Source organism: Sphingomonas sp. PP-F2F-A104-K0414, assembly GCF_004340945.1.
Classification (GTDB): Bacteria; Pseudomonadota; Alphaproteobacteria; order Sphingomonadales; family Sphingomonadaceae; genus Sphingomonas.
Map to the genome: position 1 here is coordinate 341,319 of NZ_SLYD01000004.1, position 55,356 is coordinate 396,674.

Genomic DNA, 55,356 nt, shown 5'->3' on the forward strand with positions numbered 1-55,356 from the left:
GGCACAGGTGCCGACACGTGTCGGCGGACGCGTCGATGTCGCCTTGGGACCTGGCGGTGCGCTGGCGCCGAGCAGCAGGATCATCGCGATGGCGGCGTGCGGTTTCATGTCGTCCCCTTCCTCAGAGCGGTGTGTCGATCGACTTGGGCGGCACGCTGAACCATGTCGGGCCGGCTTCGGTCATGTGGAAGCAGTCCTCGATCCGCACGCCGTATCGGCCGGGAATGTAGATCCCCGGCTCGTCGGAGAAGCACATCCCCGCGGCGAGCTTGGTCGTCTCGCCGCGGACGAGGTTGACGGGTTCGTGGCCGTCCATGCCGATGCCGTGACCGGTGCGATGCGACAGGCCGGGGAGTTTATAGCCGGGACCATAGCCGAGTGTCTCGTAATAGCGGCGGACCGCGTCGTCGACGCTGCCCGCAGGCGCGCCGATCTTCGCAGCGGCGAACGCGATCTGTTGCCCGCGGGCGACTTGGTCCCAGGTCTTGCGCTGGTCGGCGGTTGCGGTGCCGTGCACCCAGGTGCGCGAGATATCGGATTGATAGCCCTGGACGGTGCAGCCGCAATCCATCAGCACGACTTGGCCATCGGCGACGCGGTGGATCTCGCGGCTGCCATGCGGATAAGCGGACGCCTCGCCGATCAGTGCGAGCGCGAACTCGGGGGCGCCGCCAAGCTTGCGGGTCGCGGCGTTCATCAGCGCGCCGATCTCGGGGCCGGTCATGCCCTTCTCGACGCGCGGCTTGGTCCAGCGATACGCGGCCAGCGTGACCTCGGTCGCGGCCTGCATCAACGCGATCTCGGCGGGGGTCTTGATCATCCGGCAGGCGCGGACGACCGGATCGGCGGAGACAATCCTCACATCGGGTAGCACGCGCTGGAGCCCCGCATAAGCAAAGTACCGCACCTCCGCCTCCAGGCCGATCGGCCGCGCGGCGAGCTTGCGGTCGCGCAGGAAGCCGGCGACCACGGCCAGCGGGTTCTCGTCCTCCTGCCACACGCGCACCTCGGCGGGGACGGCGAGCGTCTCGCGCACCGACGGTTCCTCGAAGAACGGCGTGACGATGCACGGTTCGCCCTCGGCCGGGAGGATCGCCAGCGTCAGCCGCTCGCTGGTGTGCCAACGGACGCCGGTGAAGTAGATCATCGACGATCCCGGCTCGATCAGGACCGCGCCGATGCCCGCCGCCTTCATCAGCGATTGCGCGCGGACCAGCCGCGCGGCGCGTTCGGCGGCATCGATCGGCCTGGTCGCGCCGGTGATGTCGGACAGCGCCGACAAATCGGGCTCGGCGGCGCGCAGGATCGCGGTGGTCGACAGCAACGGCGCCGCAATGGCGAGGCTCAGCAGGTCGCGGCGCGAGGGGCTGAAGGCGGGCTTGTGAAGTGCGGTCGACATCGCCGGACGATAGGGTCCTTGACCCGGGCGCCGCAATCCCCTTCCCTGTCGGCAATTCTCGGGAGCGATTAATGGCCAAGCGGCTAACCTATTACATCTTGTTCGGCCTCGTCGCGGGGATGGTCGTCGGCTGGATCCTGAACGCGTCGATCGACGACGGCACAGCCGGGTCCGCCGAACGTCTGAAGGACATCGCGGGCTATTTCTCGATCGTGACGACGCTGTTCCTGCGGCTGATCAAGATGATCATCGCGCCTTTGGTGTTCTCGACGCTGGTCGTGGGGATTGCGCATATGGGCGATACCGGCGCGCTCGGGCGGGTCGGATTGCGCAGCCTTGGCTGGTTCATCTGCGCGAGCCTCTTGTCGCTCACCCTGGGCCTGATCCTCGTCAACGTGTTTCAGCCAGGCGTCGGCTTGGCACTCGCGATCCCGCCGGCCACCGCGTCGAGCGGCGTCGACCGCGCGGCGTTCGATCTCGCCAAGTTCATCACGCACATCGTCCCCGATTCGATGATCGCAGCGATGGCGGGCAACGAGATTCTCCAGATTGTCGTGTTCTCGGTGTTCGTCGGCGTCGCGATCACCGCGGTCGGTGAGAAGGCAGCACCTCTCGTGAAGGCGATCGAGGCGCTGGTCGCGGTGATGCTACAGATCACCAACTACGTGATGCGGTTCGCGCCGTTCGCGGTGTTCGCGGCGGTTACCGCGACGCTGGCCGAGCGGGGGCCGACCATCCTCGGCCAGCTCGGCTATTTCATGCTGAGCTTCTATATCGGTCTCGCGCTGCTGTGGGCGATGCTGATCGGGATCGCGTTCCTGCTGATCGGGCCGCGGACGCGGTTGCTGGTGCGGTATATTCGCGATCCGCTGATCCTGGCGTTCTCGGCGGCATCGTCGGAAGCGGCATATCCGCGGACGCTGGAGGCGCTCGACCGGCTCGGCGTGCCGCCGCGGATCGCGAGCTTCGTGTTGCCGCTGGGCTATTCGTTCAATCTCGACGGGTCGATGATGTACATGACGTTCGCGTCGCTGTTCATCGCGCAGGCGTACGGCATCCACATGCCGATCGGGCAGCAGATCGCGATGCTGCTGGTGCTGATGGTGACGTCGAAGGGCATTGCGGGGGTGCCTCGAGCGTCGCTGGTGGTAATCGCGGGGACGCTGTCGATGTTCAAGATTCCGGAGGCGGGAATCCTGCTGATCCTGGCGGTGGATCATTTCCTCGACATGGGGCGGTCGGCGACGAACGTGATCGGGAATGCGGTGGCGGCGACCGTGGTGGCGAAGTGGGAGGGCGGGCTCGACGAGCGCGAGCCTGCGGATCGGGATTTTCCACATGCGCCTACTGGGCATGGGCCGAAGGTGGACGTGGACAGCTACGAGAAGATCGGGCCGGGACAGGTTTGAGATGATTGGCGATGTTGAGCCAATGACGTCTCAAGGATGCGCCTTTACGCTGGCGGTCCACTGAAGAAGTACCCCCCGGCGAAGGCCGGAGTCCAGTTGGGGACGCCGATGGTGACCGCCGCGCCCCGTTACTCCAACCTTTCCAACTGGGCCCCGGCCTTCGCCGGAGTGGTGTTTGGGGAGAGGTCGTCTTCTTAGCCCCGATCTGGTTCCCGACTTGCGCTACTTAGGCGTAGGCGTAGGGGCCGCCCTTCTTGAGGCCCGACTGATACGTTGGCCGCGCGTGAACCTTGGCAAGCCATGCGATCGTTGCAGGGCGTGACTCGTCAAGGCCGCCGCGGCTGCGGGCGGCTTCCAAGGGAAAGCTCATTATGATGTCGGCGGCGGTCATCTCGGCGCCGGCGAACCAGGGACGTTGCGACAGTTCGGATTCGACGTAGTCGAGATGGACGTCGATCATTGGCTGGATCTTCTTGGTCGCCGCCTTGCCCATGATCGGGATGCGCGCGAGGACGAGCTTCAGCAGCAGCGGCGGCATCATCGAACCTTCGGCATAATGGAGCCAGAAGCGGTAGCGCAGCGCGTCGGTGCGGTTGGCGGGGGCGCCTAGCCTGCCGTCCGCCTTGTCGACAAGATATTCGACGATCGCGCCCGTTTCAGCGACCACCTGGCCATCATCTTCGATCACTGGCGACTTACCTAGCGGGTGCACCTGCTTGAGTTCAGGCGGGGCGAGCATCGTTGCCTTGTTCCGCTCGTAGCGCTTGATCTCGTAGGGGAGACCGAGTTCCTCGAGCATCCAGAGGATCCGCTGCGATCGCGAGTTTTCGAGGTGGTGGACGATAATCATGCTGAGCCCCCTGTTTTTTATTCGGACGATTTGCGCGCGGTCCAGATCCAGGCGGCGGCGGGGAATTCCACCGTGTCGCCGTCGCAATACCGTTCGCAGACCTGGGTGAGACGCGCGATGTGGCGCTCGCGTTCCTCTGGAGCAGCGTCGCGGATGGCGGATGCCGCGGGGCCGATGCGACGAAGATAATCGACGGCGTCGGTTACGGGGTCGGTGCCCTTCCCAGCCCGGTAGGCGAATTCGACTCGCTCGGGTGAAGCGGCATGCCAGCCTGATTTTTGCAGGATATTCGCGACGTAGGTCGGGTCGGCGAAGGCGAAGGGGCCGGGTGCGGTGGTTGCTGGCGCGTCGGCATTGCCGCCGGTCGCGGTGATGATTTCGGTGGCCCAGCGGTTGGCGGCGCGGTTGGCAAAACAGGAGAAGACTAGCGTCGCGTCGGGGGCAGCGGCTTCGGCTAGTGTCGTGAAGGTGGCGACGGGGTCCGCGAAGAACATGACGCCGTGGCGGGAGACGTAGAGGTCGATTGGAGGTCGATTGGGGCGTGGTTCGGGGCGGCGGCGGTGATGTCCGCGCACTCGAAGCTGGCGTTGGATGCGGTTCTGCCGCGGTATCTGGCGATCTCGATCAGGGTTGGTGAGAGGTCTATGCCGGTTACCGTCGCGTTTGGGAGAGCTTGCGCGGTGGCGAGTGAGGTCGCGCCGGCGCCGCAGCCTATGTCGATGATCTTGCGGGTTTTGGGCGTGGCGGCGGCGAGGATCGCTGCGTTCAAATGTGGGGTCAGGTTGGTGAAGCTGCGGTCCGTTCGGCGCCATTCTTCGGCCCAGACGTCGCCTATTCTGCCGCTCCAGTCATAGGCGGTTGTCATGGGTAGGGGTGCCTCATGGTTTGATCAGGGGCGGTGGTTTGGCGTGAAGTATAGGAAGTATAGACGCTCGCGTGGGTTTGGGGTTGGGTATTTGAAGGCTTCGTCGAGCCCGCTAATTGGCTTCGCGGCGGTCTGCACTCTATGCGGCAGTTCGCACTTTCTTGTTTCCCCGCGAAGGCGGGGATCCAGACTGGGCTCCCGCCTTCGCGGGAGAACATTGGGGCGCGTGCTGCAGTTCGGTGGGAGCCGCCACCTCGGGCGGAGGCCGGGGCTCGGTTTGGGCCTATCGTGACGAACGACCGCGCTTCGTTATTGCCACCTTTCCAATTGAGCCCCGGCCTTCGCCGGGGTGGGGTGTTGGGGCGGTGCGGTGCGGTGCGGTGCCTACGTAGAGACCCTCGCCAGCGCAAAGTCGAGGCTGACGCCGATGCAGCCCGATGTCGACACGCCCTGCACGATCAACCGCGTGCCCTCACCCTCCCATGCTTTGCATGGGCCCCTCCCTCTCCCCGGAGGGAGAGGGTTTAGTGGTTTATACGTCGTCTTCGGCGTCGGGGCCGGCCATCATTTCCTCGGCGACCTTGTCGGTGCGCGCGCGAATCTGCTTTTCGAGGCGGTCGGCGGTTTCGGGGTTGTCCTTGAGGAACGTCTTCGAGTTCTCGCGGCCTTGCCCCAGGCGGACGCTGTCGTAGCTGAACCAGGCGCCCGACTTCTCGACGAGCCCGGCCTTCACGCCGAGATCGAGGATCTCGCCGAGCTTCGACACGCCCTGCCCGTACATGATGTCGAACTCGACCTGCTTGAACGGCGGGGCGACCTTGTTCTTGACGACCTTCACGCGCGTCTGGTTGCCGGTGACTTCTTCGCCGGCCTTGATCGCGCCGATGCGGCGGATGTCTAGGCGGACCGAGGCGTAGAACTTCAGCGCGTTGCCGCCGGTTGTCGTCTCCGGATTGCCGTACATGACGCCGATCTTCATGCGGAGCTGGTTGATGAAGATCACCATGCAGCGCGAACGGCTGATCGAACCGGTCAGCTTGCGCAGCGACTGCGACATCAGGCGGGCCTGGAGGCCGACATGGCTGTCGCCCATCTCACCTTCGATTTCCGCGCGCGGCACGAGCGCTGCGACCGAGTCGACGACAAGCACGTCGATCGCGTTCGAGCGGACCAGCGTGTCGACGATCTCGAGCGCCTGCTCGCCGGTGTCGGGCTGCGACACGATCAGCTCGTCGATGTTGACGCCGAGCTTCTTGGCGTAGACCGGGTCGAGCGCGTGCTCGGCATCGACGAATGCCGCGGTGCCGCCGCCCTTCTGTGCTTCGGCGATCACGTGGAGCGCGAGCGTGGTCTTGCCCGAGCTTTCCGGACCATAGATCTCGATCACGCGGCCGCGCGGCAGGCCGCCGACGCCGAGCGCGATGTCGAGCCCGAGCGAGCCGGTCGAGATGACCTCGACCTGCATGGTTTCCTTGGAGCCCAGGCGCATTGCCGAGCCCTTGCCGAAGGCGCGGTCGATCTGCGCCAGCGCGGCGTCGAGCGCCTTCTGCCGGTCGTTGGTTGCGGTTGCCATGCCGGTGTCGATCACTTTCAGATTAGCGGCCATCGAATATGCTCCCATCGCTAAAGCAAGCGCGCGTGCCATTCAACGCGTCAAACACCATGTATTCTCTTTGTTCTTGCGGAACAAGTAGGGAACGGCGGGTTTGCGCGGAAAAACGCGTTTGTTTGCTGGCAGCCGCAGTCGATCACCCCTGCCCTCTTCTGCCGCCATGCCTGGCTCGTTCCGGCATCTGCCGACCCGCACCCTCAGAGACCGCGGATTTGCGGCACGGTGGATCCCGGAACAGGTCCGGGATGACGCGTGGCTGGGCAGAGTTTGGTCGAGAACGGATCGGCTTGCTCGCACATGGGCTTGGCGGCGGTCGGCCCATCAGCGGCCTTGAGATGGCGAATTGCGGGCGGTTTCATTCATGGCTCTGGGTCCTGACGTTCGTCAGGATGACGGGGGTGGCGTGATGACGGGGGTGGTGTGATCGCATGACCGCGCAATCGCGTCATCGCTGGTGGCACTTTTCGTCAGGCCACGGTCGTTGCGAGGGTCCACCAGCGGCGGGCTCGCGCGGCGGTGGCGGCGGCGTCTCGGGCCTGGGGCGTTTCGAACAGGGCGAAGCAGGTGGCGCCGGAGCCGGACATTCTGGACAGGAGAACGCCGCGCGCCGCGTCGAGGAGCGCGCGGACCTGGGCGACCTCGGGGGCCAGTGCGAGCGCGGGGGGTTCAAGGTCGTTGCGGCCGGCCTTTGCGCGGTCGAGGAGCGTCCCTTCGGGGATCGGGCCCCGGTCCTGGCCGTCCCAGGTCTTGAACACGGCAGCGGTGGAGACGGCGACGCCCGGGTTTACGAGGAGCAGCGGCGTGCCGGACAGGCCTTCGAGGGCGGTGAGCGTGTCGCCCTTGCCGGTGCCGAGCGTGGTGCGGTTGGTGAGGCAGGCGGGGACGTCTGCGCCTAGCCTTGCGGCGATTTCGTGGAGGCGGGGTTCGGTTTTTGGGACCTCGTGGAGGCGGGCGAGCGCGCGAAGCGTGGCGGCGGCGTCGGCCGAGCCTCCGCCTATGCCCGAGGCTATCGGCAGGTGCTTTTCGAGGGTTATTGCGTGGTGGGCGTTGGGGGTGAAGGCGGCGGTGAAGGCGTCGGCTGCGGCGGTCACCAGGTTGCCGCTCCAGGGGGCGGTGCCTGGGGTGGCGTTGGGCGAGCGGGGTGCTTCGTCATTGGCCGTTCCCAATTGGGCCCTGGCCTTCGCCGGGGGGGTGTTGGAGACCGAGGTGGTGTTGGGGGTTGGGGTGGTGTCGGGGGATGGGGCCATGTCGGGGGGCGGCAGGAGTGCTGCTGCGAAGGGGCCGGTTATGGTGAAAGTGTTGGACTCGGCGGCTTCTACCGTGATCAGGTCGCCGTCCGTGGCGAAGGCGAACAGGGTTTCGAGATCGTGATAGCCGTCGAGGCGGCGGCGGCGGACGTGGAGCGCGAGATTGATCTTGGCGGGGGCGGGTTCGGTGATGGCGGGCATTGCGGGTCTCGGGGCGTTGGCTAAGAAGGGTGGAGCGCGGCTTAGCGTAATACGCATCATGTCTGCGGGTTTAAGCGCGTCATCCTGACGAAAGTCAGGATCCAGGGTAACGATCGGCGTCGTGTTTGGCTCTGGGTCCTGACTTTCGTCAGGATGACGGACGGTGCTGTGGGCGGGCTTTTCTAACAAGCTCCCGCCATTCCCGCGGGCGCAGCGATCTCGTGGTGGTGCGGATAGTGCGGCCCCTTCCCTCTCCCGGCGGCGGCGCGAGATCAGCGGCGGGCTTTTGGCGGGAGGCCGTTGGCGATCTTGGCGGTCAGGCGCGCGGTGTCGCTCGGTTCGGCGGTCAGCACGGCGGCGCGCCAGGCGTAGCGCGCTTCATAGTGTCGGCCGGTGCTCCAATAGGCGTCGCCGAGATGGTCGGCGATCTCGGCGTTGGTGGGCTCGGCCTGCGCGGCGGTTTCGAGCAGCGGCAACGCGCGCGCAGTGTCGCCGGAGAGGTGGTAGGCCCAGCCCAGCGAATCGGTGATCGACGCGTTGGTCGGATCGATCCGGGTGGCGCGTTCGAGCAGCCGGATCGAGGCGGGGATGTCGTCGCCGTGCTCGACCTGCGCGAAGCCGAGATAGTTGAGCGCGAGCGGTTGCGCGGGGCCGCGGGCGACGGCCTTTTCCAGTGCGTCGCGCGCTTCGGGCCAGCGGCCGGCCTGGTCGACCGCGCCGCCATATTGCAGCCACGCCGCCCAGGTGCCGCCCTTGGCACCGTCGGCAGCGATGATGCGCTGGTACCAGGTCGCGGCTTCGGCGGGGTTGCCGGTGGTCAGCAGCAGGTCGGCGTAACGTTGCCAGTCGGCGGGCTCCGCGCCCTTCTGGTCGACGCGGTTCTTGGCGGCGGCAAGCGCTTCGCCGTCGCGATCGGCGTTCGACAGGATGTCGATGCGCTCGGCGGCGGCGGCCCCGGCGGACGGGCCCTTCGGGTCGATCTCGTCGAGGACCGCGAGCGCGCGGTCGACGACCTTGTTGCGGGCTAGTGCGTCGGCGAGGAGGATGCGCGCGCCGTCATAGTGGGGGTCGGCGCGCAGCGCGGCCTGCGTCAGCGCGATCGACAGCGGCGAGGGTTCGCCCGCGGCGAGGTCGCTGGCGAGGCGAGCAAGCAGGCGCGACACGCCGATCGCGAGCGGTTGCTTGGCCGGCGCCGCGGCGATCAGCACGCGCGTTTCGGTGGCGAAGCGGTTGGCGACGGGGTCCTTCGCGGCGGTGGCGAGCGACGGTTCGGGGTCGCGACCCTCGGCGTGCGCGACCCAGGCGTAGAGCGAGGGCGCGAGCACCACGAGAGGACCGGTGGCGAGCGTGGCGATGGCGGCGCTCGCGGCCTTGGTGTCGCCCTGTCGCGCGGCATCGGCGAGCGGGAGAAGCGCGGCGTCGGCGGGGGCTACGCCGGCCTTGCCTAGCACCGCGGCGGCGCGCGTCGCGAGCGGCATGTTGCCGGCCTCCAGCGCCTCGCGGTAGGCGCGGATCGCGACGATGGGATCGTCGGGCGATGCCGCCAGCACCTTGGCATAGCTGGCGGCGGCGAGGTCCGGCCTGCCCGCGGCGTCGGCCGCGCGGGCCTTCAGATAGGCGGAGAGATCACCGGTCCCGGCCGTGGCAGGCGCTGCCAGGACGAGACCGAGTGCGAAGAATACGGGCTTACATGTTGGGATAATTGGGGCCTCCGCCGCCCTCGGGTACGACCCAGTTGATGTTCTGGGTGGGGTCCTTGATGTCGCAGGTCTTGCAGTGGACGCAGTTCTGCGCGTTGATGACGAACTTGGGATCGCCCTCTTCGACGCCCACCACCTCGTAAACGCCGGCCGGGCAATAGCGTTGCGCTGGCTCGTCATACATCGGCAGGTTGTACGTAATCGGTACCGCCGGGTCCTTGAGCGTCAGGTGGACCGGCTGGTCCTCCTCGTGGTTGGTGTTCGAGATGAACACCGACGAGAGGCGGTCGAAAGTCAGGACGCCATCCGCCTTCGGATAGGCGATCGGCTTGACGAGGTCCTTGCGCCACAGGCTCTCATGGTCGGGATGATGGTGCATCGTGAAGGGGACCTTGATCCCTAGATGCTCGAGCCACATCGTGATGCCGGCAAGGCCCGAACCGATCAGGTCGCCGAACTTCTTGACCAGCGGCACGACGTTGCGGACGACCGACAGCTCCTTCTTGACCCACGACTTCTCGAACGCCTCGGGATAGGCGGCGAGTTCGTCATGGCCGCGCTGCGAGACGATCGCCTCGACAGCAGCTTCGGCGGCCATCATGCCGGACTTCATCGCGGTATGCGTACCCTTGATCCGCGGCACGTTGAGGAAACCGGCGCTGTCGCCGATCAGCGCTGCGCCAGGCATCACGAGCTTGGGGATCGACTGCAAACCGCCGTCGCTGATGGCGCGGGCGCCGTAGCTGACGCGCTTGGCGCCCTTCAGCAGCGCGGCGATCTCGGGGTGCGTCTTCCAACGCTGCATCTCGTGGAACGGCGAGAGATGCGGGTTGGTGTAGTTGAGCCACGTGACGAAGCCGATCGAGACCTGGCCGTTCGCCTGGTGATAGATCCAGCCGCCGCCGTTCGAGCCTTCGGTTTCGGACAGCGGCCAGCCCTGCGTGTGGATGACGCGACCGGGGACATGAAGTTCGGGATCGATGTCCCACAATTCCTTGATGCCGAGGCCGTAGACCTGCGGATCGCTGTCCTTGTCGAGCGCGAACGTCCGGATCAGCTCCTTGGTGAGGTGACCGCGGCAACCTTCCGAGAAGAAGGTGTACTTCGCGTGGAGTTCGAGACCCGGGGTGTAGTCGCCCTTGTGCGTGCCGTCGCGCGCGACGCCCATGTCGCCGGTCGCGACGCCCTTCACCGAGCCGTCGTCGTTGAACAGGATTTCGGCGGCGGCGAAGCCGGGGAATATCTCGACGCCGAGCTCCTCCGCCTTGCCCGCGAGCCAGCGGCAGAGGTTGCCGAGCGAGCCGGTGTACGTGCCCTTGTTGTGCAGGAACGACGGCGTGACGAAGTGCGGCATCTCGCTCTTCTTCGTCTTGCTCAGAATCCAGTGATGGTTCTCGGTCACCGGCACCTCGGCGAGCGGGCAGCCGTCCTCGCGCCAGGTCGGCAGCAGCTCGTCGAGGCTCTTCGGATCGATGACCGCGCCGGACAGGATATGCGCGCCGACTTCGGAGCCCTTTTCGAGCACGCAGACGCTGATCTCGGCGTCCTTCTCGGCCGCCAATTGTTTGAGACGGATCGCTGCCGAAAGCCCCGCCGGACCTGCACCGACGATCACCACATCATAGGGCATCGATTCACGTGTCGTCATCATCGTCTCCCGGGGGATCTCCCCTCTTGCCCAGTCTATCCGCCCCTGCCCTTCGTTCGGGCTCGGGCCGGCACCGTCTTATCCAATATGGCGATTGCGCGAGTTGACCGCCACGTCAACCGTGCAGCATAGGTTACCGCGTGGGGGCGGACCAAACCATCGACTGGCGAAATGCTGCGGCGAGTGCGCTCGACTGGTGGCACGAGGCTGGCGTCGACACGCTCGTCGACGACGCGCCGCGCGACTGGTTTGCAGCGCCTGAACCGCTTGTCGTGCCCGCCGTGGCGCCTGCCGCACCGGCCGTGGCACCGTCTGCGATGCCGCATTTGCTGGCCGACTTCCTCAACTGGCGAAGTGGTGCGGAGGTTCCCGAAGCGGACTGGAGCGGGGTTTCGCTTTCGGCCGTGGGCCCGGCTGACGCTACGGTCATGGTGCTTGTCGATTGCCCGGACCGCGACGACGGAGATGCGGGTGCGTTGCTGAGTGGCGCTTCGGGGCGGTTGCTCGACAAGATGCTTGCGGCGATCGGCCTGACGCGTGACGAAGTACACCTTGCGGCGGTCTGCGCGAAGCGGCCGACCGCGGGGCGGATCCAGAGCGAGGTCGAGGAGCGGCTCGCGGAAATCGCCAAGCATCACATCGGCCTGGTCGCCCCCAAGCAGTTGCTTCTACTGGGCAATGCGGCGAGCCGTGCGATCCTCGGGACGGAATTACAGGCGGCGCGCGGGCGTTTACACGGGTTTAACCATAAGACCGGAGAAACGAGCGTAGTCGCGAGCTTTCATCCGCGGTTCCTGATCGAGAAGCCGGCGGCCAAGGCCGAGGCCTGGAAGGATTTGCAGATGCTGATGCGCGGACAGACGCAAGAGGGTGTGAGATGATTCGGACTCTAGCTATCGTTCTGGGGCTGAGCGCCCTTCCCTTCCCAGCTCTGGCAGCGACCGTAGCCGGCGAGCCTAGCGGCGACGCCCGGCTCGGGACGACGAAGTTGGTCGGCGCGCCGACGCTGGAGCAGATCCCCGACCAGCTCGATGCGGGCCAGCGCGAGGCGTACAAGACGGTGTTCGCGGCGATCCGCGACGGCAAGTGGACCGACGCGCAGATCCAGCTCGACACGATGAAGCCCGGCCCGCTGCACGCGATCGCGCGCGCCGAAATGTATACGGCGAAGGGATCGCCCAGGGTCGAGATGGAGCCGCTGGTCGCGCTGCTCAACGAAGCGCCCGAGCTGCCCGAGGCCGAGCAGATTGCGCGGCTCGCGTCGATGCGCGGTGCGGTTGGCCTGCCCCCCTTGCCGGTCGCACAGCGACTGATCTGGCAGGACGGCGCGCCGCGTCGCGTCCGCGCGAAGAGCCTGAAGGGCGACATGATCGCCGCCGATCTCGCGCTGAAAATGCAGCCTTACGTCAAGGCCGATATGGGCCGCGAAGCGCAGTCCCTGTTGGAGAGCACGCCCGGTCTTACCCCGGAGGCGCTGACCGAATGGCAGCAGAAGATCGCGTGGATCTATTTCTTGCAAGGCGACGATGTGAACGCGCGGGTCATGGCGACCAAGGCGCAGGACGGCGTCGGCGACTGGGCGGTCCAGGGCCGCTGGGTCAATGCACTGTCGGCGTGGCGGCAGAATGATTGTGCGAATGCCGAGAGCGGGTTCGAGGGCGTCGCAGCGCGTGCGGGCGACGTCGATCTGCGTGCGGCGGCTTTGTATTGGGCGTCGCGTGCCGACATGGTGTGCTCGCGTCCCGACAAGATCGAGGGTCGCCTAAAGGCGGCGGCGCAGTTCAGCGAGAGCTTTTATGGCCAGCTCGCGCGCCAGCAGCTCGCGATGAAGGACAAGGGCAATTCGGTCGGCGGGCTGGTCGCAAGCGACTGGCAAGTGGTCGGCAAGCGTCCGAACGTCCGCGTCGCCGCAGCGCTGGTCGAGGTCGGCGAGACCGACCTGGCCGATACCGTTATCCGTCAGCAGGCCAAGATCGGCGACCCGCGCGAATTCGGCAATCTGGTCCGTATCTCCGAAGCGCTGAGCCTGCCCGCGACCACCGTCTTCCTTGCGCATAATTGTCCGCAAGGGGTCACGTCGACTGCCGAGGCGCGCTATCCGACGCCGAACTGGACGCCGGACAGCGGCTGGCACATCGACAAGGCGCTGGTCTACGCGCACACGCTCGAGGAATCGCGGTTCCGCAACACCGTGAAGAGCCCGGCCGGCGCGTATGGCCTGATGCAGATCATGCCCGCCGCCGCGACAGATTTCGCGCGCGAGCGTGGCACCTCGATCGACATGAAGGCGCTGACCAAGCCATCGACCAACATGGACATCGGCCAGCGCCATCTGGAGCGGCTGCGCGATATGGCGGGCGTGACCGGGGGCCTGCTGCCCAAGGTGATCGCGGCGTATAACGCGGGGCCGCGCCCGGTCGGCGACTGGAACGCGATCGTCCATGATGACGGCGATCCGCTGATGTATATCGAGAGCATCCCGTACTGGGAGACGCGCGGTTACGTCACAACCGTGCTGCGCAACTACTGGATGTACGAGGCACAGGGCGGCAAGAAGGCGTCGGTCAGCCGTAATGCACTGGCGCAGGGCATGTGGCCGCGCTTCCCCGGCCTGCCCGGCGCGACCGCAGTGCGGATGGCTGCCAAGCCATATACGCAATACCGTGCCAGCACGGCGCCCTTGAACGCTACCGTCGCAGTGAATGCCAGCGTCGGGCCGCAGTCCACCACCGTCACGCGCGCGGACTGAGTTTCATGCCGATCGACGAAAGCCGGACGTTCCTACCGGTGCGGATTGCCGTGCTGACCGTGTCGGACACGCGCGGCCTTGCCGAGGATCGCTCGGGCGATACACTGGTCGCGCGGCTGACCGAAGCCGGACACGTGCTCGCCGATCGCCGGATCGAGAAAGACGATGTCGAGACGATCGTCTCGCGTCTCCACGCCTGGATCGGTGATCCCGAGATCGATTGCATCATAACCACCGGCGGCACCGGCGTGACGGGGCGTGACGTGACGCCCGAGGCCGTGGAGCAGGTCGCCGAGAAGATGATTCCCGGCTTCGGCGAACTCTTCCGCATGCTCAGCTACCAGACGATCGGCACGTCGACGGTCCAGTCGCGCGCGTGCGCCTGCGTGTCGCATGGCACGTATATCTTCGCGCTGCCGGGCTCGACCGGGGCGGTGAAGGACGGTTGGGACGGCATCCTGCGCGACCAGCTCGACAGCCGCCACCGGCCCTGCAACTTCGTCGAGCTGATGCCGCGGTTGCTGGAACGCTGAAAGCGCCAATGTCCCGTACGGCACGCCAGATCATGGTACGGCGCACAGAGCGGTCATTTCCGTAGCGCGACACGGCAATCGCGAAACGCCTCGCAAATTCAACGAGTTACACCTCGTGTAGCACCGTATTAGTAAACTGGCACACTCGGTGCATTGATCGTCCTGTAACCCGATCGGGTTGCGACACCAACGATCCGAAGGACGCCATCATGCCATCGCTCATCCTGAACAGCTTCATCGCCGCCGCCGTTCTCGTCACCGCCGCGCCGAGCCTCGCGGCCGGGTCGCAGCCGACGACGAAGCTGAAATACGATGCGAAGATGCAGAAATATTGCGTGACCGATCCGGCCGTCACCGGCAGCCACCTTCAGAACAGAACGTGCAAGACGGCGGCGCAGTGGAGCGCCGCGGGGCTCGACATGCCGAAGACCACGATGGTGGCGACGACGCCTTCGGAAACGACCATCGCGCTGAAGTGATACGTTACGGTGCGGGTTCGAGGATCCTCCCCCTCCAGGGGGGAGGATCGCACGATACTAGACCCGCGCTAGGCGTATCGGCTCGATCAGTTCGCTAGCAGACGCTCGGCAAATGCACGAACGCCCGGGCCGATGTCATCGCGCGACAAGGCGATCGCCAGATTGGCCTGGATATACCCGCCCTTGTCGCCGCAATCGTAACGCTGGCCATCGAAGGTGAAGCCGTGGAACGGCTGGTTGCCGATCAGCTGCGCCATCGCATCGGTCAGCTGGATTTCACCACCCGCACCCTTTTCCTGCGTCTCCAGGATCCGCATCACCTCGGGCTGGAGGATGTAGCGGCCGGGAATCATCAGGTTCGACGGCGCGGTACCCTGCTTGGGCTTCTCGACCAGCGCGGTGACTTCGGTCAGCCGGCCGTCGATCGCGCCCGGCGAGATGATGCCGTATTTGTCGGTTTCCGAATCAGGCACTTCGAGCGCACCGATGACGTTGCCGCCGACCTTATTATACGCCTCGACCATCTGCTTCATGAAGCCGGGCTTGCCGACCATGAGTTCGTCGGGGAGCAGCACCGCAAACGGCTCGTCACCGACGATCTCGCGCGCGCACCATACCGCATGGCCAAGGCCAAGCGGCTCCTGCTGGCGGACATAGACCGGCGAACCCGGCTTCATCCGAATATGGCTGATCGCATCGAGCGACTTGCCGCGCGCGCGCATCGTATCCTCAAGCTCGTACGAAATATCGAAATGATCTTCGAGCGCACCCTTTCCGCGGCCGGTCACGAAGATGATCTGCTCGATACCAGCCTCAAGGGCTTCCTCTACCGCATATTGAATCAGCGGCTTGTCGACGACGGTCAGCATTTCTTTCGGCATCGCCTTCGTGGCGGGCAAAAAGCGGGTGCCAAGTCCAGCCACCGGAAATACAGCCTTGCGCAGTGGCTTTATAGTCATTCTGAACTCCAGGATTATAGTCGGATCGGCAATCTTTCCGGCGTGTTTATCGGTCGTTACGGATCAGTGCAAATCGGGCTGACCAATCGATCAAACGTCACGGCCGGTTAGCGCGTCATTAAACGCGATGCGCTACGAAGGTTCCATGTCCAAAATTCTCGTCATATTCGGCACGCGTCCCGAAGCGATCAAACTCTTCCCGGTTATCCGTGCCTTGGCTGAAGACCAGAGCCTGTCGGTGCGCACCTGCGTCACGGCGCAGCATCGCGGGTTGCTTGATCAGGTGTTGGCGATCGCCGATCTCGCGCCCGATATCGACCTCGATCTGATGGAGCCCGGCCAGTCGCTCGATCGCCTGACCGCGCGGCTGCTGACGGGGATCGGCGAGGTGATGGACGCTGAACGACCCGACCTCGTCATCGTCCAGGGCGACACGGCCACCGCGATGACCGGTGCGCTCGCCGCCTATTACCGCAAGGTCCCGGTCGCGCATGTCGAGGCCGGCTTGCGCTCAGGCGATATCTACCACCCCTGGCCAGAGGAAGTGAACCGCCGGATCGTCGCACCGATCGCCGCGCTGCATCTCGCACCGACCGAGACGTCGGCCGAGGCGTTGCGCCGCGAGACGATCGCGCCCAACACGATCCACGTCACCGGCAACACCGTGATCGACGCGCTGCACTGGACCAGCGCCAAGGTCGCCGCCGACCCATCGCTCGCCGCCGGGCTGGACGCGATTGCCGCACGCTTTGCGGGAAAGCGGATCGTCCTGGTGACGACGCACCGCCGCGAGAATTTCGGTGACGGGATGGCGGCGATCGCCCGCGCGATCGGACGGATCGCGGAACGCGACGACGTCGCCGTTCTCTTCCCGGTCCACCCCAACCCCAACGTCGTTTCGGTGATGGACGAAATTCTCGGCGATCGCGCGAACGTCGCCCGGATCGAGCCGCTCGATTACCCGCATTTCGTCCGGGCGCTCGGCATGGCCGACATCGTGCTGACCGATTCGGGCGGCGTACAGGAAGAGGCGCCCGCGCTGGGCAAACCGGTGCTGGTGATGCGCGAGACGACCGAACGGCCCGAAGGCGTCGCCGTCGGCACGGCCCGTCTGATCGGAACCGACGAGACGCGAATCGTTGCCGAAATCTTCACGCTGCTCGACGACAAGGCCGCGTATGCGACGATGGCGCGTGCGCACAATCCGTTCGGCGACGGCCACGCCGCCGCGCGTATCGCCGCCATCGTCACGAACTTCATCGCGCCGGGGATCGTTCTCGGAGACGCATCCGAGATGGCAAAGGGACAGGACACGCATGCTGACCGAGACTGAACTCACCGTCGTCGTCATGGGCCTGGGCTATATCGGGCTCCCGACTGCTGCGGTGATAGCGCGCACCGGCGCGCGCGTACTCGGCGTCGACGTAACCGAATCGGTGGTCGAGACGATCAACTCGGGGCGCGTGCATATCGAGGAGGTCGATCTCGATGGGCTCGTCTCCGGCGTCGTCGCGCGGGGAACGCTGCGCGCCTCGACGACGATCGAACCAGCGGACGTGTTCGTCATTGCGGTACCAACGCCGTTCGACGACGATCATGCACCCGACATCGGCTATGTCCTGAATGCCGCGACGACGATCGCCGGCGTGCTGAAACCGGGTGACACGATCATCCTCGAATCGACCTCGCCGGTCGGCACCACCGAACAGGTCCGCGATCTGCTGGCGACGTTGCGTCCCGACATCCGCGTTCCCGGCCGCGCCGGCGAACAGGCGGATATCGCGATCGCCTATTGCCCCGAGCGGGTCCTGCCCGGCCGCATCCTGGTCGAATTGATCGACAATGATCGCGTCATCGGCGGGATTACGCCACGCTGCGCGCGCAAAGCTCTCACCTTCTACCGGCGCTTCGTCCGTGGCGCGTGCGTCACCACCACCGCACGGGCGGCCGAAATGACGAAGTTGACGGAGAATGCGTTTCGCGACGTCAACATCGCCTTTGCCAACGAATTGTCACTGATCGCCGACACGATGGGGGTCGATGTGTGGGAGGTGATCCGTCTCGCCAATCGCCATCCGCGCGTGAACATCCTTCAGCCGGGGCCGGGCGTCGGCGGGCATTGCATCGCGGTCGATCCCTGGTTCCTCGTCCACGCCGCCCCCGACCAGACCCCGCTGATCCGGACCGCACGCGAGGTAAACGACGGCAAAACCGAACATGTCATCGCGCAGGTGGCGGCATTGGTAGAATCGATGCCCGGCGCGCCGGTGGCGTGCCTCGGCCTCGCCTTCAAAGCGAACATCGACGATTTCCGAGAAAGCCCTGCGCTGAAAGTCGCGCAAGCCGTCGCGGACGCCTTTGGCGACCGCGTCCGGATCGTCGAGCCCTATGCCAGGACCCTGCCCGCAGCGCTTGCCGCTACCGGTGCGACCTTGATCGACGTCGATACCGCGATCGAGACCTGCCCGATCATGGTCGTGCTGGTCGATCACGACGTCTTCAAATCGATTCCGCTCGAGGAGCGCGCCGACAAGGCGGTGCTCGACACGCGCGGGATCTGGCCCGACCAGCCGCGATCGATCGTCAGCGCAACGGCACGTCCCGCGTCGCGACGACCGGCGGGATGATCGGCCGGACCGGGTTGGCCGCGATCGCCTGCGCGACGGCTTCGAGCGCGTTGGCGCGCGCCTTGGACGAGGCATGCGTACGGCTGCGAAAAAGTCCGCCATCGACCGCGCCCCCCTTGTCCCGCCAGAATTTCGGCGCGGACATCGGGTCGAACCCGGCATTGGCGAGCAGATAGATTCCGAGCAGGTCGGCCTGATCCTCGGTTTCGCGGATGAGGCGGCCATTGCGACCGAGCTCAGCCAGCAATCCACGATTGATCTTCGCCGCGTCGAGCCGACTCCGGTGACGCAGGATGTTGTGCGCGAGTTCGTGCGAGACGACGACCGCGATCTCGGCATCGGTATAGCCTTCGAAGAAGCGCTCGCCGATCTGGACCACCGAACCGTCTGCGCTGGCATCGAGACCGCTGCCGAGCAGAATCTCGAAGCGCGATCGGCAGCCTGCGACCGGAGTCACGGCGATCGCGTGACGCTGCCCCTTGCGCAGCACGGTCAGGCGCAGCGGCTGCCGCAGCGGAGCCTCGGCGATCGCCGCCTCGGCGCGATCCCGAGCCGCGGCATTCTCCGGCGCGTTCGCGGCCGGTAGTCCGGGCAGCGCAGTCTCGCCGATCGCGACCAGCGAATCGTTCGCGGCAATACCTGCACGATCCGCCGGCGCACCCGCCACCACCGCCTCGACGCCGATCAGCGATTCGAATCCAAAGACCGCCGTCGCGGTCGCGCGTGCCGCCGGGGCATATTGGCTAAGCGCATGAATTGGCATGCCGATCTGTGGCTGTAGCCTGTCGCAAAGCGGCGCATTGGCCGTCGTCAGGCGATAGGCGATCGTCGCCAGGCGGAGATCCGCAACCCGCAACGCATCAAAAAATGCAGGTGCGAGAGGGGGCTCCTTGGCAGGCGCCGCCGCGGTCAGCAGGAGAAGCGGCATCAGCCGGGTGATGAGGGTCATGATCGGGCAATAGCCGCGTTCGCCCGACACGTCATGCCTCCACCCTATGATGGCCAACGGGTCCGCGTGCGTGTGTTGCGACCCGACGCGTTACCCCGTATGCGCGGCGCTTTCCTCGGTATTGCCGTTCGATACCGTCCTCCACACATTGTCGGCATCATGATTTCCAAGCTTTTCAAGTCACGTACCGCCGCAAAAGCCCCCACATCCTTTGTGCCCGAAGGGCAGCGGATCTATGCCGTTGGCGACATTCATGGCTGCGTCGATCTGCTCGACGAACTGATTGCGCTGATCGATACGGACGATGCGCAACGCGGGCCCGCCGATACAACGCTGATCTTCCTCGGCGACATCGTCGATCGTGGTCCGGCGTCCGCTGCCGTGGTCGAGCGCTTGCGTGGCTTGGCCGAGACCCGCGGGACGGTGCGGTTTCTACTCGGGAACCACGAGGAAATCTTTCTCGGGGCGCTCGACGGCGAACCCAAGGCGCTGCGCTTGTTTTGCCGGATCGGCGGACGCGAGACCATGTTGAGCTACGGCATGGACGCCGCCGAATATGAACGGCTGGATTATGAAGAACTCGTCCAGCGCCTCGGCGACCTCGTCCCTCCGGAGCACCGCGACTTCATGAGCGCGTTCGAGGACATGATCGTGATCGGCGATTACGCGTTCGTGCACGCTGGCGTGCGCCCCGACGCGCCGCTGGATCGGCAGCGGCCTTCCGATCTCCGATGGATCCGCGATCCGTTTCTCGATCACCGAAACAAGCTCGAGAAGATCATCGTTCATGGTCATACGATGACGGACGACGTCGAGCATAGGAACCATCGGATCGGCGTCGATACGGGTGCGTACGCGTCCGGCAAGCTGACCGCACTGGGTTTGGAAGGCGGCGAAACGTGGCAGGTGCAGACGACGGGGTGGCGTGCCCCCGATGCGCCGTCCTAGCTTCTGGCGAAGCGCATGTCGTTTTGGCGGAAATTTACGGCAACGAGGGCGATACGCCCCTTTCTCCGACCTTCGGCAACGGCTATGCACACCGGAAGGCAGATGCATGTTGCACTGCCGCAACAGTACGGGACACTTCGGTTTCGTACCAGTTACCGCGGTTGCCTTGCGGTTGGTTTCGTGCCAATTGCGGGGCGACGAGCACAAAGGGAGTTCATCATGCGTCTTGGGAAGTACATCCTGACCGCAGCAGCAGCCACGATGGCAGTTGCTCCGGCCATGGCAGCACCGGCAAGCCAGCCGGTTCGTTCGGGTTCGGTTTCGGCTGACAAGAACGAGCTGGCAGGCGGCGGCGTTATCGTCGCAATCCTGGCAGCGGCGGCAGTCGTAGCCGGGATCGTCATCGTTGCAGACAACGACGACAACTCGGACAGCAACTAAGTCTAACGACTTCGTTGAAGGAAATAGCGGTCTTCGGGCCGCTATTTTTTTGTCTATGGTCCATTGCTGCCTGACGATTTGCGATACCGCGCTGTACACCCAGGCTGAGTGCGCCAAGGCGTCATGCATCGAGGCTGGGAGATTCGCGCGATGGACGAACTGACGCTCGGCGTGGTCGGCATCGACTTCGCCAACACGGATCGCAGCAAGAGCAACCGGCGGATGGAGTTGCTGCTCTGCATCCCCGGCGAACCGATCGATCTGCGGCGCGAACCCAAGAACCCGCACGACGCCAACGCGGTCGCGGTGTTCAGCGTACGCGGCGTCCAGATGGGCTATCTCTCCGCCGAACGCGCTCCGCTGATCGGCCGGCGAATGCAACAGGAAGAGCACGTCGTCGTGTTCCAGGCGCTGGTCGGCAGCATGGGCTATGTCCGGATCCGCTTCGGCGACGGTGCGCCGACGCTACCGGATCTTGTGGAAGGAGAGCTCGCGGCCCGGTCACGCAGTCGCGCCGCGCCCTTCGATCCGGACGCGTTCTATCCTGATCCCGAAGGCCCGGAGTGGGGGGAGTGAACTCCTGATCCTCCCCCCGCGGAGATATCTGGTACTTGCCGGACGGAGGGGGCACACAACAGAGGTCGTCACCCCCGCCGTCGCTACGCGCCACCTCCCCCTGGCGGGGGAGGATCACCAATCGCCTTAAATCCCCTGTGCAGTAACCACCCGCCCGGTCGCTTCGAGATCGCGCGTCAGGTCGGCGAGGCAGCGGTCGACCAGCGCCTCGTCCGAACTCCGCACCACGAAGTTCGCGCCCGTCTTCCCATCGCGGAAGAACGGATAGCTGCCGATCGCGACGCCCTCGTGCGCCTTCTCGGCGTCGCGCAGGATGTCGGCGACCTCGCTCTCCGCGACCCAGCAGCCGATCGTCTTCGACACCACCGGGCGGCCGCCCTCGAGCGTTCCGGTCAGCGCGTCTAGCATCCCCGCGGTGATATGCGGCACGCCCGCCATGATGAAGATGTTGCCGATCCTGATCCCCGGCGCGCCCGACACCTTGTTGTCGATCAGGTCCGCGCCGACCGGCACCCGCGCCATCCTCGCGCGCGCTTCGGTCAACCCGCCGCGCGTCGCGTAATATTGCTCGAGCACCGTCATCGCGCGCGGATGATGCTCGACCGCGACGCCGAGCGCCTCGGCGATCGCGTCCACCGTGATGTCGTCGTGAGTCGGCCCGATCCCGCCGGTCGTGAACAGATAATCGTTGCGCGCGCGCAAGATGTTGACCGCCTCGACGATCGCCTCGGTCTTGTCGGCGACCACGCGCACCTCGGCGAGGCGGATGCCCTGCACGTTGAGCCAGGCCGCGATCTGCGTGACGTTCTTGTCTTGCGTGCGGCCCGACAGGATCTCGTCGCCGATGATCGTCAGCGCGGCCGTCCAGATGCGTTCCTCTACCATGCCCCTCGCATAGCCTCGCAAAAGCGCGCCCGCCACGCTATATCGCGCGACATGACCGAATATGTAACCGTCACCTCGGACCAGCCCGACGCGCGCACCGGCGCCATCAAGCTGCATGGCCCCGCCGCCTTCGAAGGCATGATGAAGGCGGGCAGGCTCGCCGCAGAGACGCTCGACATGATCGTGCCGCACATGGTGCCGGGGGTTACCACCGCCGAGATCGACCGGCTGATCTACGACTTCATCATCGCCGGCGGCGGCGTGCCCGCGACGCTCGGCTATCGCGGCTACACGCACAGCGTCTGCATCTCGATCAATCATGTCGTCTGCCACGGTATCCCGAGCGAAAAGACGCTGAAATCGGGTGACATCGTCAACGTCGACGTCACGCCTTTGCTCGACGGCTGGCACGGCGACACGAGCCGGATGTACCTGATCGGCGACGTGCCGATCAAGGCACGCCGCCTCGTCGAAGTCACCTACGAATGCCTGATGATCGGCATCGAGCACGCCAAGCCCGGCAACCGCATGGGCGACGTCGCCAACGCGATCCAGCGCCATGCCGAAAAGCACCGCTACGGCGTGGTCCGCGATTTCTGCGGGCACGGCGTCGGCCGGCTGTTCCACGACGCCCCCGAAGTCGTCCATGTCGGCAAGCCCGGCACCGGCCCCGAGCTTCGCCCGGGCATGATCTTCACGATCGAGCCGATGATCAACATCGGTCGCCCCGACGTGAAGCTGCTCGACGATGGCTGGACGGCCGTTACGCGCGATCGCTCGCTGTCCGCGCAGTTCGAGCACTCGATCGGCATTACGGAAGACGGCTGCAAGATCTTCACGCTGAGCCCGAAGGGGTACACGCAGCCGCCTTACGTATAGGATCAGCCGGTGGAGACGTTCTTCACCGTGCAGTCGGTGATGACGTGGCCGTTATATTCGAACGATCCCTTGCCGTTCCAGTCCTTCGCCACTGCCAGCGCCACGCTGAAGTGCGCGAGATAGGACCCGATCGCGGGCGGCGGTACCGACACGATATACTGCCCGGTCAGGTGCACGAGCAGGGTGTCCTGCCCGAACCCGGTGTGAAGGATCGCGCCGGTAACATACGGGATGATCGTCGTTCCATAGGGTGGCGGTAATGCCTGCGTGATCTGTGCCGAGCCGGAAACTTGTCCGGTCACGGCATTCACCCCCAGATCGAGATGAAGCGTTGGCGCACCGGCAAACCCGCCATGCTTAACGTCCAGCTTTACTATATAATATCCGACTGCCTCGGTCATGAATATTTCCTCCTGAGGATCTATGCTGATCCGCTATTGAAGTTCCACATACGAAGACTGTCGAGTCCAGCGGGATTGGGTCCGAAACGAACCGGCCGAAACCGCCGGCATCCGCCCGACACCTCTCCGACCCACCCCCGACACCGTCATGCGCGATACCGCCATACGAATCTGATGTACAAAGGGTGACGCGGACCGTCCGCGCCGCTATCTGCGCCCCATGACCGAGATCACACCGCAGATCGTCGCCGACCACGGCCTGTCCCCCGAAGAATATGAGCGCGTCCTGCGCGCCATCGGCCGCGAGCCGAACATGGTCGAGCTCGGCATCTTCTCGGTCATGTGGTCCGAGCATTGCAGCTACAAATCCAGCAAGATTCACCTGATGAAGCTGCCCACCAAGGGCCCCCGCGTCATCTGCGGCCCGGGCGAGAACGCCGGCGTCGTCGATATCGGCGACAATCAGGCGGCGATCTTCAAGATGGAGAGCCACAACCACCCGTCGTACATCGAGCCGTATCAGGGTGCTGCGACCGGCGTCGGCGGCATCCTGCGCGACGTCTTCACGATGGGCGCGCGACCGATCGCCAACCTCAACGCGCTGCGCTTCGGCCGCCCCGATCACCCCAAGATGCGCCACCTGATCTCTGGCGTGGTCCACGGCATCGGCGGCTACGGCAATTGCGTCGGCGTGCCGACCGTCGGCGGCGAGGTGAACTTCCACAGCGCGTATGACGGCAACATCCTCGTCAACGCGATGACCGTCGGGATCGCCGACCAGGACAAGATCTTCTATTCGGCCGCATCCGGCATCGGCAATCCGATCGTCTATGTCGGCAGCAAGACCGGCCGCGATGGCATCCACGGCGCGACGATGGCCTCAGCCGATTTCGGCGAGGATTCGGACGCCAAGCGCCCGACGGTCCAGGTCGGCGATCCCTTCACCGAGAAGCTGCTGATCGAAGCCTGCCTCGAGTTGATGGCGACCGACGTCATCGTCGCGATCCAGGACATGGGCGCCGCGGGCCTCACGTCTTCGGCCGTGGAAATGGCGTCGAAGGGCGGCGTCGGCATCGAGCTGACGATGGACGACGTGCCGCAGCGCGAGACCGGCATGACGCCGTACGAGATGATGCTCTCGGAATCGCAGGAGCGCATGCTGATGGTCCTCAAGCCCGGTCGCGAAGCCGAGGCCGAGGCGATCTTCAAGAAGTGGGAGCTCGATTTCGCGGTGATCGGCCGCGTCACCGACACCGGCCGCATGGTCCTGACGTTCAAGGGCGAAACCGTCTGCGACATCCCGCTTGGGCCGCTCGCCGACGAAGCGCCGCTCTACGATCGCCCGCACGTCCCGACGCCGAAGCCTGCGCCGCTCGCCAACGCGCCGCATAGCAGCGACATCGCCGCCGACCTGCTCACGCTGATGGGCTCGCCGGACGTCGCCTCGCGTCGCTGGATCTGGGAGCAGTACGACCACATGGTCGGCGCCGACACGGTGCAGCGCCCCGGTGGCGACGCCGCGGTCGTCCGCGTCCACGGCACGCAGAAGGCGCTGGCGATGACCACCGACTGCACGCCGCGTTACTGTTTCGCCGACCCGGTCGAGGGCGGCAAGCAGGCGGTCGCCGAAGCCTGGCGCAACCTGACCGCGGTCGGCGCGCTGCCTTTGGCGGTTACCAACTGCCTCAACTTCGCCAACCCGCAGCGTCCCGAGATCATGGGCCAGATCGTCGGCTGCCTCGAAGGCATGAGCGACGCCTGCATCGCGCTCGACTTCCCGATCGTGTCGGGCAACGTCTCGCTCTACAACGAGTCGAAGGCGACGGGCGGTGGCTCCGCGATCCTGCCGACCCCGGCGATCGGCGCGATCGGCTTGCTCGCTGACTGGCAAAAGAATGCGACGATCGCGTTCAAGGGCTCGGGCGACATCATCCTCGCGGTCGGCACGCGCGGCGGCCATCTCGGCCAGTCGCTCTGGCTGCGCGAATGCCACGGTCGCGAACAGCTCGACGCCGGCCCGCCGCCGCCGGTCGATCTTGCCGCCGAGCGCCGTGTCGGCGACCTCATCCGCGAAGCGATCGCGCTCGGCCAGCTGACCGCGGTCCACGACGTCTCCGACGGGGGCATCGCGGTGACGCTGGCCGAGATGGCGCTGGCCGGCGGCATCGGTGCGATGATCGACCGGAAGCAGCCATTCGACTGCGCGCGCTCGTTCTTCGCCGAAGACCAGGGGGTCTATATCGTCACCGTCGACGACCATTCGCTGCTCGACTTCCTCGGCGCGGCGCATGCCGCCGACGTCGAGGCCGAGCCCCTGGGTCGCACCGGCGGCAAGCGCCTGATCTTCGAACGCCCCGACCGCGACGACGTCATCGCGCTCGACACGCTGCGCACGGCGCACGAGGGGTTCTTCCCGAAGCTGATGGGGGTCGACGCGGCGCTGGCTTAAGGCAACGCGGCGGCGGGCGTAGTGAAACGCAGCCTGCTGCGGGCTACCGTTGCTCGCAACTGCCTGCCCCCAAGAGCGCCACCCCGGCGGAGGCCGGGGCCCAGTTGGGAAGGCCGAGGTAACCGAGCACCGCGCTCATCATCGCCGTTCCCCAACTGGGCCCCGGCCTCCGCCGGGGTAGTGGATTGAGAGCAGGGATAGCTTCGAACCACAGTATGTTTCCCCGCGAAGGCGGGGACCCAGTCTGGGCTCCCGCCTTCGCGGGAGAACAAGGAGCGGAGAGGTGTCGTCCGATTGAGCTCACGTCAGGTTTGGCCACCTCCCCCTCTCCGTCATCCCAGCGAAAGCTGGGATCTCCCGCACCGGGCCGCAGCGCTCACCAACGGGGATACCTCAGCGTTCGCTGGGGTGACGGGGGCGGATCGGCTTCGGGGGCGATAGCCGAGGAGGACAACAGGCGAGATACGGCGGGGTATTGCGCAGGGACGACAGGTCAAGCAGATGACCTGCCGGCTGGCCCACGCACCAAGCCGCGAGGCATCTGACGCCGAGATGCCCCTCAAGGCGGACTGTCCTACACCATCGCGATATGCCAGCGTCGGACCATGATCGAAGCATTCCATGCCTACAGCGCTGCCAAGACGCATCGACCGGATTCGAGCGTAGACCAAGCACCACCTGTGTCGGGCCGGCCCAGCCGAGGCCGCCACTACCGCAGCGGCGCTGAGCGCGATCATGCCGTCTTCCAGCGTCGACAACGACCTCACGGAAATACCGCGCGAGCGTCTATACTTTCTATACTTCACTTTTCCCGCATCCCCTCTGCCCCCACCAGAACCGCCACGCTCAACCTCATCCGTAGCGTCGCCGTCACCGGCAAGTCCGCCGTTAAGATCGCCTCACCCCAAGCGATACGACGCCCCCACGAAATACTGCGCGAGCGTCTGCACTTTCTATACTTCACTCTGCCCGCATGACCCCCGCCCCCACCAGAATCGCGACGCTGGACCTCATCCGAGGCGTCGCCGTCATGGGCATCCTCGCCTCAAACATCGCCGCATTCGGCTTCCCCGAATTCGCCTACATGACCCCCGCCTCGATGGGCGCGCCGAGCACGCCCGACCTGATCGCCTGGACCACGACCTTCATCGTCATCGACGGCAAGATGCGCGGACTGTTCTCGTTCCTGTTCGGCGCATCGATGCTGCTGGTCATCGACCGCGCCGAGGCGAATGGCGAAGACCCGGCAACGGTCCACTTGCGCCGCATGGCGTGGCTGTTCGTGTTCGGCATAGCGCATCTGTACCTTCTCTGGTGGGGCGACATCCTCGCGCACTACGCGCTGGTCGGCGCGATCGCGTACATGTTCGCGCGGTTGCCGGTCCGCTGGCTGATCGGCGTCGGGCTCGCCTGCATCGCGTTCCAGACGGTCGAGTTGACGACGCTCGTCGCCTACACGTTCGACCTCCACGGCGCCGCGCTCCAGCCGGGCGCAACGGCGCGAGTCATCACGAACTGGCAACTGTTGGCGGATCAATTCGGCCAGCCCTCCCGCGCCTCCGTCACCCGCGAACTCGCCATCGGCCGTGGCGGATGGCGCGATCTGGTCGCGTGGCGCTGGACGCACGCCGCTGGGCCGATCACGTCCCTCACCGCCACTGGTCCGGAAACGCTAGGCTTCATGCTGTTCGGCATGGCGGCGCTGCGATCGGGGTTCCTGACGGGGGAATGGTCGCGGCGACGCTACACCGTGATTGCGGTCGTCGGGATCGGACTCGGCTGGATCGGCTATGCGGCAATAGCGGCGTTCGACATCGCCCATGGGTTCGACGCGCGCTATGTCGCGCTGTCGTGGCTCGCGCTCGCAACCCCGCTTCGGCCACTGACGATCATGGGGTACGCCGCGGCAATCATCCTGCTCGCACGGCCCGGCGGCTGGCTGACGACTCGCGTCGCGGCGGCAGGTCGAATGGCATTCTCCAACTATCTCGGCACGACAATCCTCTGCACCACCCTGTTCTATGGATATGGGTTCGGGCTGTACGGCGCACTGTCGCGAGCCCAGCTCTATCTCGTGGTCGTGCCGATCTGCCTGCTGATGCTCCTATGGTCGAAGCCCTGGCTCGATCGATTCCGCTATGGTCCGCTCGAATGGCTGTGGCGTAGCCTCTCGCGATTCGCGTGGCAGCCGATGCGCGGTTCGGCGTTCACGACGAACCGATCGGACTAGTTGCAAATAAGACGCAAAACAGCTTGCGAGTGGTTCGCATTATCCGTATCTCCTGCTTACAGCTAGGGAGTTCCCATGGTCGTCTGCGTTTGCAATGCCATACGAGAATCCGACGTTCGCAACTGCGCACGCGGCGGTTGCACTACACCGTGCCAGGCCTTCCGTTCGATGGGCCGAAAACCCAAATGTGGCCAGTGCACATCGATAGCGCGAGCGATTATCGACGAGGAACGCGCCGCTGCATAAGCGTCGCAACAGCTAAGAAAGCCCGGAAAACCGCCATTTTTGGGGGTTGTGCTAATCTGTGTCAGCCCGCTACATGCTCCTCAGAGGTGACGGAGATATGGCCATGCGCGGCGACCCCCAAGTAATCGAATATCTGAACGAGGCGCTCAAGAACGAGCTGACCGCGGTCAATCAATATTGGCTCCATTACCGGATGCTCGAGCATTGGGGCGTCTACAAGCTCGCCCAGTACGAGCGGATGGAATCGATCGACGAGATGAAGCATGCCGACTGGCTGTCGGAGCGCATCCTGTTCCTCGATGGCCTGCCGAACTTCCAGCTGCTCGGCCGCCTCCGTATCGGCGAGACCGTCGAGGAAGTCCTGAAGTCGGATCTCGCGCTCGAAGTCGAGGCTACCGTCCAGCTCAAGGGTGCGATCTCGTACTGCGAAGAGGTCAAGGATTACATCAGCCGCGACCTGTTCGCGCGCATCCTCGCCAGCGAGGAAGAGCATGTCGACACGCTTGAGCGCCAGTTCGAGATGATCGCGCGGATGGGGATCCACAACTACATCCAGCTGAACTCGATCTCGGAGCATGACTCGCCCAAGGCGGGCGCGGCGCCGTATCTGAAGGGGTGAGCTACGGGCGATGCCGGTGATCCGGTATCGCCTGCAGGACTTCATCCTCCCCCGCCAGGGGGAGGTGGCGCCTTAGGCGACGGAGGGGGAGGACACGGAGCAGCGGTTTCGCCTGCCTCCCCCTCCGTCAGGCTAACGCCTGCCACCTCCCCCTGGCGGGGGAGGATTGATTTCTTTTAGTCTCCGCCGAACCCCGTTGGGATCGCGCGACGACCGAACCCACCACCGACGACAGGCTTGCGCGCGACGATCGGGTTGGCTTCGCGCTCCAGCAACGTCAGCGTTTCGCCAAACAGCGGGCGCAGGCGAACAATATGCTCCAGCGCCTCCTCAGGCGTATCCTGTAGCTCCACGCAATCGCGTGCGATCGTCTCGATCGCCTCGGCGAGATCCGCCAGCGGCTCGGCACCGAACTGTCGCGCTTCGCCCTTGAGCGTGTGCGCCGGGATCACCATCGCCGCGGCATTCAGCGCGCGCATCGCCGCTTCGATCGCCGCAACCGACTTCACGCCGTCCTCGCGGAAATAGCCCAGGATACGGACAAATCCCGCACCCAGTTCACTTCGGGCTTGCGAATACGCCGGCCAGTTGATCAAGGTGCTTCCTTCGAACGACACTGTCGCCTTCTCCCGTTGAGCAGTAGCGCCATCAAGATTTAAATCGCATCTTACCCGTTTCAGGTAAACACACTGTTGTCATACTACCGACAAGTTACGACAAAGGTCCGGTAAAATTCGTCCAAAATGATCTTTACCGTCGCGCCGGCCGCGTCGGCGACCGCGGCGAGTTCGGTCGGTGCTTGCGGATCGTCCGCCAAGACCTCGACCCGCCGCGCACCATCACGCAACGCGCGGGCGAGCCGCAGCGCCGGCCAGGGGCAGCGCATGCCCCTGGCATCGATACGAACCACGTCGGACATCGCAGCCTAGTTGCCGCCGCCGCCCTTGCCGTTGTCGTCATAGGGGTTCTTGGGCGCACGGAACATCAATCGGACCGGCACCGCGCCGAAACCGAGGTCCTTGCGCATCGAATTGACCAGATAGCGTTCGTAGCTCGCGGGCAGCTGATCGACGCGCGTGCCGAAGATGACGAAGCTAGGCGGACGCGTCTTGACCTGCGTGACGTAGCGCATCTTGATCCGCTTGCCGCCTGGGGCCGGTGGCGGAGTCGCCTCGATCGCGCGCTCGAACCAGCGGTTGAGTTCGCCGGTGCCGACGCGCTTCGACCAGGCGTCGCGGGTGTCGAAACAGGCCTGGAGCAACTGGTCGATGCCCTTGCCGGTCGCGCCGGACACGGTCATCACGGTGACGCCCTTGACCTGGCTGAGGCCGTCTTCGAGCGCACGCTTGACGCCGTTGAACAGCGACGATGCGCTCTCGGCGATATCCCATTTGTTGAGCGCAATGACGAGCGCACGGCCCTCCTGCAGCACCTTGTCGGCGATGCGGAGATCCTGCGCCTCGAGGCCCAGCGTGGCGTCGAGCAGCAGCACGACGACCTCGGCGAAGTCGACCGCATGGAGCGCGTCCTCGACCGACATCTTCTCGAGCTTGTCCTGCACCTTGGCACGCTTGCGCATGCCCGCGGTGTCGATCAGGCGGACTTTGCGCGCTTCGCCACCGGTCGGGTGCCAGTCGTAGTCGACGCTGATCGAATCGCGCGTGATGCCGGCTTCCGGGCCGGTGATCATGCGGTCTTCGCCGAGGATGCGGTTGACGAGCGTCGACTTGCCGGCGTTCGGGCGGCCGACGATCGCGAGCTTCAGCGGGCCTTCGTACTCGTTGTCGGGCTGCTCCTCGGGCGGCTCTTCCTTGCCTTCGAGCAGCGGGAGCAGGCCTTCGAACAGGTCGCCCATGCCTTCGCCGTGCTCGGCCGACAGCTGGACGGGGTCGCCGAAGCCTAGTGCAAGCGATTCGAGGATGCCGTCTTCGCCGGCGCGGCCTTCGGCCTTGTTGGCGACGAGGAGGACGGGAACATCGGCAGTGCGCAGCCAGCGCGCGATCTCTTCGTCCAAGGGCACGATCCCAGCGCGGGCGTCGAACAGGAACAGCGCTACGTCAGCCTGCGCGACGGCGGCCTCGGTCTGCTGGCGCATCCGGCCGGGCAGAGTCTGCGCGTCGTGGTCTTCGTAGCCGGCGGTGTCGATGATGCGGAATTCGAGACCGATCAGCGACGCGTCGCCTTCGCGGCGATCACGCGTAACGCCGGGCCGGTCGTCGACCAGCGCGAGCTTCTTGCCGACGAGGCGGTTGAACAGAGTCGACTTGCCGACATTTGGGCGGCCGACGATCGCGACCACGGGGAGTTTGGACATGAGGGTGGCCTTAGCGCGTGTCGCGGCAAAGGTCACCTAGTCCCTCTCCCCGCCGGGGAGAGGGACTAGGCGTCACCTATACGCGGTGACCTTGCCCTTCTGGTCGAGCGTGTAGAGCGTCGAGTTCGCAACGATCGGCGGCAGCGAGAACGGCGTTTTCGTCTCGATCGTCGAGCTTACCGTGCCATCGGTCGGCGAGACGAAATTGATCTCGCCGCGCGAGTTGGTGAGGACCAGACGGTTGCCTGCCAGGATCGGGCCGAACCACGTGATCGCGTTGCTGCGCTTCTTCTCGTTCTGGAAGCGCTTCAGCTGCGCGATCCAGCGCGCCTTGCCGTTCGAGCGCGACAGGCAGACCAGGCGCGCATCGTCGGTGACAACGAACAGCCACTCGCCTGCGATCCACGGCGTAGAGATGCCCGCGAAGTTCTGCTCCCACAGACGCTGGCCGGTCGACAGTTCGAGCGCGACCATGCGGCCACCCTGCCCGACCGCATAGACGCGGCCGCCGTCGATCACCGGTGCGGCGTCGATGTCCGACAGGCTCGACACCGAGGTGGTGACCGAGGTGCGCGAGAGTGCATCCTGCCAGAGGATACGACCATTCTCGTAGCGATAGGCGCTGAGCTCGCCGCTCGAGAAGCCGGCGACCACGGTGCCCTGGCTGACCGCGGGGGCTGCGACGCCGAACACGCCCTGTGTTTCGAGCGTGCCCGACTGGACCCACTGAACCTTGCCGTCGGCCTGGTTGAGCGAGAAGACCTGGTTGTCCTGCGTCAGGACGTACACCGCGCCATTGGCGACGGTCGGCGAACCACGCAGCGGCGCGCCGGGCTTGGCACGCCACAGGATCGCGCCATCGGCCGCGTTCATAGCAACGACGTCACCGACGCCGTCGGTCGCGTAGAGCTTGCCGTCGTCATAGCTGACGCCGCCGCCGAACCGTGCCGAGCGGTTGATCTTGCCCTCGGTGATCCCCGCGCTCCACAGTGCCGCGCCGGTATCGGCGGTGAACGCGTGGATCGTCGCGGTGACGTCGGTCACGAACAGCTTGCCGTCGGCGACGACCGGCGCCGCGCCGAGACGCTCGCGGTTCGAGCCGCCGTCGATTCCGGACTGCCAGAGGCGCTTGGGCTGATCGGCGAGCGCGAGCTGGCCCATCGATTTGGCGGGGTTGCCGCCGGGCTGCGCCCAGGCGTCGTTGACCGCGGGCGCGGGCAGCAGGACCTGGACGTCGGCGATCGTCTTGTCGGTCTCGACCTCGTTTTCCGAGACGAGGATCGAGACGCGGTCGCCGAGCGTCGGCGTCTTCTTGACGCTACCCTTGAAGATCCCGCAACCGCTGAGCGCCACCAGCGCGGCGACGGCGACCGTCACCCGATATGTCTTCATCATTGCGCCTTGGTATCCTCGTTTGATGCAGCCGGAGTGATCACCCTGACCGTAGCTCCAGTGGCAACAGCATCCACGCCCAGTACGCCGGCCATCTGAACCGCACGTTGACGAATTGTCTCGGGCACGCCGGTATCGCGCGCGATCTGGCCGAACAGCGTGCCTGCCTGCTGGCGCTGGTTCATATGGAGATACGCGATCGCGACCATCTCGCCCGCACTGCCGAGCCAGGGGCCACCGGGAACGGCGAGCGGACGGAGGCGCTCGACGACGACCTGCGGCTTCAACGTATCGAACTCGGCCGAGGTCTGGCGAACAAGCGCCAGATCACGGAAAGGCTTGGCGAGCGACGTGTCCGCGGCGATCGTACCGAGCTTGGCAGCGGCGCCCTTCAGGTCGTCCTTCTGGAGCAGCACGTCCGCCTGCGTGAACAGCGCAAGCGCGCGGTAGCCATCGCGGTTCGACTTGGCGAGTTCCGCGAGCGGCTTCGACGCAGCGGCGGCGTTGTTCGCACCGAGCGAATCGTACGCAGCCTGGAGTTGCTCACCCTCGACGCCGGCAGCCTCGCCATTGTGATGCTGCCAGTAGAGGAAGCCGGCAAACGCGGCGAGCGCGGCGACGACGCCGATCGCGACCCATTTGCCCCACGTCGTCCAGAATCCGGCGAGTTGGTCGCGTCGGAGTTCTTCGTCGACCTCGCGCAAAAATGCTTCATCGGTTTTCGGCGGGAGGGCCAAGGACAGCTCCGGAATATTTGGGGGATGGACGGCGCGGACCTTAGCCGCGCCGGGACCGAAACGGAAGCGGATCAATCCTTGGGGGCGTAGACCTGCTCGGGCCCTGGGAATACGCGGCCGCGGACGTCCTCGGCATAGGTCTGCGCGGCGGTCGAGATCGTATCGGCGACATCGGCGAAGCGCTTCACGAACTTGGCGGTACGGTCGAACATGCCGAGCATATCCTCCGTCACCAGCACCTGGCCGTCGCACTGCGCCGATGCGCCGATCCCGATCGTCGGGCAGGCAACGGTGTTGGTAATCTCGATCGCTATCGGCTCGACCACGCCTTCGATCACCAGCGAGAACGCGCCCGCGTCGGCGATGCTCTGCGCGTCGGCGACGATCTTGGCGGCTTCCTCGGGCGTGCGACCGCGCGCGCCGTAGCCGCCGAGCACGTTGACCGCCTGCGGGGTGAGGCCGACATGGCCGACCACGGGGATGCCACGCTCGGTGAGAAATTTGACGGTCGGCGCCATCGCGGTGCCGCCCTCAAGCTTCACCGCCGCCGCGCCGGTCTGTTTGAGCAACCACGCTGCGCTCTCGAACGCCTTTTCGGGCGACGCCTCATAGCTGCCGAACGGCATGTCGATGACGACGACCGCGTGATAGCTGCCGCGCACCACCGCTGCGCCGTGCGCCGCCATCATCTCAAGCGTGACGGGTACGGTCGAGGGCAGGCCGTAGATCACCTGCCCCAGGCTGTCGCCGACCAGCAGCATGTCGCAGTGCGGATCGAGCAGCTGTGCCGTGCGAACCGTGTACGCGGTGAGCATGACGAGCGGCGTCTTGCCCTTCTGCCGACGGATCGCGGGGATCGTCAGGCGCTTGAGCGGGGCCGGCGTCGGGTTCGCGCGACTCGTCGCGGTGTCGAGGGTGTAGGTCGTGGACATGCGCGCGTTCTAGCGTGCGACCCTGGACTCGCCCAGTCTTCGCAGCCTTACCCGGTTCAAACCGCCCAACCCTTGTGCCGCGCATGGCCGACGAGCCAGAGCGTGAATGCGGCAATACCGATAATCACGAAGGGAAAACCAAGCGTCTCGCTGGCACCCTTTTGCGCGACGATGTCGGTCGAGGCGAACAGCCAGCCGAACTGCACGATCGTAGCGCCGAGCGATGCGATCAGGAACGGGCGGGCACTGGCACGGCGCATGAACAACAGCACGGCGCCGATCAGCCCGGCCAACACCGCGACGGCGAACAGCGGATCGTACCAGTTGGGCAACGCCGCGTAGAGCGCCCGGTCATAGGCACTCGCCCTCCCCATCGCATCAGCGCCGAGTCGCACCTGTTGCAGACACATGAAACAACCAACGAGCCCCCAGACGACGAGGGCGCCCGTGGTCAGCCGAAACGACAAGGGCCCCTGTCGTACGAAGAACATGCCGCCACCCTCGTTAGTCCGGCTCGATTAGCCTGAGCCTATTGCTTTGGATCAACAGACTGCGCTTCGCAGGGGCTGCGCGCAAGGGGATGGCGTCGGACGCGCATCGATGCAGCTTGAGGGCGTCGATTGCTCCGAACCGGAGAGACATCGGGAGCTTCCGACTGCGATGTCTCTCCGGGCCGTATCCCGCCGTATAAGACGTCAAACCTGAACGCGCAGTGACGATCAGGAGTGACGATCAGGGGTGACGATCAGGAGGTGACGTTCAGGGGGTGACGACTTGGACGTAACGATCAGAACGACCGCGAGACGGTCAGGCCATAGGTGCGCGGATCGCCGGGCTGTCCGACGACGAGACCGGTGCTGCCCGATTGGAGCGCAAGCACCTCGTAATATTTCTCGTCGAACGCGTTGCGAAGCCAGCCGAACACGTTCCAGCTGTCCTTCGCCTTGAATCCGAGGCGGAAGTTGCTGAGCGCGTAGCCGTTGATATCGGTATAAGCCGAGCGCGACGGATTGGACGAGAAGGTCGACCGGTAACTGCCGTCATAGCCAAGATACACCTGGCCATCGAGACCGCCGAGCGTTGCCGGCAGGTCGTATTCCGCCCCGTACGAGAACGCCCATTTCGATACGCCGGGCAGGCGCTGACCGGATATGTCGCAGTTCTGCGGGCTGATGCCGCCGGCGGTACCGGGTGCGCTCGGCGTCTGGCCGGCGGTCGTGGTGGTGCCACCGGACAGTTCGGGCGGGCATGGGGCATCGACGAACTTCACGTATTTCGCGTCGGTATACGCCCCGTTCGCGTAGAAACTGAACCGGTCGGTGGGACGGAACGCCGAATCGAATTCGAGACCGCGGGTCCGAACCTTGCCGGCATTGGCGAGATAGCCGCGCAGTACGCCGAGCTGGCCGTTGGTAACGGTCGCCTGGTAATCGCTGATTTCGGTCCAGAACCCCGCGAGGTTCAGGGTGACTCGGCGGTCCAGGAACTGGGTCTTGAGCCCCAATTCGAAGTGGTTCACCTTTTCGGGCTTCACCGTAGCGGCCGACAGGATCGGGTTGTTGCTGCCGTCTAGCGGCAAGCCCGACAGGTTGATGCCGCCCGACTTGTAGCTGCGCGCATAGGTCGCATAGGCGTGGATGTCAGACGTCACGGTGTAGGCCGCCGTGATGTCGCCCGACAGGTTCCAGTTGTCGAAATCGGGCTGATAGCTTTGCGGCGCGAGCACGCCGCGCTGATCCGCGGTCAGCGCCGTGCCCGTGCCGTTGGTGACGACCGAGACATAGTCGCCCTTCTTCTTGTCGTAGTTCAAGCGCAGGCCCGGCGCGATCTGGAACCGATCGCTGACGTTCCAGGTGAGCTTCCCGAACAGCGCAGCGCTGGTGTTGGTGAAGCCGATCGTATTGCGCGACGTCAGCCCGTTCAGCGTCGCCGGATTCTTGCCGCCCGCGCTCGTCGGGTTGAGCAGGAACGCACTTGCCGCCGGGCCCTGCACCTGAAGCCCTTGGGTATCGATCGTCTGGTAGAAATAGAACGCGCCGAGCACGTAATCGAGCGTGTGCTTGCCGTTCGAGGCGATCCTCAGCTCCTGGCTATACTGGGTCTGCTGCGACGGATTGGCGGAGACGGTGGTGATCGGCAGGCCGATGAAGTCGCGATCGTTCGACGGATCCCAGTTCCAGAACCGCCATGCGCTGACCGAGGTGATCGTCGACGCGCCGAGATCCAGATTGCCGAGCAGCGATACGCCGCCCAACTCCTGCTTCGCGCGCAACGGCGTGTCGACGTCGGTCACCCGGTCGAACGCGTTGGTCGATGGCACGACATAGCCCTGCGCGGCGGCGAGGGCGGCATATTGGCGGTTGAGCGGCCGCTGCGTCGCGCCGGTGCGCGCGTAATATTGAACGCAGCAATTCGGGTTCTGCTGGCCGTAATCGCCCGACAAAGCGAGATTGAGATTGTCGGTCGGCTTCCAGTAGAGCTGCCCGCGGACGCTCTTGTTATCCTGTGCGTTCAGATCCTTGCCGGTCACGACGTTGTGGATCGTGCCGTCGCGCTCGGTCACCGACGCCGACAGCCGGATCGCGAGTTTGTCGGGGATGAGGGGCCCTGACACCGAGGCCTTGGCCTGGATGAACTGGTAGTTGCCGGTGGTGAGCTCGATCCGCGCCTCAGGCGTGAAGCTGGGTTTGCGCGTCGTGATGTTGATCGCGCCGGCGGTGGTGTTCTTGCCGTAGAGCGTGCCCTGGGGGCCGCGGAGGACTTCGATCCGCTCGGTATCGGTGAAGTCGAACGTCGCCGAGGCGATCCGGCTGTAATAGACCTGGTCGACATAGATGCCGACGCCCTGCTCGATCCCGTCGTTGGTCAGCCCGAACGGTGCGCCGAGACCACGAATGTTCGCGGCGGAGTTGCGCGGGTTGGTGGAATAGAATTGCAGCGTCGGCTGGAGCTGCGTGAGCCGGCTGACATTGTACGCGCCGGTTTCGGCGAGCGCGGTGCCGCCGATGACGGACATCGCGATGGGGACGGTCTGGATGGTCTCGGCGCGGCGGCGCGCGGTGACGACGACGTCCCCGCCTCCGCCCTGCTGCTGGTTACCGAGACGGCCGTTGGCCTGCGGGTCAGCCTGCGCGCCAGCAGGCGTCGGCGGCGCGACGGGCGGCGTTGATACGGTAACGGCCTGACCGGCAAGCAACAGCGCAAGCGTAAGCGACATGAATGTTTTCCCCTGAACCTTGCCGCGGAAAGTCTACTGTTTCAGGGGATATTCAATGCGAGCTTGTCTTGGGGCGGGGAAAGCGCGGCTTCGTGGCGCTCGTTGGTAAGGACGAAGAGCTCAAGCGTACGATGGCCACCATCCGCGAACGGCACCCGCCGCCCTGTTTCCCCGCGAAGGCGGGGATCCAGCCTGGGCTCCCGCCTGCGCGGGAGAACAAGGAGGCGTTGGCAGGTATCTCCATGAGAACGACATCTCCCTCTCCCTTTGGAGAGGGAGATGTGACTCAGACCAGGCGGCTTTGCTTGACGGCGGCTTCGATGAAGCTGGCGAACAGGGGGTGCGGGTCGAAGGGTTTGCTCTTCAGTTCCGGGTGAAACTGGACGCCGACGAACCAGGGGTGGTCGGGGCGTTCGACGATCTCGGGGAGCGTGCCGTCTGGGGACATGCCTGAGAAGACGAGCCCGCCCTGCTCCAACGCTTCCTTGTACCCGGTGTTGACCTCGTAGCGGTGACGATGACGCTCCGAAATCTCGGTGCCGCCGTAGATCGACGCGACGACGCTGTTGCCGGTGAGCTTCGCGTCATACGCGCCGAGCCGCATCGTGCCGCCCATGTCGCCTTCCGCTGCACGCGTTTCGAGGCCTTCGCGGCCCATCCATTCGGTGATCATGCCGACCACCGGCTCGTCGGTCGGGCCGAACTCGGTCGACGACGCATTGGGGATGCCGGCGAGATCGCGCGCGCCCTCGACGCAGGCCATCTGCATGCCGAAGCAGATGCCGAAATACGGAATCTTCCGCTCGCGCGCGAATTTGACCGAGGCGATCTTGCCCTCCGCGCCGCGCTCGCCGAACGCGCCGGGGACGAGGATCGCGTCGCACGGCTCGAGCTGTCCGGCGATATCGCTCTCGGCATTCTCGAACAGCTCGGCGTCGATCCAGCGGACGTTGACCTTCACGCGATTCGCGATGCCGCCGTGGACCAAAGCCTCGTTGAGCGACTTGTACGCGTCCTGGAGCCCGACGTACTTGCCGACCACGCCGATCGTGACCTCGCCTTGCGGGTTGGTCAGGCGGTCCATGATCTCGGTCCAGCGCGACAGGTCGGGCGCCTCGGCGGGCTCGATCCCGAATGCGCGGAGCACTTCGATGTCGAGGCCTTCGCCGTGATACTGGAGCGGCACCGCGTAGATGCTCTTCGCGTCGAGCGCGGGGATGACCGCGCTGGCGGGGACGTTGCAGAACAGCGCGATCTTGGCGCGCTCCGACGGCGGCAGCGGATGTTCGCAGCGGCAGACGAGCACGTCGGGCTGCACGCCGAGCGCGGCAAGTTCGCGAACCGAATGCTGCGTCGGCTTGGTCTTCAGCTCGCCGGCGGCGGCGATGTACGGCACCAAGGTCACGTGGATGCTGATCGCGTTGCCGCGACCTTCCTCGTTCTTGAGCTGGCGAATCGCCTCGATGAACGGGAGCGATTCGATATCGCCGACGGTGCCGCCGATCTCGCAGAGGATGAAGTCGATGCCGTCGGTCTCGGCGCGGGCGAACGCCTTGATCGCGTCGGTGACGTGCGGGATGACCTGCACGGTCGCACCGAGATAATCGCCGCGACGCTCGCGGGTGATGATCTGCTGATAGATGCGGCCGGACGTGACATTATCCGACTGGCGTGAAGGAACGCCGGTGAAGCGCTCGTAATGGCCGAGGTCGAGATCGGTCTCGGCACCATCGTCGGTAACGTAGACCTCGCCGTGCTGATACGGCGACATCGTGCCGGGATCGACGTTCAGATACGGATCGAACTTCCGAATCCTGACGGTATACCCGCGCGCCTGGAGGAGAGCGGCAAGCGATGCCGCCATGAGACCTTTACCGAGCGACGAAACCACGCCCCCGGTGATGAAAATGTACCGAGCCATGGGAAGAGTCTCGTAGCGTGTGTTGGGGACGAACGACAAGAGCCCCGCGGATCACGCGAGGGTCTTTTATCGGCGAATGGAGTGTTTAGTTGGCTAGCGGGACCGCGCCGTTATCGGCGGGCTTCGTCGTGCCGGCCGGAACGCCAGCATTCTCGGCGCCACCGGCGAACGGTGCCGCGTCACCCTTGGGCTGCGCGGTCGGGACTGCCGTTGCCGCCGCCGGGGTACGCGCGAGTGACGTGTCGATCGTGGTGGTGCGGTGATTCGCTGCGAGGACCGCCAGCAGGATCGAGAACAGCACGAACATCGTCGCCAGGACGCCGGTCGCGCGGGTCAGGAAATCGGCTGCGCCGCGGGCCGACATCAGGCCCGAGGGACTGCCGCCCATGCCCAGACCGCCGCCTTCCGACCGCTGCATGAGGATCACCGTGACGAGGGCGGCCGCGATGATCGCGTGGATGACGAGCAGAAAGGCGAACATTGCGCGGAAAACCCCGGAACTTTTGCGAAGGCGCGCACATAGGCGACGTCGCGGTTTCGATCAACCGGGCGATCGACCGCGGCGCTGCCTCCGCATATCGCAAGGCAATCGCAAAACTACGGAAACATGACGTCCGGGCGGCGTTGTGAACCCGTAATGACGCTCATGACTGGGTATCGTGCACATAAATTCAGATGGCGGATCAACGCTGTGGCATCAATGGCAGCCAATACCTTATCGACCTGGATGACCGCTCTGGTGGATTATGTCCGCTCGGGTGAACCCGATCTGACCAATCGTCAGATGGCGCTTCTTCTGCTCGTTTATCTCAAACCGGGGCCGCATACGGTGCGTGGCCTTGCCCGTGCGCTTAACGTATCGAAGCCGGTCGTCACGCGCGCCTTGAACAGATTGGGTGCCCTCGGCTATCTGCGCCGGCAACGCGACGATAGCGACAAGCGCAACATCTTCGTCGCGCGCACCACCGAAGGGGCAGATTTTCTTGAAGAGTTCGGGCAATTCATTGGCGACGGCCCCGCCCCCGCTGGTTCCAACGGGCGCGCAGCCGCTCACGCTTGAGCCATTCGACGATAAGGCCCGCACGAGCTTTTCGCTGACGGGCCGTTCGATCGAACTCGACCCGCGTACGCACGCGGTTCGCCGCGATATCGCCGACATTCGCCTCGCCGAATACGTATTCGCTCCACACTATGCCGTGCCGATGATACGGCCCGTCGCGCGCACAGCTTTGTTGCGCAGCGGACGAGACGAAGCGAGCGATACGATGGTCGACCTCAACCCCGGCGACAGTTTCGAAGTGCTGGAGATTGCCGGCGTTTCCGCATGGGGCGTCGCGCGTCCTAGCGGGCTGGTCGGCTATGTCGCCGCCGAAGCGCTCGACCTTTCGGTGACGGACGCGGCATGACGACCGTTTTCATCGATGGCGCGGTCGGCACCACCGGCCTCGAGATTCGCGAACGGCTTGCCGGTCGGACTGACATCACGCTGGCGTTGCTGCCGGAGGATCGACGCAAGGATCCTGCGGCGCGGCGCGAGGCGCTGAACGATGCCGATTTCGTCATTCTCTGCCTGCCCGACGACGCGTCGCGCGAGGCGGTGACGCTGATCGACAATGACCGCACCCGAGTCATCGATGCATCGAGCGCGCACCGCGTCGCCGCTGGCTGGACCTACGGCTTCCCCGAATTGCCGGGTCAGGCGGAGAAGGTGGCGACCGCGATGCGCGTGTCGAACCCCGGCTGCTATCCGACCGGTTTCCTCGCGCTGGTCGCGCCACTGGTCAGCGCCGGGCTTATCCCCGCCAATCTTCCACTCAGCGTCAACGCGACCTCGGGTTATTCGGGTGGCGGCAAGGCGATGATCGCCGCGTTCGAGAATGGTGAGTCCGCGACGGCGTTCCGCGCCTACGCACTCGGCCTCGCGCACAAGCATATCGCCGAGATGACGCAGCATGCGGGCCTCGCGCACGCGCCGATCTTCGCGCCAGCCGTGGCCAACACCTATCGCGGGATGGTCGTCGAAGTGCCGTTGCATCTCCACGCCCTGCCCGGCCGGCCGGCGCTGGCCTCGATCGAAGACGTCTTGCGCGCTGCGTTCGATGGCTCGAAACTCGTCTCGGTCGCCCCCGGCGATATCGGCGCGGTCGATATCGAGGAGAATGCGGGGACCGATCGGCTGACGCTGAGGGTCTGCGGCAACGACGCGGTCGGCCGTGCACGGTTGGTCGCGACGCTCGACAATCTGGGCAAGGGTGCCGGCGGCGCCGCGGTCCAGAACCTCAACATCATGGCCGGGGTCGACCCGGTCGCCGGCCTGGTTTTCTAAAGAAACCGGCTAGTTCCAGGAGCTTTCATGCACCGTAATCCCGTAGCCAAGCTGCTCCTGTTCGGCGCGACCGGCGATCTCGCGCAGCGCATGCTGCTGCCGTCGCTCTATGGCCTGCACGCCGACGGCCTGCTGCCCGAAGAACTGACGATCACCGGCGCTGCGCGTCACGAGCATGACGACAAGGATTACCGCAAGTTCGCGAAGAAGGCGCTCGACGAGTTCCTGCCCGAGGATCGCAAGGACGAGAGCGCGATCGGGACGTTCCTCGACCGGCTGTTCTATCAGGCGACCGACCTGTCGGACCCCGCCGCGTTCCAGCCGCTGGCGGACAAGATCGGCGACATCTCCGGCGGCCTCGCAATCTACCTCTCGACCGCGCCGTCGCTGTTCGAATCGGCGATCGAAGGGCTGCACAAGGTCGGCCTCGCGGGCGAGACTGTCCGTGTCGGACTCGAGAAGCCGCTCGGCTACGACCTCGACACCAGCCGCGAGATCAACGACGCGGTGGCGAAGGCCTTCCCGGAAGACCGGACCTACCGGATCGATCATTATCTCGGCAAGGAAACCGTCCAGAACATCCTGGCCCTGCGCTTCGGCAACTCGTTCTTCGAGCCGGTCTGGAATGCGCAGGGGATCGACAACGTCCAGATCACGATCTCGGAGACGGTCGGGCTGGAGGAGCGCGCCGGCTATTACGAGAGCGCCGGCGCGCTGCGCGACATGGTCCAGAACCATATGCTGCAACTGCTCGCGCTGATCGCGATGGAGCCGCCTGCGCGCTTCGAGGGCACCGACGTCCGCGACGAAAAATCGAAGGTTTTCCGCTCGCTACGCCTGATCAAGCCCGAGGAAGTGCCCAACGTCACCGTCACCGGCCAGTACGGCGAAGGCGCGGTCAAGGGGAAGTTCGTCAAGAGCTACTCCGACGAACTCGGCGAGGCGTCGAACACCGAGACGTTCGTCGCGATCAAGGCGCATGTCGACAATTGGCGCTGGCGCGGCGTGCCGTTCTATCTGCGCACCGGCAAGCGGATGGCCGCGCGCCGCAGCGAGATCGCGATCCAGTTCAAGTCGGTGCCGCATTCGATGTTCGCCGGACGCGGTGGCCTGTTGCAGCCCAACATGCTGATCATCCGTCTCCAGCCGGAGGAATATGTCCAGCTGCTGGTGATGGCGAAGGAGCCCGGTCTCGACCGTGACGGCGTCCGCCTGCGTGAAGTGCCACTGAATCTCAGCATGGACGCAGAGTTTGCCGGCACCCGTCGGCGCATCGCGTATGAGCGGCTGCTGCTCGACCTGATTGAGGGCGACCAGACGCTGTTCGTGCGCCGTGACGAGGTCGAGGCGCAATGGACCTGGATCGACGCGATCCGCGAGGGCTGGAAGGCCAACGCGATGAAGCCCAAGAGCTATGCTTCGGGTAGCTGGGGTCCGTCCGCGGCGATCGCGCTGACCGAGCGTGACGGGGTGACCTGGCAGGACGACTGAGTTTGTTTTCTTGCGTTCGTCCCGAGTAGCCTTCGAGCGAAGTCGAGAAGGCGTATCGAGGGATCGGCCCGTTTGTGGCATTGTACCTCGATACGGGATCTCGACTTCGCTCGATCCCTACTCGGCACGAACGGCATTTTTGACAGCAATTTTCTGAGTGAGTTCAAGTTTATGACCGAAATCGAATGGTGGGATTACGAGGATTCCGACGAGCTCGCCAACGCAGTCGCGGGCGATATCCAGTTCGTCATCGAGAGTGCGCTCGACGCGCGCGGCTCGGCGGTGATCGCACTCGCGGGCGGCAAGACGCCGTTCGCGGCGTATGAGAAACTCGCCCAAGCCAAGCTCGACTGGAAGAAGGTCACGATCATCCCCGGCGACGAGCGGATCGTGAAGCTCGGCGATCCGTTGTCGAACGTGACCGCGCTGGCGAAAATCTTCCTCCCCAAGGGTGCGCGCGTGAAGCCGATCGTTCCCGAGGCGATGTCGGACTACAAGGCTGCCGGTCGTTCCGCGGATGCGCTGATGCAGGACCTGCACTGGCCGCTCGACTTCTGCCTGCTCGGCATGGGCGGCGACGGGCACACCGCGTCGATCTTCCCCGGCCCCGATTATGACGAGGCGCTGAGCGGTCCCAAGGAACGTCGTGCACTCGGCGTGATGCCCGATCCGCTGCCGCCCGAGGCTCCGCTGGCGCGCGTAACGCTCTCGGCCGCGGCGATCGCGTCTTCGAAGGCGCTGATGATCATGATCACCGGCGACGCGAAGAAGAAGGTGCTTGAGCAGGCGATCGAACAGGGGCCGTCGTCGTCCTACCCGATCGGCCGCGTGCTGGCTGAGGTCGAGCTGCCGGTCGACGTGCACTGGGCGCCGTGACGATGCTCAACGCCGTCGTCTCCGCGGTCACCGACCGGATCATCGAGCGGTCGCGCGACAGCCGCGCCGCCTATCTCGCGCTGATCGAGCGCGAGGCGGCGGCGCAGGTCCGGCGTCCCGGCCTCGGCTGCGCGAACCTCGCGCACGCCTATGCCGGGACCGAGGAAGACCGCGACGCGATGAAGGCCGATGCCGGCATTAACATCGGCATCGTCACCGCGTATAACGATATGCTGTCGGCCCACGCCGTCTACTATCGCTACCCCGAGCTGATGAAGATCTGGGCGCGAGAGGCCGGCGCCACGGCGCAGGTGGCGGGCGGCGTGCCGGCGATGTGCGACGGCGTGACGCAGGGCTATCCCGGCATGGAGCTGTCGCTGTTCAGCCGCGACACGATCGCGCTGAGCACGGCGATTGCGTTGTCGCATGGGACGTTCGAGGGCGCCGCACTGCTCGGCATCTGCGACAAGATCGTGCCGGGTCTGCTGATGGGTGCGTTGCGCTTTGGGCATTTGCCGATGGTGCTGATCCCCGGCGGGCCGATGCCGACCGGGCTTCCCAACAAGGCGAAGGCGGCGGTCCGCGAAAAATTCGCCGAGGGGCTGGTCGGGCGCGACGAGCTGCTCGAGGCCGAGATCGGCGCGTATCATTCGAAGGGCACGTGCACCTTCTACGGCACGGCGAACACCAACCAGATGATGATGGAGGTCATGGGCCTTCACATGCCGGGCGCGGCGTTCGTCAATCCGGGTACCAAGCTGCGCCAGGAGCTGACGCGGGCGGCGGTGCACCGGTTGGCGAAGATCGGCGCGCGCGGCGATTCGTATCGGCCGCTCGGGCATTGCGTCGACGAGAAGGCGATCGTGAACGCCGCGGTCGGCCTGCTCGCGACGGGGGGCTCGACCAATCACCTGCTCCATGTGCCGGCAATCGCGCGTGCGGCGGGGATCATCATCGACTGGGAGGATTTCGACCGCCTCTCCTGCGCGGTCCCGCTGATCGCGCGCGTCTATCCCAACGGCTCGGCGGACGTGAACGCGTTCGAGGCTGCCGGGGGCATGCCCTATGTGATCCGCGAGTTGCTCGGCGAAGGGTTGTTGCACGGCGACATCATGACGATCGGTGGCGACGACCTGTCGGCCTATGCGAAGACCGCGGTCGTCGAGGGCGACACGCTCGGCTGGCGCGATACGCCTGATAGCGGCGACGAGACGATCCTGCGTCCTGCGACGGCGCCGTTCTCGCCGGATGGCGGGATGCGGATCCTCGCGGGCAATATCGGCCGTGCGTGCATCAAGGTGTCGGCGGTCGAGCGCGAACGCTGGATCGTCGAGGCGCCTGCGATGGTGTTCGACGACCAGCTCGACGTGATCGAGGCGTTCAAGCGGGGCGAGCTGGAGAAGGACGTCGTTGTCGTCGTCCGCTTCCAAGGGCCGCGCGCGAACGGGATGCCGGAGCTGCACAAGCTGACGCCACCGTTGGGCGTTTTGCAGAATCGTGGGTTCAAGGTGGCTCTGGTCACCGACGGGCGGATGTCGGGGGCAAGTGGCAAGGTGCCGTGCGCGATCCATTGCTCGCCCGAAGCGCTGCTCGACGGCGCGATCGGGTTGATCCGCGATGGCGACATGATCCGGGTGGACGCTGTGAATGGCACGCTTGAAGCCTTGGTTGATGCGGACGTCTGGGCAACCCGAGAGATGGTCGCGATACCGCCACCGGTGAGCGGCATGGGCCGCGAGCTGTTCGGGATGTTCCGCGGGCTTGCCGACGAGGCCGAGAAGGGCGCGTCGGCGATGCTGGCGGGCGCTGGGCTCTAAAGCGCATCTCAAACGCCGCCGTCACCTCAGCCACACCCCCGTCATCCCGGCGAAAGCCGGGACCTCGCGCCACGGGGACGGACTATGCGGCCTGAGATCCCAGCTTTCGCTGGGATGACGGGGGACGATAATAATAGACGGAGGATGACATGGAAATCGTAGCGGCAGATATTGGCGGAACGCACGCCCGCTTCGCGATCGCCGAGGTCGAGAACGGTCGCGTCGTGTCGCTCGGCGAGCCGGCGACGCTGAAGACCGCCGACCACGCGTCGCTCCAGACCGCGTACCAGGCGTTCGAGGCTGGGCTAGGTCGCCCCCTCCCCCGCGCGCTCGCGATCGCGGTCGCGTCGCCGGTCGCGAACGACGTCATCCGGCTCACCAACAACCCGTGGATCATCCGCAAGTCGCTGATCACCGAGCGGCTGAAGGCCGACCAGTGGGTGGTGGTCAACGATTTCGGCGCGGTCGGCCATGCCGTCGCGCAGGTGCCGAGCAGCGACTTCATCCACCTTTGCGGCCCCGATACGCCGCTGCCTTCCGAGGGAATCACGACGATCTGCGGCCCCGGCACCGGGCTCGGCGTCGCCCAGTTGCTTCGACGCAAGAACGGCTACCAAGTCCTGGAGACCGAGGGTGGCCACATGGACTTCGCCCCACTCGACGGAATCGAGGATGCGTTGCTGAGCCGCCTGCGCAAGACCTTCACACGCGTATCCGCCGAGCGCGTCGTCGCGGGGCCCGGCATCGTCGCGATCTATGAGACGCTTGCCGCTTTGGAAGGCCGCGCGGTGCCCAGCCATGACGACAAGACGATCTGGACCGAGGCGATCGACGGCACCGATTCGATCGCACTCGCCGCGCTCGACCGGTTCTGCCTCGCGCTCGGCGCGGTCGCGGGCGATCTGGCGCTGGCACAGGGTGCCAAGGCTGTCGTGATCGCGGGCGGCCTCGGTTTCCGGATCAAGGATCGCCTGATCCGCTCGGGCTTCGACCAGCGGTTCGTCGCCAAGGGTCGTTTCCAGGGCATGATGGCGGCGATGCCCGTCAAGCTCATCACCCATCCCCAGCCCGGCCTGTTCGGCGCCGCGGCCGCCTTCGCACAGGAACACACCCAATGACCGCCAAATCGACCGTCACCATCGCAGACATCATGCAGACCAGCGCCGTCATCCCGGTGCTGGTGATCGAGGATGCGGCGCTCGCACGTCCGCTCGCCGAGGCGCTGGTCGCAGGTGGCTTGCGCGTGCTCGAGGTGACGTTGCGCACCGGCGCCGCGCTGGAGGCGATCGCCGAGATGAAGAAGGTGCCGGGCGCGATCGTCGGTGCGGGGACCGTCGTGAATACGCAGCAGTTCGTACAGGTCCGCGATGCCGGGGCGGAGTTCATCGTGTCGCCAGGGCTGACCGAACGCCTTGCCATGCCGATCATCGAGAGCGGTATCCCGTTCCTGCCGGGGATCGCCAATGCGGCGGACATCATGACCGGGCTCGACCTTGGGCTGACGCACTTCAAGTTCTTCCCGGCCGAGGCGAATGGCGGGTTGAAGGCGCTGAAGGCTCTAGCCGCGCCGTTCTATCAGTGCAGCTTCTGCCCGACCGGCGGCATTACCGAAGCAAGCGCCCCCGAATGGCTGGCGTTCAAGCCGGTGCTCTGCGTGGGTGGGAGCTGGGTGACCGGCGGGACGATGGCCGAGATCGAGATCAAGGCGCGCGCGGCTAACGCGTTGCGGGCCTAGTCGTCATCCCAGCGAAAGCTGGGATCTCGGCGAAAGCTGGGATCTCGCGCCACACAGTCCGTCCTTGCGGCCTGATATCCCAGCTTTCGCTGGGATGACGAGAGTGTGCCGGAACGCCTCGCCCTACATTTCGCCGCGGGCTTTGCGGATGGAGTACCATTTCTTCACGTTGGCGTTGTGTTCGGCCAGCGTGTTGGCAAACACGTGGCCGCCGGTGCCGTCCGCTACGAAGTAGAGCGCCTGCGTCTGCGCCGGGTCGAGCACCGCGTCGATCGAGGCGCGGCCGGGGTTGGCGATCGGGCCGACCGGCAGGCCGGCTTCGGCATAGGTGTTGTAGCCGTTCTTCGCGTGCAGTTCCGATCGCAGGATGCGGCGGCCTAGCGGGCGGCCCTTGGTGATCGGGTAGATCACCGTGGGGTCCGCCTGAAGCGGCATGCCGCCCCGCAGACGGTTGCCGTATACCGCGGCGACGGTGCGGCGTTCGGAGGGCTTGCCGGTTTCCTTCTCGACGATCGAGGCGAGGATGATCGCCTGTTCGGGCGTCGTCACCGCGATGCCGGGCTTGCGTGCGGCCCAGGCGGTGGCGAGGTAGGTCTTCATCGCCGCCTGCATCCGCGTGACGACCGAGGCGCGGGTGTCGCCGGCCTGGAAGGCGTAGCCGTCGGGGAGAATCGAGCCTTCCGCCGGGACGGGTACGGTGCCGGTCAGGCCGTCCGCTTTCATCAGCGCGTCGTGGACGAGAACCGAGGGATAGCCTTCGGGGACGACGACGAGGCGCTGGACGACCTTGCCGCCCTGCATCAGCTTCAGGATGTCGGACTGACTGGTGTGTGGCGCGATGCGATATTCGCCGGCCTTGATCGGGTCGCCCGAGCCGAACACGCGAGCGTAGAGGCGGAAGCGGCGGGCCGAGGGTATCGCGCCGGCGTTTTCAAGTTCGGTGGCAGCGCCGGCCAGCGTGCTGCCTTCGCCGATCTGCACGGTCAGCGTGCGCGGTGCTGGGCCTGCGCCGCCCCAGCCTTGGACTACGAGGAACAGCGCGACGATGGCCGCCAGGCCTAAGACGAGTCCGAAACAGCCGACCTTGCGCACCATAGTTCCCCGGCGGAGGCCGGGGCCCAGTTGGGCAGGCCCTCCGATAAATCGCACCAATCACCCAACTGGACCCCGGCCTTCGCCGGGGAACAGGATTATTGGACCTTCGTCATCACCAGCGACGCGTTGGTGCCGCCGAAGCCGAACGAGTTGTTCAGCACAGCGCGGACTTCACGCTTCTTGGCGACGTGCGGCACGAGGTCGACACCTACGCAGCTGTCGCTCGGATTGTCGAGGTTCAGCGTCGGGGGCACGATCTGGTCGCGCAGCGCGAGGATGCAGAAGATGCTCTCGACCGCGCCGGCACCGCCGAGCAGATGACCGATCGCCGACTTGGTCGACGACATCGACAGACCCGAGATCGCATCGCCGAACAGGCGACGCACCGCGCCAAGTTCGAGCTCGTCGCCCAAAGGCGTCGAGGTGCCGTGCGCGTTGATGTAATCGATGTCCTCAAGCGCGAGGCCCGACTTCTTGATCGCCATCTGCATCGATCGGAACGCACCGTCGCCTTCCGGATGTGGCGCGGTCACGTGATACGCGTCGCCCGACAGGCCGTAGCCGATCACCTCGGCGTACATCTTCGCGCCGCGTGCCTTGGCATGCTCATATTCCTCGAGCACCAGCACACCGGCGCCCTCGCCCATCACGAAGCCGTCGCGGTCCTTGTCGTACGGACGCGAGGCCTTTTCGGGCGAATCATTGAAGTTGGTCGACAGCGCGCGGGCCTGCGCGAACCCGGCGATGCCGAGCGGGCAGACGGTGCCCTCCGCGCCGCCCGCGAGCATCACGTCGGCGTCGTCCATCGCGATCATCCGCGCTGCATCGCCAATGGCGTGCGCGCCGGTCGAGCAGGCGGTGACGACCGCGTGATTCGGACCGCGCAGGCCGTATTTGATCGAGACCTGGCCCGAGATCAGGTTGATCAGACGGCCATGGACGAAGTGCGGCGAAACGCGACGCGGGCCCTTGGTGTGGAGGACGATCGATTCGCTCTCGATACCCGGCAGGCCGCCGATACCCGAGCCGATCGAGACGCCGGCGCGCCAGCTCTCCTCGAGCGTCATCTCGGTGAGGCCAGCGTCTTCGAGAGCCTGACCGGCGGCATCGATGCCGTAGATGATGAACGGATCGACCTGACGCTGGACCTTGTGGTCGACGCGCTTGCCGGGATCGAAGCCATATTCGTGGTCAGCCGGCTTCACCTCGCAGGCGATGCGGCACACCTGATCCGACGCGTCGAAGCGCGTGATCGGGCCCGCGCCCGACTTGCCGGCGAGGATATTCGCCCAGGCCGTTTCAACATCCGCCCCCAGAGGGGTGACCAGGCCTAGCCCGGTTACGACGACACGCCGCATGGCTTCAAACTCCGTCTGCTCTCAAAACGAAACGGCTCCCCGCCCTCTTTGCCCAAGGACGGGGAGCCGCTCAAATCACACCCTTCAGGGCAGGTCCAAAGTTTTGAACCCTAGACCCTGATCAGGCCTTGTGCTCGTCGATATAGGTGATCGCGTCCTTGACGGTCGCAATCTTCTCGGCGGCGTCATCGGGGATCTCGACACCGAATTCTTCCTCGAACGCCATGACGAGTTCGACGATGTCGAGGCTGTCTGCGCCCAGGTCGTCGATGAAGCTCGCGTCCTCGGTCACCTTGTCGGCTTCGACGCCGAGATGCTCGACGACGATCTTCTTCACGCGGTCAGCGGTCTCGCTCATGGTAGTTCCCTCTTCAAATCTGGGGGTTTTCGGTATTTCCTGAACGCACCTAGAACGCGGCAGTTCAGCGCGCAAGTTCAGATCATCGCCATCCCGCCGTTCACGTGCACGGTTTGTCCCGTGACGTACCCGGCTTCACGACTGGCAAGGTACACGATCGCCGCGCCGATGTCTGCGCCTTCGCCGAGGCGACCGGCGGGAATCTTCGCGGTGAGCGCGGTCTTCTGCGCGTCGGGCAGCGCGTCGGTCATCGGCGACGTGATGAAACCGGGCGCGACGCAGTTGACGGTGATGCCGCGGCTGGCGAGTTCCTGTGCCATCGATTTCGACATGCCGATCAGGCCGGCCTTCGACGCTGCGTAGTTCGCCTGGCCGGGATTGCCGGTGACGCCGACGATCGAGGTGACCGAGATCATCCGGCCAAAGCGTGCCTTCATCATCGGCTTGGCGGCGGCGCGCATGAGGCGGAACGCGGCTTCGAGATTGACGCGGATGACACTGTCCCACTCGTCGTCCTTCATCCGCATCGCGATATTGTCGCGGGTGACGCCGGCGTTGTTGACGAGGATGTCTAGCTTGCCGAGCTTCTCTACCGCTTGTGGAACGAGCGCGTCGACGGCGGCGGCGTCGGAGAGGTTGCAGGGGAGCGCTATGTGATCGCCGACGAGGCTCGCGCGGAAGGCTTCGAGCTTGTCGGCGTTGGAGCCGGATACGGCGAGGCGGGCGCCTTGGGCGGCTAGGGCCTTGGCGATCTCGGACCCGATCCCGCCGGATGCCCCGGTAACGAGGGCGGTCATGCCTGTGAGGTCGAACATGGATGAGACTCCAACTTGTTTTCAGAATGCTTTTGTTGACTACTGGGAACGCCTATATCGACCGTTCACAAATGCAACGAGGTGCGTAATGGCGATCGACTCGACCCCAGTGTCTACCGTGTCGTCCGGGCTTGAGACGGCCACCGTCCAACTGCCCTCCGACACTTTGGATTTTTTACGCCACGAGGCCGAAAAGCGGGGTGTTTCTACCGGAGATATGGTCCGCATAGCGCTTGGTACGCAGAAATTCCTACTCGAGGCCGTCGATAGTGGTGCGAAGTTGCAGTTCAAAGGCAAGGACCGAACGCTGGACGTATCGATCTAGCGACGGGAGGTGCCGTTCTTAAAAGGGATGAATCGTGGAGAGAGATCTCGATGCTGAAACGGCACCCGGCCTCGCTGCCGGCCCCCCGAAAATCACAACCTACGTGCCGATCGTCGCGGAAACGCTAGATACGACCGTGCGCAAATGGGTCAGCTACCTGTTGCTCGCCGTACTGACCGCAGTCATCGTAGCAGGCTTTATCGACCTGTTCCTCATCAACGCTGAAAAAGGCGTCAATGCTGACTCGGGCCCGGCGGCAGATGCAACGCGGCTTATGAACCTTATGAACCTGGTATTCGGCCCAGTGGTCACGCTGTTCAGTTCGGTAGTCGGCTTCTACTTTGGCGCTCGGACGGCCAAAGAGGGTACGACCGGTGGCTGAAACGGCTCCTCTGGCTGGCACCCGCCCCCATCCAAGGCGACGGGCTTATCCAGCGCACACCGGACGTGAGTCAAAGTTGGCGAACGAGTTCCTCGATGTCGTCCATCGTGATGACGCTCGTCGTTTCGACGTCGGGGGTAATGCGCTTGACCATCGGGCTAAGCACCTTGCCGCCGAATTCGACGAAGTGGCCGACGCCCGCCGCATGCATCGCCAACACTGATTCGCGCCAGCGGACCATGCCGGTGACCTGTTGGACCAATAGATGACGGATCGCACCGGGGTCGGCGACGGCGGTTGCGTCCACGTTGGCGAAAACCGGGACCAGAGGCGCGCGGAGGTCTGCGTCGAGAAGCGCGGCCTCCATCGCTTCGGCAGCAGGCTGCATCAGGGGGCAGTGGAAGGGGGCGGAGACGGGCAAGAGAAGCGCGCGCTTGGCACCAAGGTCCTTGGCGAGCGCGATCGCCTTTTCGATGGCGAGGCGGTGGCCGGAGATGACGACCTGCGACGGATCGTTGTCGTTGGCGACGGTGCAGATCAGTTCGGGGCCACCTTCCGCGAGGATCGCGTCGACCGCGGCGCCAGCAATTACCTGCGCCTTTTCGAGGTCGGTGCCGAGCAACGCTGCCATCGCACCCTCGCCTACCGGGACCGCCGCCTGCATCGCGCGGCCGCGAAGTTTCAGGAGCCGCGCGGTGGTCGACAGGTCGAGCGCACCGGCGGCACACAGGGCGGTATATTCGCCGAGACTGTGGCCGGCGACGTAATCGGCCTTGTCGGCGAGGCGGATGCCGCCTTCCTTCTCGGCGACGCGCAAGGTGGCGATCGCGTTCGCCATGATCGCTGGCTGAGCGTTCTCGGTGAGGAGCAGGTCGTCCGCGGGCCCCTCGCTCATGAGGCGGAAAAGGTGCTGGCCGAGCGCCTCGTCGACTTCGGCGAAAACCTCGCGGGCGGTGGCACTGGCGTCGGCGAGCGCCTTGCCCATGCCGACAGACTGGCTCCCCTGGCCGGGGAAGATGAACGCGCGCATGGCCTCTCCTCTGTGTTGGGTCTTCGTTTGAGCGCGGGGCCTATAAAGGTGTGCGGCGAGTTGCAACCTGAACGAACCCCGCGGCCTTGCGACAATATGCGACCATTTCGCCGACCTTGCGACAAGCGCCTGCGACAATCGACTCCCAGATTATGGAGGACGCCGCAGCAACGGCGCCGTGTTTCAAACGGGAGATTATCATGAAGAAGTTCATCCTCAGCGCACTTACCGCTACCCTTGTCGCCAGCCCGCTGCTCGCCGCAGCGCCTGCCGAAGCGCAGCAGCGTCGCGAAGTCACCACCGTGCGCCATGACGACAACAACGGCCGCACCGTCGTCACCAAGCGCACCGTCGTCCGCACGCCGCAGTATCGCAACTGGCGCGCCGGCCAGCGCTTCGATCGTCGCCAGGCTCAGAACTACCGGGTGATCACGACGTACCGCAACTATCGCCTCGCCGCCCCGCCGCGTGGCAGCCAGTGGGTCCGCTCGGGCAATGACGCACTGCTGATCAACGGTCGCGGCAACGTGGTCCAGGTTCGTGGCGGCGCGTTCCGGTAATCGGGCCGGTAACACCTACCATTACCTTGCCTTTGCCGGATAATCGGCTAAGGCCCATTGCAACCGGGGTGAGAGATTCGCGTCTCTCGCCCCTGTTTGCATTCTAGACGACAGCCGGAGGGGTGCACGCATGGGGCGTGTATCAGCGATCGGCCAAGACGAAGGACAAGACATGGCTCTTTACGAGCACGTGTTCCTTGCGCGCCAGGATCTGGCACAAGCGCAGGTGGACGCACTGGCGGAAATCGCCACCAAGATCGTGAACGACAACGAAGGTCGGGTCGTAAAGACCGAGAACTGGGGCCTGCGTTCGCTGGCGTACAAGATCGCCAAGAACCGCAAGGCGCACTATGTCATGCTCGAGATCGATGCCCCGGGCAGCGTGATCGCAGAGCTGGAGCGCCAGACCCAGATCAACGAAGACATCATCCGTTACATGACGGTCAAGGTCGACACCCTCGAAGAGGGCCCGACCGTGATGATGCGCAAGCAGGATCGTGACCGCGAGCGTCGTGGCGACCGTGAGGGTGGCCGTGGCGACCGTCCCGATCGTGGCGATCGTCCGGACCGTGGTCCCCGTCGTGACCGCGAAGAGGGAGCTGAATAATCATGGCACGTCCATTCTTCCGCCGCCGCAAGAGCTGCCCGTTCTCCGCCAAAGACGCTCCCCGGATCGACTATAAGGACGTCCGGTTGCTGCAGGGCTTCGTGTCCGAGCGTGGCAAGATCGTCCCTTCGCGCATCACGTCTGTTGCCGCGAAGAAGCAGCGCGAACTGGCCCAGGCCATCAAGCGCGCGCGTCATCTGGGCTTGCTGCCCTACATCGTTAAGTAAGGACACGCCCACATGGACGTCATTCTGCTTGAGCGCGTCGAAAAGCTTGGTGCTATCGGCGACGTGGTGAAGGTCAAGGACGGTTACGCGCGTAACTTCCTGCTTCCCAACAAGAAGGCGCTTCGTTCCAACGAAGCCAACCGCAAGGTGTTCGAGTCGAACCGTGCGAAGATCGAATCGGACAACGCATCGCGTCGCAGCGATGCCGAGACCGAAGCGAAGACCTTCAACGACGCGACCGTGACCCTGATCCGTCAGGCGTCGAACACCGGTCAGCTCTACGGTTCGGTCGCGGTTCGCGATCTGGTCGATGCGCTGGTGGCCGACGGTCACAAGGTCGGCAAGTCGGCGATCGTGCTCGACAAGCCGATCAAGGCCATCGGTGTCTACACCGTCAAGGTATCGCTGCACCCCGAGGTGTCGGTGGCCGTCAAGGTCAACGTCGCCCGCTCGCCTGAAGAGGCCGAGATGCAGGCTTCGGGCGTCGACGTGATGTCGTCGATGTTCGAGCGCGACGAGGCTGGCTTCGTCGAGGATTACGATCCGAACGCAGAGCCCGGCGCGACCGCCGAAGCACCGCGCGACCAGGAGGAAGAAGCGCAGGGTTGATCCCTTCGCTTCCCTTCTAGCCGATACAGAAAGGCCCGCCCGGAGTGAGCCGGGCGGGCCTTTTCTTTTGTGCTTTTGCGACGGGTGTCAGGGGCAGGTTACGCAGGCGCCGATCATTGCTGCGAAGGGGATGAGGGCGCAGAGGATGGGGACTAGGTGTTTCATGACCGGGTGACTCTTGGGAGTGTTATCCGGTTAATGCGCGGGATGTGGAAAGGTTGCCGAGAGGTGAACGAATTTTGTACCGATCGGTTTTCGGTGCGGAAGAAGCCACCCTCCACCACCACCCCGGCGAAGGCCGGGGCCCAATTGGCAAGGTCGGAGTGACGAC

General features: G+C 65.2%; 57 protein-coding genes (1 of these 57 cut by a window edge). 29 read left to right on the forward strand and 28 right to left on the reverse strand.

Annotation, left to right across the window (positions count from 1 at the left end; all coding sequences use genetic code 11):
- Both C8J46_RS11550 and C8J46_RS11555 read right to left on the reverse strand, forming a co-directional pair.
- Positions 1-108: the beginning of a hypothetical protein gene (locus tag C8J46_RS11550; protein WP_132739033.1), read on the reverse strand. The gene continues 288 nt to the left of window position 1, outside the view; 108 of the gene's 396 nt are visible here — the first part of the coding sequence; it begins with the start codon at positions 106-108; its stop codon lies off the left edge, out of view.
- 13 nt (positions 109-121) lie between these two features.
- On the reverse strand, positions 122-1,399 hold the full coding sequence (locus C8J46_RS11555) for a Xaa-Pro peptidase family protein (protein WP_132739036.1): 1,278 nt from the start codon (positions 1,397-1,399) through the stop codon (positions 122-124).
- A gap of 71 nt (positions 1,400-1,470) precedes the next feature.
- Here C8J46_RS11555 and C8J46_RS11560 point away from each other — a divergent pair, with 71 nt between their 5' ends.
- Positions 1,471-2,808: a dicarboxylate/amino acid:cation symporter gene (locus tag C8J46_RS11560; RefSeq protein WP_132739039.1), complete on the forward strand. Its 1,338-nt coding sequence runs from the start codon at positions 1,471-1,473 to the stop codon at positions 2,806-2,808.
- Between the two features lie 226 nt (positions 2,809-3,034).
- On the opposite strand, the gene C8J46_RS11565 is transcribed toward C8J46_RS11560, so the two are convergent.
- From C8J46_RS11565 to C8J46_RS11600, 7 genes are all read right to left on the reverse strand, one after another.
- Positions 3,035-3,658 carry a glutathione S-transferase gene (locus C8J46_RS11565; RefSeq protein WP_132739042.1) on the reverse strand — a complete coding sequence of 208 codons (624 nt, stop codon included), beginning with the start codon at positions 3,656-3,658 and terminating at the stop codon, positions 3,035-3,037.
- Between the two features lie 17 nt (positions 3,659-3,675).
- The gene (locus C8J46_RS11570) at positions 3,676-4,152 is read right to left on the reverse strand and encodes a hypothetical protein (protein WP_132739045.1); all 477 of its coding nucleotides are present in this window, start codon (positions 4,150-4,152) and stop codon (positions 3,676-3,678) included.
- On the reverse strand, positions 4,113-4,523 hold the full coding sequence (locus tag C8J46_RS11575; protein ID WP_132739048.1) for a class I SAM-dependent methyltransferase: 411 nt from the start codon (positions 4,521-4,523) through the stop codon (positions 4,113-4,115). Before C8J46_RS11575 ends, C8J46_RS11570 begins: the two co-directional genes overlap by 40 nt.
- A gap of 532 nt (positions 4,524-5,055) precedes the next feature.
- Positions 5,056-6,129: a recombinase RecA gene (recA, locus tag C8J46_RS11580; protein WP_132739051.1), complete on the reverse strand. Its 1,074-nt coding sequence runs from the start codon at positions 6,127-6,129 to the stop codon at positions 5,056-5,058.
- 473 nt (positions 6,130-6,602) lie between these two features.
- Positions 6,603-7,583, reverse strand: coding sequence for a 4-(cytidine 5'-diphospho)-2-C-methyl-D-erythritol kinase (locus C8J46_RS11585; RefSeq protein ID WP_243643362.1), 981 nt, complete (start codon positions 7,581-7,583; stop codon positions 6,603-6,605).
- A gap of 272 nt (positions 7,584-7,855) precedes the next feature.
- Complete coding sequence (locus C8J46_RS11595) at positions 7,856-9,133, reverse strand: tetratricopeptide repeat protein (RefSeq protein WP_243643342.1); 1,278 nt, start codon at positions 9,131-9,133, stop codon at positions 7,856-7,858.
- Between the two features lie 136 nt (positions 9,134-9,269).
- The gene (locus C8J46_RS11600) at positions 9,270-10,931 is read right to left on the reverse strand and encodes an electron transfer flavoprotein-ubiquinone oxidoreductase (protein ID WP_132739054.1); all 1,662 of its coding nucleotides are present in this window, start codon (positions 10,929-10,931) and stop codon (positions 9,270-9,272) included.
- 140 nt (positions 10,932-11,071) lie between these two features.
- On the opposite strand from C8J46_RS11600, the gene C8J46_RS11605 reads away from it, so the two are divergent.
- The 4 genes from C8J46_RS11605 (at position 11,072) to C8J46_RS11620 (ending at position 14,692) form a co-directional block, all read left to right on the forward strand.
- Complete coding sequence (locus C8J46_RS11605; RefSeq protein WP_132739057.1) at positions 11,072-11,812, forward strand: uracil-DNA glycosylase; 741 nt, start codon at positions 11,072-11,074, stop codon at positions 11,810-11,812.
- Positions 11,809-13,680: a lytic transglycosylase domain-containing protein gene (locus C8J46_RS11610; protein WP_132739060.1), complete on the forward strand. Its 1,872-nt coding sequence runs from the start codon at positions 11,809-11,811 to the stop codon at positions 13,678-13,680. The genes C8J46_RS11605 and C8J46_RS11610 overlap by 4 nt, the downstream gene beginning before the upstream one ends.
- A gap of 5 nt (positions 13,681-13,685) precedes the next feature.
- Positions 13,686-14,213: a molybdenum cofactor biosynthesis protein B gene (gene moaB, locus C8J46_RS11615; protein ID WP_132739064.1), complete on the forward strand. Its 528-nt coding sequence runs from the start codon at positions 13,686-13,688 to the stop codon at positions 14,211-14,213.
- A gap of 209 nt (positions 14,214-14,422) precedes the next feature.
- Positions 14,423-14,692, forward strand: a complete 270-nt coding sequence (locus C8J46_RS11620; RefSeq protein ID WP_132739067.1) for a hypothetical protein — start codon at positions 14,423-14,425, stop codon at positions 14,690-14,692.
- Positions 14,693-14,778: 86 nt separating this feature from the next.
- Here C8J46_RS11620 and galU read toward each other — a convergent pair whose 3' ends face one another.
- A complete protein-coding gene (gene galU, locus C8J46_RS11625; protein WP_132739070.1) occupies positions 14,779-15,651 on the reverse strand; it encodes a UTP--glucose-1-phosphate uridylyltransferase GalU in 873 nt (290 codons plus the stop codon).
- 145 nt (positions 15,652-15,796) lie between these two features.
- Between galU and wecB the strand changes: the two genes are divergently transcribed.
- On the forward strand, positions 15,797-16,984 hold the full coding sequence (gene wecB, locus C8J46_RS11630; RefSeq protein ID WP_207894159.1) for a UDP-N-acetylglucosamine 2-epimerase (non-hydrolyzing): 1,188 nt from the start codon (positions 15,797-15,799) through the stop codon (positions 16,982-16,984).
- Positions 16,968-18,278 (forward strand): UDP-N-acetyl-D-mannosamine dehydrogenase, encoded by a 1,311-nt coding sequence (wecC, locus tag C8J46_RS11635; protein ID WP_132739076.1) that lies wholly within the window; start codon positions 16,968-16,970, stop codon positions 18,276-18,278. The genes wecB and wecC overlap by 17 nt, the downstream gene beginning before the upstream one ends.
- Here the strand turns inward: wecC and C8J46_RS11640 are convergent.
- Positions 18,235-19,227 (reverse strand): M48 family metallopeptidase, encoded by a 993-nt coding sequence (locus C8J46_RS11640; RefSeq protein ID WP_165886530.1) that lies wholly within the window; start codon positions 19,225-19,227, stop codon positions 18,235-18,237. The genes wecC and C8J46_RS11640 overlap by 44 nt on opposite strands.
- Positions 19,228-19,326: 99 nt before the next feature.
- Here C8J46_RS11640 and C8J46_RS11645 point away from each other — a divergent pair, with 99 nt between their 5' ends.
- From C8J46_RS11645 to C8J46_RS11655, 3 genes are all read left to right on the forward strand, one after another.
- Entirely contained in the window at positions 19,327-20,175 is an 849-nt protein-coding gene (locus C8J46_RS11645; RefSeq protein ID WP_347812382.1) for a metallophosphoesterase family protein, read from the forward strand.
- 219 nt (positions 20,176-20,394) lie between these two features.
- Positions 20,395-20,616, forward strand: a complete 222-nt coding sequence (locus tag C8J46_RS11650; RefSeq protein ID WP_207894160.1) for a hypothetical protein — start codon at positions 20,395-20,397, stop codon at positions 20,614-20,616.
- 150 nt (positions 20,617-20,766) lie between these two features.
- Positions 20,767-21,192 carry an HIRAN domain-containing protein gene (locus C8J46_RS11655; RefSeq protein WP_132739082.1) on the forward strand — a complete coding sequence of 142 codons (426 nt, stop codon included), beginning with the start codon at positions 20,767-20,769 and terminating at the stop codon, positions 21,190-21,192.
- Positions 21,193-21,318: 126 nt separating this feature from the next.
- Here C8J46_RS11655 and C8J46_RS11660 read toward each other — a convergent pair whose 3' ends face one another.
- Entirely contained in the window at positions 21,319-22,077 is a 759-nt protein-coding gene (locus C8J46_RS11660) for a molybdopterin-binding protein (protein ID WP_132739085.1), read from the reverse strand.
- 51 nt (positions 22,078-22,128) lie between these two features.
- Between C8J46_RS11660 and map the strand changes: the two genes are divergently transcribed.
- The gene (map, locus tag C8J46_RS11665; RefSeq protein WP_132739088.1) at positions 22,129-22,956 is read left to right on the forward strand and encodes a type I methionyl aminopeptidase; all 828 of its coding nucleotides are present in this window, start codon (positions 22,129-22,131) and stop codon (positions 22,954-22,956) included.
- Positions 22,957-22,958: 2 nt separating this feature from the next.
- Here the strand turns inward: map and C8J46_RS11670 are convergent, their stop codons facing one another.
- Positions 22,959-23,357: a DUF1842 domain-containing protein gene (locus C8J46_RS11670; protein WP_132739091.1), complete on the reverse strand. Its 399-nt coding sequence runs from the start codon at positions 23,355-23,357 to the stop codon at positions 22,959-22,961.
- A gap of 220 nt (positions 23,358-23,577) precedes the next feature.
- On the opposite strand from C8J46_RS11670, the gene purL reads away from it, so the two are divergent.
- The 4 genes from purL to bfr all read left to right on the forward strand — a co-directional run bounded on the left by purL (position 23,578) and on the right by bfr (position 28,901).
- On the forward strand, positions 23,578-25,806 hold the full coding sequence (gene purL / locus C8J46_RS11675; RefSeq protein ID WP_093399272.1) for a phosphoribosylformylglycinamidine synthase subunit PurL: 2,229 nt from the start codon (positions 23,578-23,580) through the stop codon (positions 25,804-25,806).
- 973 nt (positions 25,807-26,779) lie between these two features.
- The gene (locus C8J46_RS11680) at positions 26,780-28,036 is read left to right on the forward strand and encodes a DUF418 domain-containing protein (RefSeq protein WP_132739094.1); all 1,257 of its coding nucleotides are present in this window, start codon (positions 26,780-26,782) and stop codon (positions 28,034-28,036) included.
- A gap of 75 nt (positions 28,037-28,111) precedes the next feature.
- Complete coding sequence (locus tag C8J46_RS21215) at positions 28,112-28,282, forward strand: (2Fe-2S)-binding protein (RefSeq protein ID WP_082441433.1); 171 nt, start codon at positions 28,112-28,114, stop codon at positions 28,280-28,282.
- 103 nt (positions 28,283-28,385) lie between these two features.
- Entirely contained in the window at positions 28,386-28,901 is a 516-nt protein-coding gene (bfr, locus tag C8J46_RS11690) for a bacterioferritin (protein WP_132739097.1), read from the forward strand.
- Positions 28,902-29,077: 176 nt separating this feature from the next.
- On the opposite strand, the gene C8J46_RS11695 is transcribed toward bfr, so the two are convergent.
- The 10 genes from C8J46_RS11695 to secG all read right to left on the reverse strand — a co-directional run bounded on the left by C8J46_RS11695 (position 29,078) and on the right by secG (position 39,895).
- Positions 29,078-29,497, reverse strand: a complete 420-nt coding sequence (locus C8J46_RS11695; protein ID WP_243643343.1) for an Hpt domain-containing protein — start codon at positions 29,495-29,497, stop codon at positions 29,078-29,080.
- A 104-nt stretch (positions 29,498-29,601) separates the two neighbouring features.
- Positions 29,602-29,820, reverse strand: a complete 219-nt coding sequence (locus tag C8J46_RS11700) for a sulfurtransferase TusA family protein (RefSeq protein ID WP_132739103.1) — start codon at positions 29,818-29,820, stop codon at positions 29,602-29,604.
- Between the two features lie 6 nt (positions 29,821-29,826).
- Positions 29,827-31,215 (reverse strand): ribosome biogenesis GTPase Der, encoded by a 1,389-nt coding sequence (gene der / locus C8J46_RS11705; protein WP_132739106.1) that lies wholly within the window; start codon positions 31,213-31,215, stop codon positions 29,827-29,829.
- Positions 31,216-31,287: 72 nt separating this feature from the next.
- The gene (locus C8J46_RS11710) at positions 31,288-32,610 is read right to left on the reverse strand and encodes a PQQ-binding-like beta-propeller repeat protein (RefSeq protein ID WP_132739109.1); all 1,323 of its coding nucleotides are present in this window, start codon (positions 32,608-32,610) and stop codon (positions 31,288-31,290) included.
- Positions 32,607-33,344 (reverse strand): tetratricopeptide repeat protein, encoded by a 738-nt coding sequence (locus C8J46_RS11715; RefSeq protein ID WP_132739112.1) that lies wholly within the window; start codon positions 33,342-33,344, stop codon positions 32,607-32,609. Before C8J46_RS11715 ends, C8J46_RS11710 begins: the two co-directional genes overlap by 4 nt.
- A 71-nt stretch (positions 33,345-33,415) precedes the next feature.
- Positions 33,416-34,276, reverse strand: a complete 861-nt coding sequence (panB, locus tag C8J46_RS11720; RefSeq protein WP_132739115.1) for a 3-methyl-2-oxobutanoate hydroxymethyltransferase — start codon at positions 34,274-34,276, stop codon at positions 33,416-33,418.
- Between the two features lie 56 nt (positions 34,277-34,332).
- Positions 34,333-34,767: a hypothetical protein gene (locus C8J46_RS11725; RefSeq protein WP_132739118.1), complete on the reverse strand. Its 435-nt coding sequence runs from the start codon at positions 34,765-34,767 to the stop codon at positions 34,333-34,335.
- Positions 34,768-35,063: 296 nt separating this feature from the next.
- A complete protein-coding gene (locus tag C8J46_RS11730; protein ID WP_132739121.1) occupies positions 35,064-37,493 on the reverse strand; it encodes a TonB-dependent receptor in 2,430 nt (809 codons plus the stop codon).
- A 286-nt stretch (positions 37,494-37,779) separates the two neighbouring features.
- Positions 37,780-39,414 carry a CTP synthase gene (locus C8J46_RS11735; protein WP_093399282.1) on the reverse strand — a complete coding sequence of 545 codons (1,635 nt, stop codon included), beginning with the start codon at positions 39,412-39,414 and terminating at the stop codon, positions 37,780-37,782.
- An 85-nt stretch (positions 39,415-39,499) separates the two neighbouring features.
- Complete coding sequence (gene secG / locus C8J46_RS11740; protein ID WP_056050855.1) at positions 39,500-39,895, reverse strand: preprotein translocase subunit SecG; 396 nt, start codon at positions 39,893-39,895, stop codon at positions 39,500-39,502.
- 246 nt (positions 39,896-40,141) lie between these two features.
- Here secG and C8J46_RS11745 point away from each other — a divergent pair, with 246 nt between their 5' ends.
- The 8 genes from C8J46_RS11745 (at position 40,142) to eda (ending at position 47,659) form a co-directional block, all read left to right on the forward strand.
- Entirely contained in the window at positions 40,142-40,474 is a 333-nt protein-coding gene (locus tag C8J46_RS11745; RefSeq protein ID WP_056050858.1) for a MarR family transcriptional regulator, read from the forward strand.
- Between the two features lie 142 nt (positions 40,475-40,616).
- Positions 40,617-40,820, forward strand: a complete 204-nt coding sequence (locus C8J46_RS11750) for a hypothetical protein (protein ID WP_243643345.1) — start codon at positions 40,617-40,619, stop codon at positions 40,818-40,820.
- Positions 40,817-41,740: an N-acetyl-gamma-glutamyl-phosphate reductase gene (argC, locus tag C8J46_RS11755; protein WP_132739124.1), complete on the forward strand. Its 924-nt coding sequence runs from the start codon at positions 40,817-40,819 to the stop codon at positions 41,738-41,740. Before C8J46_RS11750 ends, argC begins: the two co-directional genes overlap by 4 nt.
- 27 nt (positions 41,741-41,767) lie before the next feature.
- A complete protein-coding gene (gene zwf / locus C8J46_RS11760; RefSeq protein ID WP_132739127.1) occupies positions 41,768-43,231 on the forward strand; it encodes a glucose-6-phosphate dehydrogenase in 1,464 nt (487 codons plus the stop codon).
- 171 nt (positions 43,232-43,402) lie between these two features.
- Complete coding sequence (pgl, locus tag C8J46_RS11765) at positions 43,403-44,107, forward strand: 6-phosphogluconolactonase (RefSeq protein WP_132739130.1); 705 nt, start codon at positions 43,403-43,405, stop codon at positions 44,105-44,107.
- Between the two features lie 2 nt (positions 44,108-44,109).
- Positions 44,110-45,924 (forward strand): phosphogluconate dehydratase, encoded by a 1,815-nt coding sequence (gene edd / locus C8J46_RS11770; RefSeq protein WP_132739133.1) that lies wholly within the window; start codon positions 44,110-44,112, stop codon positions 45,922-45,924.
- A gap of 149 nt (positions 45,925-46,073) precedes the next feature.
- Positions 46,074-47,042: a glucokinase gene (gene glk, locus C8J46_RS11775; protein ID WP_132739136.1), complete on the forward strand. Its 969-nt coding sequence runs from the start codon at positions 46,074-46,076 to the stop codon at positions 47,040-47,042.
- On the forward strand, positions 47,039-47,659 hold the full coding sequence (gene eda, locus C8J46_RS11780; RefSeq protein ID WP_132739139.1) for a bifunctional 4-hydroxy-2-oxoglutarate aldolase/2-dehydro-3-deoxy-phosphogluconate aldolase: 621 nt from the start codon (positions 47,039-47,041) through the stop codon (positions 47,657-47,659). Before glk ends, eda begins: the two co-directional genes overlap by 4 nt.
- A gap of 123 nt (positions 47,660-47,782) precedes the next feature.
- Here the strand turns inward: eda and mltG are convergent, their stop codons facing one another.
- The 4 genes from mltG to fabG all read right to left on the reverse strand — a co-directional run bounded on the left by mltG (position 47,783) and on the right by fabG (position 51,285).
- Complete coding sequence (mltG, locus tag C8J46_RS11785; RefSeq protein WP_132739142.1) at positions 47,783-48,751, reverse strand: endolytic transglycosylase MltG; 969 nt, start codon at positions 48,749-48,751, stop codon at positions 47,783-47,785.
- A gap of 98 nt (positions 48,752-48,849) precedes the next feature.
- On the reverse strand, positions 48,850-50,112 hold the full coding sequence (gene fabF, locus C8J46_RS11790) for a beta-ketoacyl-ACP synthase II (protein ID WP_132739146.1): 1,263 nt from the start codon (positions 50,110-50,112) through the stop codon (positions 48,850-48,852).
- 121 nt (positions 50,113-50,233) lie between these two features.
- Complete coding sequence (locus C8J46_RS11795) at positions 50,234-50,470, reverse strand: acyl carrier protein (protein WP_031393971.1); 237 nt, start codon at positions 50,468-50,470, stop codon at positions 50,234-50,236.
- Between the two features lie 77 nt (positions 50,471-50,547).
- Positions 50,548-51,285 carry a 3-oxoacyl-[acyl-carrier-protein] reductase gene (gene fabG, locus C8J46_RS11800; RefSeq protein ID WP_132739149.1) on the reverse strand — a complete coding sequence of 246 codons (738 nt, stop codon included), beginning with the start codon at positions 51,283-51,285 and terminating at the stop codon, positions 50,548-50,550.
- Between the two features lie 88 nt (positions 51,286-51,373).
- Here fabG and C8J46_RS11805 point away from each other — a divergent pair, with 88 nt between their 5' ends.
- Both C8J46_RS11805 and C8J46_RS11810 read left to right on the forward strand, forming a co-directional pair.
- Positions 51,374-51,610, forward strand: a complete 237-nt coding sequence (locus tag C8J46_RS11805; protein ID WP_132739152.1) for a ribbon-helix-helix domain-containing protein — start codon at positions 51,374-51,376, stop codon at positions 51,608-51,610.
- A gap of 34 nt (positions 51,611-51,644) precedes the next feature.
- Positions 51,645-51,992, forward strand: a complete 348-nt coding sequence (locus C8J46_RS11810; protein WP_132739155.1) for a hypothetical protein — start codon at positions 51,645-51,647, stop codon at positions 51,990-51,992.
- Positions 51,993-52,062: 70 nt separating this feature from the next.
- Here C8J46_RS11810 and fabD read toward each other — a convergent pair whose 3' ends face one another.
- On the reverse strand, positions 52,063-53,022 hold the full coding sequence (gene fabD, locus C8J46_RS11815; RefSeq protein WP_132739158.1) for an ACP S-malonyltransferase: 960 nt from the start codon (positions 53,020-53,022) through the stop codon (positions 52,063-52,065).
- A gap of 200 nt (positions 53,023-53,222) precedes the next feature.
- Between fabD and C8J46_RS11820 the strand changes: the two genes are divergently transcribed.
- The 4 genes from C8J46_RS11820 (at position 53,223) to rplI (ending at position 55,025) form a co-directional block, all read left to right on the forward strand.
- Entirely contained in the window at positions 53,223-53,582 is a 360-nt protein-coding gene (locus C8J46_RS11820; RefSeq protein ID WP_132739161.1) for an RcnB family protein, read from the forward strand.
- A 172-nt stretch (positions 53,583-53,754) separates the two neighbouring features.
- The gene (rpsF, locus tag C8J46_RS11825) at positions 53,755-54,189 is read left to right on the forward strand and encodes a 30S ribosomal protein S6 (RefSeq protein ID WP_132739164.1); all 435 of its coding nucleotides are present in this window, start codon (positions 53,755-53,757) and stop codon (positions 54,187-54,189) included.
- A 2-nt stretch (positions 54,190-54,191) separates the two neighbouring features.
- Positions 54,192-54,416: a 30S ribosomal protein S18 gene (gene rpsR, locus C8J46_RS11830; protein ID WP_031393978.1), complete on the forward strand. Its 225-nt coding sequence runs from the start codon at positions 54,192-54,194 to the stop codon at positions 54,414-54,416.
- 12 nt (positions 54,417-54,428) lie between these two features.
- On the forward strand, positions 54,429-55,025 hold the full coding sequence (gene rplI / locus C8J46_RS11835) for a 50S ribosomal protein L9 (RefSeq protein ID WP_056050886.1): 597 nt from the start codon (positions 54,429-54,431) through the stop codon (positions 55,023-55,025).
- Positions 55,026-55,356: the final 331 nt, after the last annotated feature.

Excerpts from the sequence above, each read along its gene's own strand:
- C8J46_RS11555 (WP_132739036.1), bottom strand. The coding sequence starts at position 1,399 with ATGTCGACCGCACTTCACAAGCCCGCCTTCAGCCCCTCGCGCCGCGAC.
- C8J46_RS11560 (WP_132739039.1), top strand. The coding sequence starts at position 1,471 with ATGGCCAAGCGGCTAACCTATTACATCTTGTTCGGCCTCGTCGCGGGG.
- C8J46_RS11565 (WP_132739042.1), bottom strand. The coding sequence starts at position 3,658 with ATGATTATCGTCCACCACCTCGAAAACTCGCGATCGCAGCGGATCCTC.
- C8J46_RS11570 (WP_132739045.1), bottom strand. The coding sequence starts at position 4,152 with ATGTTCTTCGCGGACCCCGTCGCCACCTTCACGACACTAGCCGAAGCC.
- C8J46_RS11575 (WP_132739048.1), bottom strand. The coding sequence starts at position 4,523 with ATGACAACCGCCTATGACTGGAGCGGCAGAATAGGCGACGTCTGGGCC.
- recA (WP_132739051.1), bottom strand. The coding sequence starts at position 6,129 with ATGGCCGCTAATCTGAAAGTGATCGACACCGGCATGGCAACCGCAACC.
- C8J46_RS11585 (WP_243643362.1), bottom strand. The coding sequence starts at position 7,583 with ATGCCCGCCATCACCGAACCCGCCCCCGCCAAGATCAATCTCGCGCTC.
- C8J46_RS11600 (WP_132739054.1), bottom strand. The coding sequence starts at position 10,931 with ATGACGACACGTGAATCGATGCCCTATGATGTGGTGATCGTCGGTGCA.
- C8J46_RS11610 (WP_132739060.1), top strand. The coding sequence starts at position 11,809 with ATGATTCGGACTCTAGCTATCGTTCTGGGGCTGAGCGCCCTTCCCTTC.
- moaB (WP_132739064.1), top strand. The coding sequence starts at position 13,686 with ATGCCGATCGACGAAAGCCGGACGTTCCTACCGGTGCGGATTGCCGTG.
- C8J46_RS11620 (WP_132739067.1), top strand. The coding sequence starts at position 14,423 with ATGCCATCGCTCATCCTGAACAGCTTCATCGCCGCCGCCGTTCTCGTC.
- galU (WP_132739070.1), bottom strand. The coding sequence starts at position 15,651 with ATGACTATAAAGCCACTGCGCAAGGCTGTATTTCCGGTGGCTGGACTT.
- wecB (WP_207894159.1), top strand. The coding sequence starts at position 15,797 with ATGTCCAAAATTCTCGTCATATTCGGCACGCGTCCCGAAGCGATCAAA.
- wecC (WP_132739076.1), top strand. The coding sequence starts at position 16,968 with ATGCTGACCGAGACTGAACTCACCGTCGTCGTCATGGGCCTGGGCTAT.
- C8J46_RS11640 (WP_165886530.1), bottom strand. The coding sequence starts at position 19,227 with ATGACCCTCATCACCCGGCTGATGCCGCTTCTCCTGCTGACCGCGGCG.
- C8J46_RS11645 (WP_347812382.1), top strand. The coding sequence starts at position 19,327 with ATGCGCGGCGCTTTCCTCGGTATTGCCGTTCGATACCGTCCTCCACAC.
- C8J46_RS11650 (WP_207894160.1), top strand. The coding sequence starts at position 20,395 with ATGCGTCTTGGGAAGTACATCCTGACCGCAGCAGCAGCCACGATGGCA.
- C8J46_RS11655 (WP_132739082.1), top strand. The coding sequence starts at position 20,767 with ATGGACGAACTGACGCTCGGCGTGGTCGGCATCGACTTCGCCAACACG.
- C8J46_RS11660 (WP_132739085.1), bottom strand. The coding sequence starts at position 22,077 with ATGGTAGAGGAACGCATCTGGACGGCCGCGCTGACGATCATCGGCGAC.
- map (WP_132739088.1), top strand. The coding sequence starts at position 22,129 with ATGACCGAATATGTAACCGTCACCTCGGACCAGCCCGACGCGCGCACC.
- C8J46_RS11670 (WP_132739091.1), bottom strand. The coding sequence starts at position 23,357 with ATGACCGAGGCAGTCGGATATTATATAGTAAAGCTGGACGTTAAGCAT.
- purL (WP_093399272.1), top strand. The coding sequence starts at position 23,578 with ATGACCGAGATCACACCGCAGATCGTCGCCGACCACGGCCTGTCCCCC.
- C8J46_RS11680 (WP_132739094.1), top strand. The coding sequence starts at position 26,780 with ATGACCCCCGCCCCCACCAGAATCGCGACGCTGGACCTCATCCGAGGC.
- C8J46_RS21215 (WP_082441433.1), top strand. The coding sequence starts at position 28,112 with ATGGTCGTCTGCGTTTGCAATGCCATACGAGAATCCGACGTTCGCAAC.
- bfr (WP_132739097.1), top strand. The coding sequence starts at position 28,386 with ATGCGCGGCGACCCCCAAGTAATCGAATATCTGAACGAGGCGCTCAAG.
- C8J46_RS11700 (WP_132739103.1), bottom strand. The coding sequence starts at position 29,820 with ATGTCCGACGTGGTTCGTATCGATGCCAGGGGCATGCGCTGCCCCTGG.
- der (WP_132739106.1), bottom strand. The coding sequence starts at position 31,215 with ATGTCCAAACTCCCCGTGGTCGCGATCGTCGGCCGCCCAAATGTCGGC.
- C8J46_RS11710 (WP_132739109.1), bottom strand. The coding sequence starts at position 32,610 with ATGATGAAGACATATCGGGTGACGGTCGCCGTCGCCGCGCTGGTGGCG.
- panB (WP_132739115.1), bottom strand. The coding sequence starts at position 34,276 with ATGTCCACGACCTACACCCTCGACACCGCGACGAGTCGCGCGAACCCG.
- C8J46_RS11725 (WP_132739118.1), bottom strand. The coding sequence starts at position 34,767 with ATGTTCTTCGTACGACAGGGGCCCTTGTCGTTTCGGCTGACCACGGGC.
- C8J46_RS11730 (WP_132739121.1), bottom strand. The coding sequence starts at position 37,493 with ATGTCGCTTACGCTTGCGCTGTTGCTTGCCGGTCAGGCCGTTACCGTA.
- C8J46_RS11735 (WP_093399282.1), bottom strand. The coding sequence starts at position 39,414 with ATGGCTCGGTACATTTTCATCACCGGGGGCGTGGTTTCGTCGCTCGGT.
- secG (WP_056050855.1), bottom strand. The coding sequence starts at position 39,895 with ATGTTCGCCTTTCTGCTCGTCATCCACGCGATCATCGCGGCCGCCCTC.
- C8J46_RS11745 (WP_056050858.1), top strand. The coding sequence starts at position 40,142 with ATGACCGCTCTGGTGGATTATGTCCGCTCGGGTGAACCCGATCTGACC.
- C8J46_RS11750 (WP_243643345.1), top strand. The coding sequence starts at position 40,617 with ATGATACGGCCCGTCGCGCGCACAGCTTTGTTGCGCAGCGGACGAGAC.
- argC (WP_132739124.1), top strand. The coding sequence starts at position 40,817 with ATGACGACCGTTTTCATCGATGGCGCGGTCGGCACCACCGGCCTCGAG.
- zwf (WP_132739127.1), top strand. The coding sequence starts at position 41,768 with ATGCACCGTAATCCCGTAGCCAAGCTGCTCCTGTTCGGCGCGACCGGC.
- pgl (WP_132739130.1), top strand. The coding sequence starts at position 43,403 with ATGACCGAAATCGAATGGTGGGATTACGAGGATTCCGACGAGCTCGCC.
- edd (WP_132739133.1), top strand. The coding sequence starts at position 44,110 with ATGCTCAACGCCGTCGTCTCCGCGGTCACCGACCGGATCATCGAGCGG.
- glk (WP_132739136.1), top strand. The coding sequence starts at position 46,074 with ATGGAAATCGTAGCGGCAGATATTGGCGGAACGCACGCCCGCTTCGCG.
- eda (WP_132739139.1), top strand. The coding sequence starts at position 47,039 with ATGACCGCCAAATCGACCGTCACCATCGCAGACATCATGCAGACCAGC.
- fabF (WP_132739146.1), bottom strand. The coding sequence starts at position 50,112 with ATGCGGCGTGTCGTCGTAACCGGGCTAGGCCTGGTCACCCCTCTGGGG.
- C8J46_RS11795 (WP_031393971.1), bottom strand. The coding sequence starts at position 50,470 with ATGAGCGAGACCGCTGACCGCGTGAAGAAGATCGTCGTCGAGCATCTC.
- fabG (WP_132739149.1), bottom strand. The coding sequence starts at position 51,285 with ATGTTCGACCTCACAGGCATGACCGCCCTCGTTACCGGGGCATCCGGC.
- C8J46_RS11805 (WP_132739152.1), top strand. The coding sequence starts at position 51,374 with ATGGCGATCGACTCGACCCCAGTGTCTACCGTGTCGTCCGGGCTTGAG.
- fabD (WP_132739158.1), bottom strand. The coding sequence starts at position 53,022 with ATGCGCGCGTTCATCTTCCCCGGCCAGGGGAGCCAGTCTGTCGGCATG.
- C8J46_RS11820 (WP_132739161.1), top strand. The coding sequence starts at position 53,223 with ATGAAGAAGTTCATCCTCAGCGCACTTACCGCTACCCTTGTCGCCAGC.
- rpsF (WP_132739164.1), top strand. The coding sequence starts at position 53,755 with ATGGCTCTTTACGAGCACGTGTTCCTTGCGCGCCAGGATCTGGCACAA.
- rpsR (WP_031393978.1), top strand. The coding sequence starts at position 54,192 with ATGGCACGTCCATTCTTCCGCCGCCGCAAGAGCTGCCCGTTCTCCGCC.
- rplI (WP_056050886.1), top strand. The coding sequence starts at position 54,429 with ATGGACGTCATTCTGCTTGAGCGCGTCGAAAAGCTTGGTGCTATCGGC.